Annotated in this window: 52 protein-coding genes, 1 tRNA gene and 1 pseudogene (2 of these 54 cut by a window edge); 19 read left to right on the plus strand and 35 right to left on the minus strand. The window is 66.8% G+C overall.

What is annotated here, in order from left to right:
• The 4 genes in view from CFB47_RS12105 to CFB47_RS12120 are tightly spaced (each overlapping or abutting the next) and all read left to right on the plus strand, a layout consistent with a single transcriptional unit that may run on beyond the window.
• Positions 1-1,240, plus strand: the 3' end of a protein-coding gene (locus CFB47_RS12105; protein WP_089461245.1) for an efflux RND transporter permease subunit. 1,979 nt of this gene lie to the left of the window's left edge; 1,240 of the gene's 3,219 nt are visible here — the last part of the coding sequence; its start codon lies beyond the left edge, outside the window; the stop codon is at positions 1,238-1,240.
• A complete protein-coding gene (locus tag CFB47_RS12110; protein WP_089461246.1) occupies positions 1,230-2,405 on the plus strand; it encodes an efflux RND transporter periplasmic adaptor subunit in 1,176 nt (391 codons plus the stop codon). Before CFB47_RS12105 ends, CFB47_RS12110 begins: the two co-directional genes overlap by 11 nt.
• Positions 2,398-3,813, plus strand: coding sequence for an efflux transporter outer membrane subunit (locus CFB47_RS12115; RefSeq protein ID WP_089461422.1), 1,416 nt, complete (start codon positions 2,398-2,400; stop codon positions 3,811-3,813). Before CFB47_RS12110 ends, CFB47_RS12115 begins: the two co-directional genes overlap by 8 nt.
• Positions 3,810-4,181, plus strand: coding sequence for a DUF4148 domain-containing protein (locus CFB47_RS12120; RefSeq protein WP_256946679.1), 372 nt, complete (start codon positions 3,810-3,812; stop codon positions 4,179-4,181). The genes CFB47_RS12115 and CFB47_RS12120 overlap by 4 nt, the downstream gene beginning before the upstream one ends.
• A 78-nt stretch (positions 4,182-4,259) precedes the next feature.
• Here CFB47_RS12120 and CFB47_RS12125 read toward each other — a convergent pair whose 3' ends face one another.
• Genes CFB47_RS12125 through CFB47_RS12135 form a run of 3 tightly spaced genes read right to left on the minus strand, consistent with a single transcriptional unit; the run spans position 4,260 to position 7,022 of the window.
• The gene (locus tag CFB47_RS12125) at positions 4,260-4,925 is read right to left on the minus strand and encodes a response regulator transcription factor (RefSeq protein WP_089461248.1); all 666 of its coding nucleotides are present in this window, start codon (positions 4,923-4,925) and stop codon (positions 4,260-4,262) included.
• Positions 4,926-4,944: 19 nt separating this feature from the next.
• Positions 4,945-6,336 (minus strand): HAMP domain-containing sensor histidine kinase, encoded by a 1,392-nt coding sequence (locus CFB47_RS12130; RefSeq protein ID WP_089456626.1) that lies wholly within the window; start codon positions 6,334-6,336, stop codon positions 4,945-4,947.
• Between the two features lie 11 nt (positions 6,337-6,347).
• Entirely contained in the window at positions 6,348-7,022 is a 675-nt protein-coding gene (locus CFB47_RS12135; protein ID WP_039342574.1) for a response regulator transcription factor, read from the minus strand.
• Between the two features lie 216 nt (positions 7,023-7,238).
• Here CFB47_RS12135 and CFB47_RS12140 point away from each other — a divergent pair, with 216 nt between their 5' ends.
• On the plus strand, positions 7,239-7,538 hold the full coding sequence (locus CFB47_RS12140) for a DUF4148 domain-containing protein (protein WP_089440475.1): 300 nt from the start codon (positions 7,239-7,241) through the stop codon (positions 7,536-7,538).
• Between the two features lie 107 nt (positions 7,539-7,645).
• Here CFB47_RS12140 and cyoD read toward each other — a convergent pair whose 3' ends face one another.
• The 11 genes from cyoD to cysS form a co-directional block, all read right to left on the minus strand.
• Positions 7,646-7,978: a cytochrome o ubiquinol oxidase subunit IV gene (gene cyoD / locus CFB47_RS12145; protein WP_009692722.1), complete on the minus strand. Its 333-nt coding sequence runs from the start codon at positions 7,976-7,978 to the stop codon at positions 7,646-7,648.
• Positions 7,979-8,587 (minus strand): cytochrome o ubiquinol oxidase subunit III, encoded by a 609-nt coding sequence (gene cyoC, locus CFB47_RS12150; RefSeq protein ID WP_089461249.1) that lies wholly within the window; start codon positions 8,585-8,587, stop codon positions 7,979-7,981. It lies immediately after the preceding gene.
• Positions 8,587-10,593: a cytochrome o ubiquinol oxidase subunit I gene (gene cyoB, locus CFB47_RS12155; RefSeq protein WP_089440478.1), complete on the minus strand. Its 2,007-nt coding sequence runs from the start codon at positions 10,591-10,593 to the stop codon at positions 8,587-8,589. Before cyoB ends, cyoC begins: the two co-directional genes overlap by 1 nt.
• Positions 10,594-10,596: 3 nt before the next feature.
• Positions 10,597-11,484, minus strand: coding sequence for a ubiquinol oxidase subunit II (cyoA, locus tag CFB47_RS12160; protein ID WP_089461250.1), 888 nt, complete (start codon positions 11,482-11,484; stop codon positions 10,597-10,599).
• Between the two features lie 276 nt (positions 11,485-11,760).
• Entirely contained in the window at positions 11,761-13,290 is a 1,530-nt protein-coding gene (locus tag CFB47_RS12165; protein ID WP_069248321.1) for a NuoM family protein, read from the minus strand.
• Positions 13,291-14,412: 1,122 nt separating this feature from the next.
• Positions 14,413-14,506: transfer RNA gene (locus tag CFB47_RS12175), tRNA-Ser, on the minus strand.
• Positions 14,507-14,616: 110 nt separating this feature from the next.
• Positions 14,617-15,870 carry an aspartate kinase gene (locus CFB47_RS12180; RefSeq protein WP_039364692.1) on the minus strand — a complete coding sequence of 418 codons (1,254 nt, stop codon included), beginning with the start codon at positions 15,868-15,870 and terminating at the stop codon, positions 14,617-14,619.
• 341 nt (positions 15,871-16,211) lie between these two features.
• Positions 16,212-17,633 (minus strand): tRNA lysidine(34) synthetase TilS, encoded by a 1,422-nt coding sequence (gene tilS, locus CFB47_RS12190; RefSeq protein ID WP_089461252.1) that lies wholly within the window; start codon positions 17,631-17,633, stop codon positions 16,212-16,214.
• 46 nt (positions 17,634-17,679) lie between these two features.
• Entirely contained in the window at positions 17,680-18,651 is a 972-nt protein-coding gene (locus CFB47_RS12195; protein ID WP_039364696.1) for an acetyl-CoA carboxylase carboxyltransferase subunit alpha, read from the minus strand.
• Positions 18,652-18,754: 103 nt separating this feature from the next.
• Positions 18,755-19,582: a DNA-3-methyladenine glycosylase gene (locus CFB47_RS12200; protein ID WP_089425730.1), complete on the minus strand. Its 828-nt coding sequence runs from the start codon at positions 19,580-19,582 to the stop codon at positions 18,755-18,757.
• Between the two features lie 43 nt (positions 19,583-19,625).
• A complete protein-coding gene (gene cysS, locus CFB47_RS12205) occupies positions 19,626-21,023 on the minus strand; it encodes a cysteine--tRNA ligase (protein ID WP_089461253.1) in 1,398 nt (465 codons plus the stop codon).
• A gap of 234 nt (positions 21,024-21,257) precedes the next feature.
• On the opposite strand from cysS, the gene CFB47_RS12210 reads away from it, so the two are divergent.
• From CFB47_RS12210 to CFB47_RS12225, 4 genes are all read left to right on the plus strand, one after another.
• Positions 21,258-21,980 (plus strand): tetratricopeptide repeat protein, encoded by a 723-nt coding sequence (locus tag CFB47_RS12210; protein WP_179243638.1) that lies wholly within the window; start codon positions 21,258-21,260, stop codon positions 21,978-21,980.
• A gap of 39 nt (positions 21,981-22,019) precedes the next feature.
• Entirely contained in the window at positions 22,020-22,601 is a 582-nt protein-coding gene (locus CFB47_RS12215) for a peptidylprolyl isomerase (protein WP_011352517.1), read from the plus strand.
• Between the two features lie 88 nt (positions 22,602-22,689).
• Positions 22,690-23,181 (plus strand): peptidylprolyl isomerase, encoded by a 492-nt coding sequence (locus CFB47_RS12220; protein ID WP_006478428.1) that lies wholly within the window; start codon positions 22,690-22,692, stop codon positions 23,179-23,181.
• 23 nt (positions 23,182-23,204) lie between these two features.
• Positions 23,205-24,005: a UDP-2,3-diacylglucosamine diphosphatase gene (locus CFB47_RS12225; protein WP_089440484.1), complete on the plus strand. Its 801-nt coding sequence runs from the start codon at positions 23,205-23,207 to the stop codon at positions 24,003-24,005.
• A 48-nt stretch (positions 24,006-24,053) separates the two neighbouring features.
• On the opposite strand, the gene cysE is transcribed toward CFB47_RS12225, so the two are convergent.
• Both cysE and CFB47_RS12235 read right to left on the minus strand, forming a co-directional pair.
• Positions 24,054-24,857, minus strand: coding sequence for a serine O-acetyltransferase (cysE, locus tag CFB47_RS12230; protein WP_089425733.1), 804 nt, complete (start codon positions 24,855-24,857; stop codon positions 24,054-24,056).
• 268 nt (positions 24,858-25,125) lie between these two features.
• Positions 25,126-25,950, minus strand: coding sequence for an RNA methyltransferase (locus tag CFB47_RS12235; RefSeq protein ID WP_089440485.1), 825 nt, complete (start codon positions 25,948-25,950; stop codon positions 25,126-25,128).
• A gap of 280 nt (positions 25,951-26,230) precedes the next feature.
• On the opposite strand from CFB47_RS12235, the gene CFB47_RS12240 reads away from it, so the two are divergent.
• The 4 genes from CFB47_RS12240 (at position 26,231) to CFB47_RS12255 (ending at position 33,068) form a co-directional block, all read left to right on the plus strand.
• Entirely contained in the window at positions 26,231-27,034 is an 804-nt protein-coding gene (locus tag CFB47_RS12240; protein ID WP_039364710.1) for an inositol monophosphatase family protein, read from the plus strand.
• Between the two features lie 314 nt (positions 27,035-27,348).
• A complete protein-coding gene (locus tag CFB47_RS12245; RefSeq protein ID WP_089461254.1) occupies positions 27,349-28,971 on the plus strand; it encodes an NAD(P)/FAD-dependent oxidoreductase in 1,623 nt (540 codons plus the stop codon).
• Between the two features lie 211 nt (positions 28,972-29,182).
• The gene (gene mutS, locus CFB47_RS12250; protein WP_089440487.1) at positions 29,183-31,840 is read left to right on the plus strand and encodes a DNA mismatch repair protein MutS; all 2,658 of its coding nucleotides are present in this window, start codon (positions 29,183-29,185) and stop codon (positions 31,838-31,840) included.
• Complete coding sequence (locus tag CFB47_RS12255; protein ID WP_179258939.1) at positions 31,821-33,068, plus strand: hypothetical protein; 1,248 nt, start codon at positions 31,821-31,823, stop codon at positions 33,066-33,068. The genes mutS and CFB47_RS12255 overlap by 20 nt, the downstream gene beginning before the upstream one ends.
• Here CFB47_RS12255 and CFB47_RS12260 read toward each other — a convergent pair.
• Positions 33,048-33,590 (minus strand): peptidylprolyl isomerase, encoded by a 543-nt coding sequence (locus tag CFB47_RS12260; protein ID WP_089456461.1) that lies wholly within the window; start codon positions 33,588-33,590, stop codon positions 33,048-33,050. The two genes, CFB47_RS12255 and CFB47_RS12260, sit on opposite strands and share 21 nt — an antisense overlap.
• Before the next feature lie 32 nt (positions 33,591-33,622).
• On the opposite strand from CFB47_RS12260, the gene CFB47_RS12265 reads away from it, so the two are divergent.
• The 3 genes and pseudogenes from CFB47_RS12265 to CFB47_RS12275 all read left to right on the plus strand — a co-directional run bounded on the left by CFB47_RS12265 (position 33,623) and on the right by CFB47_RS12275 (position 35,339).
• On the plus strand, positions 33,623-34,843 hold the full coding sequence (locus tag CFB47_RS12265) for a cupin domain-containing protein (RefSeq protein WP_089440489.1): 1,221 nt from the start codon (positions 33,623-33,625) through the stop codon (positions 34,841-34,843).
• Between the two features lie 56 nt (positions 34,844-34,899).
• Positions 34,900-35,146 (plus strand): annotated as a pseudogene (locus CFB47_RS42050) (hypothetical protein).
• Complete coding sequence (locus tag CFB47_RS12275; RefSeq protein ID WP_021162672.1) at positions 35,076-35,339, plus strand: hypothetical protein; 264 nt, start codon at positions 35,076-35,078, stop codon at positions 35,337-35,339. The pseudogene CFB47_RS42050 and the gene CFB47_RS12275 overlap by 71 nt, the downstream one beginning before the upstream one ends.
• A 112-nt stretch (positions 35,340-35,451) precedes the next feature.
• On the opposite strand, the gene CFB47_RS12280 is transcribed toward CFB47_RS12275, so the two are convergent.
• The 10 genes from CFB47_RS12280 to CFB47_RS12325 form a co-directional block, all read right to left on the minus strand.
• Complete coding sequence (locus tag CFB47_RS12280) at positions 35,452-36,228, minus strand: MBL fold metallo-hydrolase (protein ID WP_089461255.1); 777 nt, start codon at positions 36,226-36,228, stop codon at positions 35,452-35,454.
• Positions 36,229-36,232: 4 nt separating this feature from the next.
• The gene (bamC, locus tag CFB47_RS12285; RefSeq protein ID WP_089461256.1) at positions 36,233-37,378 is read right to left on the minus strand and encodes an outer membrane protein assembly factor BamC; all 1,146 of its coding nucleotides are present in this window, start codon (positions 37,376-37,378) and stop codon (positions 36,233-36,235) included.
• 111 nt (positions 37,379-37,489) lie between these two features.
• Complete coding sequence (gene dapA, locus CFB47_RS12290; RefSeq protein WP_011352532.1) at positions 37,490-38,395, minus strand: 4-hydroxy-tetrahydrodipicolinate synthase; 906 nt, start codon at positions 38,393-38,395, stop codon at positions 37,490-37,492.
• Between the two features lie 48 nt (positions 38,396-38,443).
• On the minus strand, positions 38,444-39,046 hold the full coding sequence (locus tag CFB47_RS12295) for a bifunctional 2-polyprenyl-6-hydroxyphenol methylase/3-demethylubiquinol 3-O-methyltransferase UbiG (RefSeq protein ID WP_089461257.1): 603 nt from the start codon (positions 39,044-39,046) through the stop codon (positions 38,444-38,446).
• A gap of 8 nt (positions 39,047-39,054) precedes the next feature.
• Positions 39,055-40,257 carry a tryptophan--tRNA ligase gene (locus CFB47_RS12300; RefSeq protein ID WP_011352534.1) on the minus strand — a complete coding sequence of 401 codons (1,203 nt, stop codon included), beginning with the start codon at positions 40,255-40,257 and terminating at the stop codon, positions 39,055-39,057.
• Between the two features lie 8 nt (positions 40,258-40,265).
• Complete coding sequence (locus CFB47_RS12305) at positions 40,266-40,928, minus strand: site-2 protease family protein (RefSeq protein ID WP_089440493.1); 663 nt, start codon at positions 40,926-40,928, stop codon at positions 40,266-40,268.
• Between the two features lie 49 nt (positions 40,929-40,977).
• The gene (locus tag CFB47_RS12310; RefSeq protein WP_039364722.1) at positions 40,978-41,610 is read right to left on the minus strand and encodes an L-threonylcarbamoyladenylate synthase; all 633 of its coding nucleotides are present in this window, start codon (positions 41,608-41,610) and stop codon (positions 40,978-40,980) included.
• A 73-nt stretch (positions 41,611-41,683) separates the two neighbouring features.
• Positions 41,684-42,514 (minus strand): 3',5'-nucleoside bisphosphate phosphatase, encoded by an 831-nt coding sequence (locus tag CFB47_RS12315; protein WP_071334957.1) that lies wholly within the window; start codon positions 42,512-42,514, stop codon positions 41,684-41,686.
• A gap of 81 nt (positions 42,515-42,595) precedes the next feature.
• Positions 42,596-43,486, minus strand: coding sequence for an alpha/beta fold hydrolase (locus CFB47_RS12320; protein WP_089461258.1), 891 nt, complete (start codon positions 43,484-43,486; stop codon positions 42,596-42,598).
• Positions 43,487-43,664: 178 nt separating this feature from the next.
• On the minus strand, positions 43,665-44,522 hold the full coding sequence (locus CFB47_RS12325; protein ID WP_089461259.1) for a ferritin-like domain-containing protein: 858 nt from the start codon (positions 44,520-44,522) through the stop codon (positions 43,665-43,667).
• Positions 44,523-44,671: 149 nt separating this feature from the next.
• Here CFB47_RS12325 and CFB47_RS12330 point away from each other — a divergent pair, with 149 nt between their 5' ends.
• From CFB47_RS12330 to CFB47_RS12340, 3 genes are all read left to right on the plus strand, one after another.
• Positions 44,672-45,196 (plus strand): gamma carbonic anhydrase family protein, encoded by a 525-nt coding sequence (locus CFB47_RS12330; RefSeq protein ID WP_089456467.1) that lies wholly within the window; start codon positions 44,672-44,674, stop codon positions 45,194-45,196.
• A gap of 25 nt (positions 45,197-45,221) precedes the next feature.
• Positions 45,222-46,172, plus strand: a complete 951-nt coding sequence (hslO, locus tag CFB47_RS12335; protein ID WP_089440497.1) for an Hsp33 family molecular chaperone HslO — start codon at positions 45,222-45,224, stop codon at positions 46,170-46,172.
• 133 nt (positions 46,173-46,305) lie between these two features.
• A complete protein-coding gene (locus tag CFB47_RS12340) occupies positions 46,306-46,665 on the plus strand; it encodes a hypothetical protein (RefSeq protein WP_089456468.1) in 360 nt (119 codons plus the stop codon).
• A 90-nt stretch (positions 46,666-46,755) separates the two neighbouring features.
• Here CFB47_RS12340 and ftsB read toward each other — a convergent pair whose 3' ends face one another.
• The 8 genes from ftsB to lolD all read right to left on the minus strand — a co-directional run.
• A complete protein-coding gene (gene ftsB / locus CFB47_RS12345; protein WP_089440499.1) occupies positions 46,756-47,181 on the minus strand; it encodes a cell division protein FtsB in 426 nt (141 codons plus the stop codon).
• An 81-nt stretch (positions 47,182-47,262) separates the two neighbouring features.
• Positions 47,263-48,546 (minus strand): phosphopyruvate hydratase, encoded by a 1,284-nt coding sequence (gene eno, locus CFB47_RS12350; protein WP_011352544.1) that lies wholly within the window; start codon positions 48,544-48,546, stop codon positions 47,263-47,265.
• A gap of 106 nt (positions 48,547-48,652) precedes the next feature.
• Positions 48,653-49,507: a 3-deoxy-8-phosphooctulonate synthase gene (gene kdsA, locus CFB47_RS12355; RefSeq protein WP_046546045.1), complete on the minus strand. Its 855-nt coding sequence runs from the start codon at positions 49,505-49,507 to the stop codon at positions 48,653-48,655.
• 2 nt (positions 49,508-49,509) lie between these two features.
• Positions 49,510-51,162, minus strand: a complete 1,653-nt coding sequence (locus tag CFB47_RS12360) for a CTP synthase (RefSeq protein WP_046546046.1) — start codon at positions 51,160-51,162, stop codon at positions 49,510-49,512.
• 181 nt (positions 51,163-51,343) lie between these two features.
• Positions 51,344-52,189 carry an alpha/beta fold hydrolase gene (locus CFB47_RS12365; RefSeq protein WP_089456469.1) on the minus strand — a complete coding sequence of 282 codons (846 nt, stop codon included), beginning with the start codon at positions 52,187-52,189 and terminating at the stop codon, positions 51,344-51,346.
• 239 nt (positions 52,190-52,428) lie between these two features.
• On the minus strand, positions 52,429-54,912 hold the full coding sequence (locus CFB47_RS12370; RefSeq protein ID WP_089461260.1) for a DNA internalization-related competence protein ComEC/Rec2: 2,484 nt from the start codon (positions 54,910-54,912) through the stop codon (positions 52,429-52,431).
• Positions 54,913-54,969: 57 nt separating this feature from the next.
• On the minus strand, positions 54,970-55,758 hold the full coding sequence (locus CFB47_RS12375; protein ID WP_089461261.1) for a TatD family hydrolase: 789 nt from the start codon (positions 55,756-55,758) through the stop codon (positions 54,970-54,972).
• Between the two features lie 67 nt (positions 55,759-55,825).
• Positions 55,826-56,416: the 3' portion of a lipoprotein-releasing ABC transporter ATP-binding protein LolD gene (gene lolD / locus CFB47_RS12380; RefSeq protein WP_373453137.1), read on the minus strand. It continues 168 nt past the right edge of the window; 591 of the gene's 759 nt are visible here — the last part of the coding sequence; the start codon falls outside the window, past its right edge; it ends in the stop codon at positions 55,826-55,828.

Below are 56,416 nucleotides of genomic sequence, written 5' to 3' on the forward strand. Positions count from 1 at the left end.
CTACGTCAAGCAGTTGCGTACGCGGCTGCCGCGCGCGTTTCCCGGCGTGACGTTCTCGTTCCTGCCCGCCGACATCGTTAGCCAGATCCTCAACTTCGGCGCGCCCGCACCGATCGACGTGCAGGTGACGGGCCCCGATCGCGCCGCCAACCGCGCCTATGCGACCGAGTTGTTGCGGCGCGTCCGCAGCGTGCCGGGAGTGGCCGACGCGCGCATGCAGCAGGCGTCAACCTATCCGCAATTCACCGTATCGGTCGACCGCACGCGCGCCGCGCAACTCGGCATCACCGAGCAGGACGTCACCAATGCCGTGGTCGCCAGCCTGTCCGGCACGAGCCAGGTGTCGCCGACCTACTGGCTCGATCCGCACAACGGCGTGTCGTATCCGATCGTCGCGCAGACGCCCCAGTACCGGATGGCGTCGCTGGCGGACCTGCGCGCGCTGCCCGTCACGGGCCGCTCGGGTGCGCCGCAACTGCTCGGCGGGCTCGCGACGATCGTGCGCGGACAGACCGACGCGGTCGTGTCGCACTACGACATCGCCCCGCTGTACGACATCTTCGCGACGACGCAGGACCGCGATCTCGGCGCGGTCAGCGCCGACATCGATCGCGTGCTGCACGCGAGCGCGGCTGGGTTACCCAAGGGGTCGCGCGTGACCCTGCGCGGCCAGGTGCAGACGATGAACGGCGCATTCGGCGGGCTGCTCGCGGGCCTCGCCGGCGCGATCCTGCTGATCTACCTGCTGATCGTCGTCAACTTCCATTCGTGGCGCGACGCGTTCGTGATCGTGAGCGGCCTGCCCGCGGCGCTCGCCGGCATCGTCTGGATGCTGTTCGTCACGCGCACGCCGCTGTCGGTGCCGGCCCTGACGGGCGCGATCCTGTGCATGGGGGTCGCGACCGCGAACAGCATCCTCGTCGTGACTTTCGCGCGCGAACGGCTCGCGCACACCGCCGATGCGGCCGTCGCCGCGCTCGAAGCCGGCTTCACGCGCTTTCGGCCCGTGATGATGACCGCGCTCGCGATGATCATCGGCATGGCGCCGATGGCCCTCGGTCTCGGCGACGGCGGCGAGCAGAACGCGCCGCTCGGCCGCGCGGTCATCGGCGGCCTGCTGTGCGCGACCGTCGCGACGCTCGTGTTCGTGCCCGTCGTGTTCAGCCTCGTCCACCGGCGCGATCGCGCGCCTCGTTCCGAATCCCTGCCCCTCACTCCGGGAGAACAGCATGTCCACTGAATTCGACGTCCGCCCCCCTGGCACGCCGCGCTACCTGAAACCGCTCGCGATCGCGGGCGCCATCGCCGCGCTCGCCGTCGCGGCGGCCGGCGTCGTCGCCCGCCTGCACGATGCGCACGCGGTCGCCGCCTGGACCGTGCAACAGGCGATCCCGACCGTCGCGACGGTTGCGCCCCAGCCGGCCGCGGCCGATGCGCTGGTGCTGCCCGGCCGGCTCGATGCGTACGTCGACGCACCGATCTATGCGCGCGTGCCCGGCTACCTGCACGCGTGGTACGCCGACATCGGCGCGCATGTGAAAGCCGGCCAGTTGCTCGCGTCGATCGACACGCCCGATCTCGACCAGCAATTGCAGCAGGCACGCGCGGACCTGCAGAGCGCGAGCGCGAACGAACGGCTTGCGGCCGTCACGGCAACCCGCTGGGCCGAGATGCTCGCGCAGGATTCCGTCTCGCAGCAGGAGGCCGACGAGAAACGCAGCGACCTCGACGCGAAACGCGCGGCCGTCGCGGCGAGCACCGCCAACGTGCGACGGCTCGAAGCGCTCGAATCGTTCAAGCGGCTCACCGCGCCGTTCGACGGCATCGTGACGGCCCGCAAGACCGATGTCGGCGCGCTCATCGACGCGGGCAGCGGCAACGGCGCCGAGCTCTTCACCGTCTCGGACGCGCGGCGGCTGCGACTGTACGTCCACGTTCCGCAAGACGACGCGGCCGCGATCCGCGCAGGCATGCATGTCGCGCTGACCGTGCCCGAGCGGCCCGGCATGACGTTCGACGCCACGCTCGCGGATTCCGCCCAATCGATCGATCCGGCTTCCGGCACGCTGCTCGCGCAGTTCTCGATCGCCAACCCGGCAGGCACGCTGTTTCCGGGCGAGTACGCGCAGGTGCGGATCGCGATGCCCGGCGCCGCGCATGCGCTCTCGATTCCGGCAAGCACGCTGATCTTTCGCCACGACGGGTTGCAAGTCGCCGTACTCGATGCAACCGGGCATGCGCGGCTGCGCAACGTATCGATCTCGACCGATCTCGGCACGCGTGTCGAGATCGCATCGGGGCTCGCGGCCGCCGACCGCGTGATCGACAATCCACCCGATTCGCTCGCCGACGGCGACCCCGTGCGTATCGCCGGCACCACGGCGACGGAGCATGCGCATGGCTGACCGTCTGCTCGCTGTGTGGCTGGGCAGCGTCGCGCTGCTCGCCGGCTGCTCGTTGGCGCCGGCCTATCGCGTGCCGGCCGTTCCGATGCCGGCTGCGTTTCGCGAAACGGGCGCGTGGGTCGATGCCGTACCAGCCGATCGTCTGCCGCGTGACGGCTGGTGGCGCGTGTACGGCGACGCGACACTCGACCGGCTCGAACCGCTCGTCGCACGCGCGAACCCCGACCTCGCCGCTGCCGTCGCAAGGCACGACGAAGCCGCCGCGCTGTTCGACGAGGCGCATGCGGCATTGCTGCCGACCGTGGGGCTCGATGCCGAGACCGACCGCGACCGTCAGTCCGCGCGGCGGCCGCTGCGCGGCAGCGGTCAGCCGGACACCTATGAGTCGAACACGCTGGAAGCGGGATTCGGCTACGACGTCGACCTGTGGGGCAAGGTCCGCAACGCGGTCGCGGCCGGCCGCGACGACGCGCAGGCGGCCGACGACGACCTCGCGTCGGTCCGGCTCAGCCTGCAGGCCGCCGTCGCCAGCACCTACTTCGACCTCGCGGGGCTCGACCGGGAAGCGGACACGCTCGCGCAAACGATCGACACGTACCGCCGTGCGTGGCAACTGACGGTCAGTCGCCATCGCGGCGGCCTCGCATCGGGGCTCGACGTTTCGCGTGCGCAAACGCAACTCGCGCTCGCCCAGGCGCGTGCTTCCGACATCGCCGCGCGTCGCGCGCTCGACGAGCATGCGATCGCGGCACTCGTCGGGGAATCCGCGTCGACGTTCTCGCTGCCGCCCGTTGCGGCACTGCCGGGCGTGCCGTCGATTCCGACGGGACTCGCGTCGACGCTGCTCGAACGCAGGCCCGACGTCGCCGCCGCCGAACGCCGCGTCGCGGCCGCGAACGCGCGAATCGGCGTCGCACGCGCCGCGTACTTTCCCGACCTGTCGCTCGGCCTCGACGCCGGGTTCCAGAGCGATACGTTTTCGCCGTGGCTCGCCGCGCCCAACGAGATCTGGTCGATCGGGCCGCGTCTCGCGATGACGCTGTTCGACGGGGGCCGGCGTGCCGCCGGCGTACGCCGTGCGCGCGCGCAGCTCGCCGAACAGGGCGCGCGCTACCGCGCGGTCGTGCTGCAGGCATTCCGCGACGTCGAGGACGATCTCGCGCAGTTGCACCGCCTCGGCGACGAATCGGACCAGGACGACGCGGCGCTCGTCGCGGCGCGGCACTCGCTTGCGCTGGCGATGTCGCGCTATCGCGACGGCGCGGTCAGCTATCTCGACGTGGTCACCGCGCAGACGACCGAACTCGATACGCAGATCGCGGCGCTCGACGTCGACGCCCGACGCCTGCAGGCATCCGTCGGGCTCGTGCGCGCGCTCGGCGGCGGCTGGCACGCCGCACGTTCATGAACGTTTCTTCATCGGCGCGCCCGGTGCCCGCACGGGCGCATCCGATAACGTCGATCCTGCCGGCATCGCCATCGCAGCACCGGCCACTGTCACTTGAAAAGGATCACGCCATGAAGACATTGATGTTCGCCACCCTGCTCTCCGCCCTGTGCGTCGCGCTGCCCGGCCGGGCCAGCGCAACGCAGCCCGACACCGCGACTGCGCCGCAGACGTACGCCGCGACCGCTTCCGCATCGTTGTCGTCGCAACCGGCATGGAACGCGCGGTCAGCAACACCGCTGACACGTGCACAGGTTTATCGTGAACTCGTCCGTGCCGAACGCGACGGCCAGCTCGCGCAACTCAACCGCGAACTCTATTCGCACTGAACGTGCGCAACCGAACCTGCCGCGCGACGCGCGGCATCGCGCTGTGCCATCTGCCAGGCACAGCGCGATGCCGCTCCGTCACCCGCCCGCGTCGAACCTGAAGCCGAATCGCGCGACCGTTTCGATGCGCGCGGAAAACGCGTGTGCGGCCAGCTTGCGCCGCAACCGCACGACCAGCGCATTGACCGTCTCGGGTTCGACGTCGGCATCACCCCACGCATAACGCAGCACGGCGTCGCGCCCGACCGGTCGCCCCGCTTCGCGCAGCAGGCATTCGACGAGGCGAAATTCCCGCATGCTCAACGCCAACCTCCGGCCCCGCTCCTCGAGTGCACGCGCGGCCACGTCGAGCCGGACCGACTCGCGCATTGCGATGACACCGTTGCGGCGCCACAGCGCACGCAACCGCTCGTGCAGCTCCACGAACGAACAGGGATGGGCAAGACACACATCGCAGCCGGCCAGCAACATCCGCACGCGCTGCGCAGGTGTCGTCCCGCCCACGATCGCGGCAATCGTTGCGCCGCCCGCCGATGCGGCGAGTCGCGGCAATGCCTCGAGCATCGCGGGGTCGGCAGCGGTATCGGGCGCAATGATCACGATGGCATCGAACCGGTCCTGGGTCGCCACGAAGCAGCCATCGCGCCATCCGTCGACGCGCTCGACGCCGTGCGTGCTCTCGCGAAAGGCCTTGTCGAGCCGCGCCGCCTCCGGGTTCGGCGAAGAAATCAGCAGGATGCGCATCGCTCGTTCCCCGACGCCATCATGCGAGCGAGCGCGGCCAGCATTCGACCGTGATCGCCGCACCGGCCAGCGGTGCATCGCCGATCCGCAGCGCAAAGCCGTGCACGCGCATCACCGCCGAGACGATGCTCAGCCCCAACCCCGAGCCGCTCACATGGCGCGTGCGCTCGCCGCGATAGAAACGCTCGAGCACCGCGTCGCGTTCGCCGGGCGGGATGCCGGGCCCGGTGTCCTCGATCCGCACGAGCGGCCCGCTCGGCGTTGACTGGAGCGCGACGCGCACGCGGCCGCCCGGCGGCGTGAACTTGATCGCGTTGTCCGCGAGATTACTGAATGCCTCGAACAGCAACGCGCGATCGCCGTGAATGCGGTCGACCGATGCTGAAGCGAGTTCGAACGACACGTCGACGGCTTCGGCCAGCGGCTCATAGAGCTCGCAAACGTCGCGCAGCAAGGCCGCGACGTCGACCGCGGCAAAGCCGCCACGCCGGCTCAGCGTGCCGATCTCGGAGATGCGCAGCATCGCGCGAAAGCGCTCGAGCAAGCGGTCGGTCTCGTCGCGCGCCGACGCGAGCAATGCCGACGACGCAGGGTCGTCCGCGCAAAACGGCTGCTCCGCGAGCCGGGCCAGCATCGTGTGCACGCGTGCGAGCGGCGTACGCAGATCGTGCGCGATGCCGTCGCAGGTATGGCGCACCTCGCCCATCAGCCGTTCGACTTCGTCGAGCATGTGGTTCACGAGATGCGCGAGCAGGTCGAGTTCGTCGTAGCGTCCGACCGGCAGCCGCTTGCCGAGATCGCCCTCGGCGATCTGCCGCGTGACGCGCCGGATCGCGGCGACGCGGCGCATCTGCCGCATGCCGAGCATGCTGCCGCCCGCGATGCCCGCGATCAGGATCATCACGCCGCCGATCACGAGCCCGCGGATCGCGACATCGCGGATCTGGATGAAATGCGACAGGTCGCGTGCGACGACCAGCGTCATCCCGTTGTCGCGGCGTACCGCCATCGCGCGCGTGATCGGCGCGGGCTGGCCGTCGAGCGGCGCAAGCGTGCGGTTCAGCGTGCGTCCGTGGCGATCCGTGCGCAGCGCGGGCGGCGTCGCGATGTCCCCGGCCACGCGGCGCCCGTTCGCGTCGAACAGCCCGTAGAAACTGGTATGCATATGCTCGTGCTCGAGCCGCCGGTGGATCGCGAGCGGCAGCTCGGCATCGGGAATCGAATCGAAATAGATCAGTTGCCACGCGAGCACCTCGTCGGTGTCGCGCGCCATCGTGTGCGTCGCGGCCACGCTGATCACGCCCGCGAGCACGAGCAGCGAAACCGAGAAGATCGCCGCATACGCGCACAGCCACCGAAACGTCGTCGTGTGCCAGCGGCGCGTGAAGTTCGCCGCGCGAGCCGCATCCATCCGGGCCTCCGTCATGCGAGCATGTAGCCCGAGCCGCGCACCGTCTGGATCATCGGGGTCACGCCGGGCGGATCGATCTTCTTGCGCAACCGGCCCATGTGGACGTCGATCAGGTTGGTGCCGGGATCGAAGTGATAGCCCCATACCGTCTCGAACAGCATCGTGCGCGTGATCGTCTGCCCCGCATTGCGCATCATGAATTCGAGCACGCGGAACTCGGTGGGCAGCAGCGGAATCTCGTCGGCCCCGCGACGTGCGCAGCGCGAAATGAGGTCGAGTTCGAGCGCCCCGACCTTCAACAGCGTCTGCTGCGGCACGCCCGACGCCTGCCGGCGACGCAGCAGCACCTCGATGCGGGCGCTCAGCTCGCCGGAATCGAACGGCTTCGTCAGGTAATCGTCGCCGCCCGCGCGCAGCCCGCGGATGCGCTCGTCGACATCGCCGAGCGCGCTCAGCATCAGCACCGGCGTATCGATGCCGACCGTGCGCATCGCGGTCAGGATCGCGAGGCCATCCGCGCCCGGCAGCATCCGGTCGAGCGTGATCGCGTCGTACGATGCGCTCATCGCGCGCAGCATGCCTTCGCGGCCGTTGTCGATCCAGTCGACCTCGAACCCGCGCGCGGTCAATTCGCCGACGATTTCGTTCGCGGTCACCGCATCATCCTCGACCGTCAGTACTCGCATGGTTGCCCTCGCAATGAACGTCATGACGGGCGCACGCGATGCGCCCGCGACTATCGTAGCCGCCTCGATCGCCGTCCGGCGCTACATGAAAAATGCTTCATCCGGCGCCGTGGCGCACGGGTGAAACATGTTTCATCCGGGCGTCGCCCGCCCCGTCGTGCACGCCGCCTACGCTGACGTCATGCGGCATCGGGCCGCGCAACCAGGAGCTTCCGGATGAAACTGTCGACTACCGTCGCCTGCATGCTGCTCGCATGCGCCAGCACCGCCGCGTTCGCGGCACCGCACCTGACGCCGCAGGAATGCAACGCGTATCCGTTCGTCCACACCGGCCACGACGTCACGCATGCGGACCTCGTGCGCGAGCTGACCGAACTCGAACAGGTCGGCTACGAGCCAGCGCATGCGAGCCCGTATTACCCCGACGATCTCGACGGTGCAAAAGATCGGCTCGCCGCCGAGTATCGTGCGGACTGTTCGCATGCGCTGACCGCCGATGCGGGCGCCCGGCACTGATCCTGCCACCCGGCACAACACGGCCGGGAAAAGCAAAAAGCGGCACGCGAGTGCCGCCTTTTCTGCATGAACGCGCATGGATTGCTACCGCTGCGCTTGGCTGCCGCTCAGCGCGACATCATGTTCATGCTGACGTTGTGCATCACCCACAGCGTGCCGACGATCAGGATCGCCGCGGTCAGCACCGTGTAGCTGAACGCCATCACGTTCCAGCGCTGCCCCGACGAGCCGTTCATGTGCAGGAAGTACACGAGGTGCACGACGATCTGCACGAACGCGAGCACGGCCAGCGCGACCAGCGACGCGTGCGGCGACAGCACGCCGCCCATCACGAGGCCGAACGACGCGGCCGTGAGCAGCACCGACAGGATGAAACCGGCGACGTAGCCGCCGACACTGCCGTGCCCTTCTTCGAGTTGAGACGAATGCGAATGGGCCATTTAGATCACGCTCGCGAGATAGACAAAGGAAAACACGCAGATCCACACGATGTCGAGGAAGTGCCAGAACAGGCTCAGGCACGTCAGGCGTCGCAGGTCGCGGTCGGTCATGTCGCCGCCGCGCAACACGATCTGCCCGGCGAGCACGACCATCCACAGCAGGCCGGCCGTCACGTGCAGCCCGTGCGTGCCGACCAGCGTGAAGAACGCCGACAGGAACGCGCTGCGCTGCGGGCCTGCGCCCTCCGCGATCAGGTGCGAGAACTCGCGCAGCTCCATCACGAGAAACGCCGCGCCGAGCACGAACGTCACCGCGAGCCACGCGAGCAGCGCGCCGCGCCGCTGCTTGTACGCAGCGAGCATCGCGAAACCGTACGTGATGCTCGACAGCAGCAGCGCGCCCGTTTCCACCGCGACGCCCGGGATATCGAACAGGTCTTTCGCGGTCGGCCCGCCCGCATACTGCTGGCCGAGCACCGCGAACGTCGCGAACAGCGCCGCGAAGATCACGCAGTCGGTCATCAGGTACAGCCAGAACCCGAACACCGAATGCGACGGCGGATGGTCGTCGTGCTCGAGCAGGGTTGCGCTCAAGGTTTTCTGCAACATCAGTTGGCCTCCAGTTCCACGTCGTCGACGCGCGCAGCCACGCGCTTCGTCGGCTGCTTGTCTTCGATCTTCCGCACCGTCGACGCGGGGATGTAATAGCCGTCGTTGTCGCGCGAGCTGTAGATCACGAGCGTCGCGACGATCCCGACCAGCCCGCCGATCGCCATCCACCAGATGTGCCACACCAGCGCGAAGCCGAGCACCAGGCTGAAGATCGCGACCACGAGGCCCGCGCAGGTATTCGACGGCATGTGGATGTCGCGAATCGCCGCCGGGTTCGGCCGGCCTTCGCCGTGTGCCTTCATGTCCGCATACGCGTCGAGCGTGCGCACTTGCGGGATCACCGCGAAGTTGTAGTCGGCCGGCGGCGACGAAGTCGCCCACTCCAGCGTGCGGCCGCCCCACGGATCGCCCGTCGTGTCGCGGTACTCGGGCAGGTTGCGGTTGCGGATGCTGACCACCAGTTGCAGCAGCTGGCATGCAATGCCGATCGCGATCAACACCGCGCCGAATGCGGCGACCAGCAGCCACGGATGCCAGGCCGGGTTGTCGTAATGGTTGATCCGGCGCGTCATGCCCATGAAGCCGAGCACGTAGAGCGGCACGAATGCGACGTAGAAACCGATCTGCCAGAACCAGAACGCCGCCTTGCCGAGCTTCTCGTTCAGCTTGAAGCCGAACGCCTTCGGGAACCAGTAGTTGAAGCCCGCGAGATAGCCGAACAGCACGCCGCCGATGATCACGTTGTGGAAGTGCGCGATCAGGAACAGGCTGTTGTGCAGCACGAAGTCCGCGCCGGGGATCGCCATCATCACGCCGGTCATGCCGCCGAGCGTGAACGTGACCATGAAGCCGATCGTCCACAGCACGGGCGTCGTGAATTCGATCCGGCCGCGATACATCGTGAACAGCCAGTTGAACACCTTCACGCCGGTCGGGATCGCGATGATCATCGTCATGATGCCGAAGAACGCGTTCACGTTCGCACCCGAGCCCATCGTGAAGAAGTGGTGCAGCCATACGAGGAACGACAGCACCATGATCGCGCAGGTCGCGTACACCATCGTCTTGTAACCGAACAGCGGCTTCTTCGCGAACGTCGAGATGACTTCCGAGAAAATGCCGAACGCCGGCAGGATCAGGATGTACACCTCGGGGTGACCCCATGCCCAGATCAGGTTCAGGTACAGCATCGCGTTGCCGCCGGCTTCGTTCGTGAAGAAGTGCATGCCGAGGTAACGGTCGAGGCCGAGCAGCGCGAGCGTCGCGGTCAGGATCGGGAACGACGCCATGATCAGCACGTTCGTGCAGAGCGCGGTCCACGTGAACACCGGCATCTTCATCAGCGTCATGCCCGGCGCGCGCATCTTGATGATCGTCACGAAGAAGTTCACGCCGGTCAGCAGCGTGCCGACACCCGAGATCTGCAGCGCCCACAGGTAGTAGTCGACCCCTACCCCCGGACTGAACTGCAGCTCCGACAGCGGCGGATACGCGAGCCAGCCCGTCTGGGCGAACTCGCCGATCACGAGCGAGATGTTGATCAGGATCGCGCTGACGGCCGTCATCCAGAACGACAGCGAGTTGATGAACGGGAATGCGACGTCGCGCGCGCCGATCTGCAGCGGCACGATCAGGTTCATCAGGCCGACCATGAACACCATCGCCATGAAGAAGATCATGATCACGCCGTGTGCCGTGAAGACCTGGTCATAGTGGTGCGGCGGCAGGTAGCCGGGCCCGTTGTACGAGAGCGCGAGCTGCATGCGCATCATGATCGCGTCCGCGAAGCCGCGCAGCAGCATGATCAGCGCGACGATGATGTACATCACGCCGAGTTTCTTGTGGTCGACCGTGGTCAGCCATTGCGTCCACAGCCATTTCCACCGGCCGGTGATCGTCAGCGCGGCGAGGATGCCCAGCACGACCAGCCCCATGAAGGCGCCGGCCCCCATGATGATGGGCTGATCGAACGGGATCGCCGAGAGTGTGAGTTTGCCGAACATGCGTTACCCCTTCGTGCCGCAGGCGGCGTCCTTCAGGTCGAGGACGTGGCCATCGTTGTATTTCGCGATGATGTTGTGGAAGAGCCGCGGATCGACCGACGAGAAGTAGCGCACCGGCGCCTTCTCGCTCGGCTGCGCGACGGTGCCGTACACGGTCGCGTCGAGCCGGTCCGGCGACGCCTTCACCTTCCGCACCCATGCATCGAACTGTTCGCGCGGCTCGGCGAGCGTGCGGAACTTCATGTCGGAGAAGCCGCGGCCGCTGAAGTTGGCGGACGTGCCCGCATAGTTGCCGGGCTCGTCGGCGATCAGGTGCAGGCGCGTCTGCATGCCGGCCATCGCGTAGACCTGGCCGCCGAGCTGCGGGATGAAGAACGAGTTCATCACCGAATCCGACGTGATGCGGAAGTTCACCGGCGTGCCGACCGGAATCGCGAGCTGGTTCACCGACGCGATGCCGAGTTCCGGATAGATGAACAGCCACTTCCAGTCGAGCGCGACGACCTCGACGTCGATCGGCTTCACCGACGACTCGAGCGGCTTGTACGGATCGAGCTCGTGCGTGGTGTTCCACGTGAGCACGCCGAGGAACAGGATGATCAGCGTCGGCACCGTCCAGATCACGACCTCGATCGCGGTCGAGTGCGACCAGTCCGGCGCGTAGGTGGCGTTGCGGTTCGACGCGCGGTAACGCCACGCGAACCACAGCGTGAGCAGGATCACCGGCACGACGACGATCAGCATCGCCCAGGTGGACGTCGCGATCAGCGCCTTTTCGGCAGCGCCCACGCTTCCTTTCGGATTTAGTACATCTAAATTACAGCCTGACAGGCTCAAAGCCGCGCCGATCGACATCAGCGCCACTCCGCCTTTTGAAGCTTTTCTTTTCATCACACAGCCCGAGGGTCATTGAATCCGTTTGCGTATGCCCGATGCGCATTCGATCCACGAAAGTGGCCGAATCATACGTCGCGCGAGTGCGATGAAAAACCAGCTAATGCGGAAAATCATCATTGCAGAAACTGCCGTGAGACAGATTGTCGCGGGGCAATTTCACGCAGCCGGAAGCCGGCCCGGCGCGGCGTGCGCCGGACTGCGACGGAATCGATGCGCGCGCAACGACCGCACCGCCGTGCGGTGCACCCCACTCCGTGCGACGTGCCGCGATCAGCCGCGCGTCGATGCCATGTACGACGGCTGCGGCTGCGCAGGGCCGTCCCCGGTCGGCAGCTTCGAATGGCTCGCGTCTTCGATCAGCCGTCCGACGGTCGGATCGATCGCGTCGGTGAACGGCTTCGGATCGATGCCGACCGCCAGCACCACGAGTGCGAGCGACGCGAACATCACGATCTCGCGACGGTTCAGGTCGGCGAGCTTCGCGATCCGTTGGCTCGCCACCTTGCCGAACACGACGCGCTTGAGCATCCACAGCGTGTACGACGCGCTGAGGATCAGCGTCAGCGCCGCGATCGCGCCGATCCAGAAGTTGAAGCGGATCGCGCCCATGATGACCATGAACTCGCCGACGAACCCCGACGTGCCCGGCAGGCCGACGTTGGCCATCGCGAACAGCACCGTGAAGGTCGCGAAGCGCGGCATCACGCCCGCGACGCCGCCGTAAGCGGCAATCTCGCGCTGCTTCGTGCGATCGACGAGCACGTTCACGCACAACAGCATCGCGCCCGCGACGAAGCCGTACGACACGAGCTGGACGATCGCGCCTTCGACGCCGATCCGGTTGAACAGGAACAGCCCGAGCGTGACGATCCCCATGTGCGCGACCGTCGAATACGCGAGCAGCTTGCCGAGATCGGTCTGCGCGAGCGCGATCAGGCTCGCGTAGACGATCGCGAACAGCGACAGCGCGATCACGGCCGGCGCGAAGAAGTGGCTCGCATCCGGCGTGACCGGCAGCGCGAAGCGCAGGAACCCGTAGCCGCCGAGCTTGAGCATCGCAAGCATCAGCGCGGCGCCGGTCGGGCCGTCGGTGTAGACGTCGCTCAGCCACGTGTGGACCGGCCACATCGGCACCTTGACCGCGAAGGCGGCGAAGAAGCCGAGGAACACCAGCAACTGCGGCGCGAAGCCGAGCTGCAGCGTGCGCCATACGGCCATGTCGAACGTATGCGACTGCGCGTACAGGTACAGCATCGCCATCAGCAGCAGCAGCGAGCCGGCGAACGAGATGAAGAAGAACTTCACGGCCGCGTACACGCGGCGCTCGCGCCCCCACGTGCCGATCAGCAGGTAAAGCGGGATCAGCGTCGCCTCGAAGAAGATGAAGAACAGCAGCCCGTCCTGTGCGACGAACACGCCGACCATCAAACCCGACAGGATCAGGAACGACGCGTAGTACTGCGCGACGCGTACCGTGACCGACTCCCACGATGCCACCACCACCACGAGCGTCGTGAACGCGGTCAGCACGACGAGCCACAGCGACGCGCCGTCGATGCCGACCCGCCATCCGGAATTGAATGCCGCCAGCCAGTTGCGGCTTTCGACGAACTGCATCGCGGCCGAGTGCGCATCGAAACCGGCAACCAGCGGCACGACCGCCGCAAGCCCCACCAGCGCGCCGACGAGCGCGATCAGCCGGGTACGGCGTGGATGATGGTCGGAACCGGCGCGCAGCAGGCACGCGCCGAACAGGATCGGAGCCCAGATGGCCAGGCTCAGGAAGGGGAAATCATGCATGTCAACAAGGCCTTGATGAAGTCGCGCACTGCATCGGGGACAGGCGAGACGAAAGGAACGAAATCAAATCGACAGGTAGATTTCGTGAATCGCCAGCGTTGGCAAAATGTAAAGCGGCATCACCGGAAAACTTGACGCCGCTCAAATGCGATCGGGTTAACCAGCATAAGGCGATTGATTATTTTCTGCAGCGCAGCAGAGCATTGATTTTCATCGCAGCTCTATGCTCATGATTTTTATGTGTAATTTTTTGTATTGCCCGATCGGGTCGATCGCGAAAATCGACGCAGTGCCGCATTTTTGACGCAGGCGGCCTATTTTAAAGGGTCCGAGCGGGATAATTGACGGTCGCCAAGGTAGCGCGTGTGCGGCTCTCAATGCTTACACGATATCTTTCATTTTTATTTCACTCAGCCTTGCTCGACGCAAGTCGAGGGAATGGTTGCCCTCACCTCGCCTTCATGTTCCCGAGCGCGATCGCAGATGACTCAGGCGGCCCGCATGTGCATCTTCATCGCGTGATGACGGTCGTGTTGCGGAGGAAATTGGAAGAAGCGGCTTCCACGCGTGGCATCGGCTAGCGTCGATCATGCCGCTCGCGGCGGCCTGCGCCGACTTCGATGCGGGCGCTGTGACGCGCGCATCGTGGTTATGTGCGACATCCTGCGGCGCGGCGTGCGTGTCGAACGCAAGGAACGGATCGAGCACGAGCGGCAACGTCGCCCTGCTCCATCGCGACACGCTGCCCGATGATCGTCGGGTACCTGCGCATGATCTGCTGACGCTTGCGATACACGTGCATGCTGTCGACTAGCATATGCCGCTAGCTCTGTTGGACGTGCGTAACGGCGCGTGGTTGCCGACAAGTCCGTCGACGGGCGATGAGCGAGGATGGTCAGAACGGGATGCGGGCTTGCTGAAAGCGACACTTTGAATCGCGTCAAACGACAAGCGACATGTCGCGATGCTCAACCCAAGCCAAACACGCATCGGACACTGCCGGCCCCGCCCGAATCCACCGGCGAATGAATCCCAGCCACATTCCGCACCGGGCGCTCGGCGGCGCCCGAAAAAGAAAAAGCCCCGCAAGTCCGAGAACTTGCGGGGCTTTGTCACCGCTTTTGGCGGAGACGGAGGGATTCGAACCCTCGATCCAGGTTTTGGCCCAGATGCTCCCTTAGCAGGGGAGTGCCTTCGACCTCTCGGCCACGTCTCCCAAACTTTCGCTCGCACCAGGGAGGCAGTGCGACGAGAACGAAATAATATAGGGTTTCGAACCGCGCGTCAATTTCCGTGATGCATTTTCTTCAATGCATCACGAAAAATTCACGATGCCTGGTCGAGTTCGAATGCCTTGTGCAGCGCGCGGACGGCCAGCTCCATGTATTTCTCGTCGATCAGCACCGAAATCTTGATTTCGGACGTCGAGATCATCTGGATGTTGATGCCCTCTTCCGACAGCGTGCGGAACATCTTGCTCGCGACGCCCACGTGCGAACGCATGCCGACGCCGACGACCGACACCTTCGACACCTTCGGGTCGCCCTGCACGTGCTCGGCGCTCACGTGGCCCTTCACCTGGTTGGTGAGGATGTCCATCGCCTTCTGGTAGTCGCCGCGGCCGACCGTGAACGTGAAGTCGGTCTTGCCCTGGACGCTCTGGTTCTGGATGATCATGTCGACGTCGACGTTCGCATCCGCGACCGGGCCGAGGATCTGATATGCGATGCCCGGCTTGTCGGGCACGCCCATCACAGCAATGCGTGCTTCGTCGCGCTGGAACGCGATGCCGGAAATGACTGCCTTTTCCATGGTCTCGTCTTCTTCAAAAGTAATCAGGGTGCCCGAGCGCATTTCTTCGTCGAGCGCAATCAGCGGATCGGTCAGGCTCGACAGCACACGCGTCTTCACCTGGTATTTGCCGGCGAATTCGACCGAGCGGATCTGCAGGACCTTCGAGCCGAGGCTGGCCATTTCCAGCATTTCCTCGAACGTCACGCGATCGAGGCGGCGCGCTTCTTCGACGACGCGCGGATCGGTCGTGTAGACGCCGTCGACGTCCGTATAAATCAGGCACTCTTCGGCACCCAGCGCAGCCGCCACCGCCACCGCCGACGTGTCCGAGCCGCCACGGCCCAGCGTCGTGATGTGGCCGTCCGGATCGACGCCCTGGAAGCCCGTGATGATCACGACCTTGCCCGCATTCAGATCGGCCTTCACGCGTTCGTCGTCGATCGAGTGAATGCGCGCCTTCGTGAACGCGCTGTCGGTCTTGATCGGCACTTGCCAGCCCGCGTAGCTCACGGCCTCGACGCCGATTTCCTGCAGCGCGATCGACAGCAGGCCGACGCTGACCTGCTCGCCGGTCGACGCGATCATGTCGAGCTCGCGCGGGCTCGGCTGGCTCGAAATCTCTTTCGCAAGACCGAGCAGACGGTTGGTTTCGCCGGACATCGCCGAAGGCACGACCACCATCTGGTGCCCGGCCTGATGCCATTTTGCGACGCGTTTCGCGACGTTCTTGATGCGCTCGACCGAGCCCATCGAAGTGCCGCCGTATTTGTGTACGATGAGTGCCATTGTCGTTCTGAACTGGAGGAGAAACCGCACGGGCGCGCTGGGCAGGCCGCGTAGCCGTTCGGTCACGCGGCTTGTGGCTGTGGACGGACGACGAGGGGGACGGCTGGGACGCAACACGCAAGCGTGACGGATTTTGCCCGGAAGGCCGATCAGGCCGCGCAAACCGGGTACGTCACGCGGAAAACCTGCACAAATCGCTCAAAAATCGAGCCGAGCAAACGACCGAGCGTACCCGATAGAGGCCCGCTTGACAAGCCGCGCGCGGCGTCCGGGGCCGTTCCGGCGCTGTTTACCAAATGGTGAAAATGCGCGTGCCATCGCGCCGTCAGGGGCCGCCGCCGCTATGCGATCAGCATGTCGGGACGCCACTCGATCCGGCGCCACGCGCCATCACCGGGCGCCCCGCCGCCGGACAAGCCGGCATCGCGATTCACGCCGAGGCGCGGCACGTAGATCAGCAAGTCGCCAGCGAACAGCAGCGGCACGTCGCGCTGCCAGGCCGGCACGCCACGCTCCTGGAACAGGTTCTTCAGCGTACGGCCCGGGCCGCCCGGCGACGTGCGCATCCGCTCGCCGCCCGCGCGGGCACGCGCCGCCAGCCGCGCGCCGCGCAGCAGCGCCTCCGGCACCGCGTCGGCGCTTCCCGCCTCGGCGGGCGCGAACACGAACGTGCCGCGCCATCCCGGCAGGTGCCAGACTTCCTGCCCGTCCCACGCGAGCATTGCTTCCGGGTGCGGGCTCCCGGCGCCGTCATCGGCCGGTTCGCTGCTGTCGCCCGCTTCCCAGTAGACGACATCGCGATACAGGCGCAGGCATTGCCCCGCGTGATCGACACGCAGCGCATGGGCGACATGCGTGGCACGCAACTGCCGCATCATGTTGGCGAGCCGGGCAGCCGACGCACTCGGCAGGCCGAGCCGACGCATCCAGAAGCGCAGCAGGTTCGCGCCGCGCGTATCGTCGAACGCGACCAACGCGTCGCGCGACAGTGCCTGCCCGTCATCGCGCGCGGCAACAGCGAAGTCGAGCTCGGCCAGATCGTCGAGCAGTCGCTGCGCGGCCGCCGCATGCTGGGCCGCGCGGCCGAGCGCGTCGCGAAAGCCCGGGAAATGCACGGCCAGCGCCGGCAGCACGTCGATGCGCAACGCATTGCGCGCGTATCGCGTGTCGTTGTTCGATTCGTCGTCGATCCACACCAGGTCGCGCTGCGTCGCATAGCGCTCGAGTTGCGCACGCAACAGTCGCAGCAGCGGGCGCACGCGCTCGACGCTCACGCCGTCAGGGCGGTAACGCGGCGCCATGGCGGCCAGCCCCGCGATCCCCGCGCCGCGCAACAACTGCAGCAACACCGTCTCGGCCTGGTCGTCCGCATGCTGCGCGAGCCACAGCGCGGCCGCGCCGTGGCGCTCGCATAGCTCGTCGAGCGCCGCATAGCGCCGCTCGCGCGCCGTTGCCTCGACACCGAGGCCGCTGTCGCGCGGCACGTCGACGCGCATCGATTCGAACGCGACACCGAGCCCTGCGGCGCTGGCCTCGGCATGCGCCACCCACGCGTCGGCATTCGCACTGAGCCCGTGATGCACGTGCAGCGCGACACAGCGCGACGCGCCCGCGACGCGCACGGCCGCGTCGAGCAGCACCGTCGAGTCGAGGCCGCCGCTGTACGCGATCGCGATGCGTGCATCCGCCGGCATGCCGGAAAGCGCAACGCCGACCGCGTCGAGAACGACGCGGTCGGCGGAGAATTCGGTGGGCGGAATCACGAGAGGAACGCGCGCGCAGCGGCGCGCGATGGGAGGACGCAGCCGGTCATGCGCCCGGCGTGGTTTCCTTGAACTTGCCGTAGGCCATCAGGCGCTCGAAGCGACGCTCGCGCAGCGCATCGATGCTCATCCCCTGGAACTGGCGCAGCGAATCGGCCAGTGCACGGCGCAGCAGCGCGGCCATGCCCTTCGGATCGCGATGCGCGCCGCCGAGCGGCTCGTTGATGATCTTGTCGATCAGGCCGAGCGCCTTCAGGCGGTGCGCGGTCAGGCCCAGCGCTTCCGCTGCTTCCGGCGCCTTCGCGGCGCTCTTCCACAGGATCGACGCGCAGCCTTCCGGCGAGATCACCGAGTAGGTCGAGAATTGCAGCATCATCACCGTGTCGGCCACCGCGATCGCGAGCGCGCCGCCCGAACCGCCCTCGCCGATCACCGTCGTGATGATCGGCGTCTTCAGTTCGGCCATCACGTACAGGTTGCGGCCGATCGCCTCCGACTGGCCGCGCTCTTCCGCGCCGATGCCCGGGTATGCGCCCGGCGTGTCGACGAACGTGAAGATCGGCAGACCGAACTTCTCGGCGAGACGCATCAGGCGTTCGGCCTTGCGATAGCCTTCCGGACGCGGCATCCCGAAGTTGCGCGCGGCGCGCTCCTTCGTGTCACGGCCCTTCTGGTGGCCGATCACCATGCACGGATGGCCGCCGAAGCGCGCGAGGCCGCCGACGATCGACACGTCGTCCGCGAATGCGCGGTCGCCGTGCAGCTCGTGAAAATCGGTAAACAGTTCCGCAACGTAATCGAGCGTGTACGGACGCTGCGGATGCCGCGCGATCTGCGAGACCTGCCACGGCGACAGGTTCGCGTAGAGGTCTTTCGTCAGTTGCTGGCTTTTCTTCGACAACCGCTCGATTTCTTCCGAAATGTCGACAGCCGAGTCGTCCTGCACGAATCGCAGCTCTTCGATCTTGGCCTCGAGTTCGGCGATCGGCTGTTCGAAATCCAGAAACGTGGTCTTCATGTGTTCGAATCCTTGGGTCTTGCGGCAGCGCGTATTCTACCCGCGCGGGCGACGCTCAAAACCGGCTCTCAACTATTGATGTTTAAAATCCGATAGCCGCCGCTCAGGCGTCGGCGTCGGGCGCATCGAGGCTGCGCCACATATACCAGGTCGCGACGGTGCGCCACGGTTCCCAGTTGGCGGCAACCTCGCGCGCCTCGCTGCGCGTGACGGGTTCCCCGCTGAAGTAATTGACGCTGATCGCGCGGATCAGGCCCGGGTCGTCGAGCGGCAGGACGTCCGGCCGCGACAGGTTGAAGATCAGGAACATCTCGGCCGTCCACCGGCTGATGCCGCGGATCTGCGTGAGTTCCGCGATCACGTCCTCGTCGTCCATCGACGTCCATTTGTCGACGTGCAGCGCGCCCGACACGAAATGCTGCGCGAGATCGAGGATGTATTCCGTCTTGCGCTTCGACAGCCCGCATGCGATCAGCTTGTCCGCGCCGAGCCGGATCACCGGCTGCGGCGCGAGCTTCGGACAGGCATCGCCGATGCGCGCCCACAGCGACTGCGCGGACGGCACCGAAATCTGCTGGCCGACGACCGAGCGCGCGAGCGTGACGAACGGGTCGCCGCGCTTCACGAGATGCGCGGGACCGAACTTCGGAATCAGTTTCTTCAGGATCCGGTCGCGCTTGACGAGGTCGGCGCATGCCTTGTCCCAGTATGCAGGACGCACGACCACCTCCTCGCCGTCCGCTTCGGACGCACGGGCCTTGCGGGCCGCGTCGGCGGCCGGCGGCACCGCCGCCGGCTGCGCATGACCGTTGAGCGCGCCGTTCGGCACGGCGCGCGTCGCGTCCGTCTTCGCCGGCGGCACGCGCTTGGCTGCCGGACGCGCGGCGACCGGGGTCGCGCGCCTGACCGGCGCTTTTCTGGCCGTTGCCATCTTGCCTCCTACCTGACGGATCGGTCAGTGGAACGCACCGCGCTCATACGCGACGCCATTCGGTCGATCCGCCCGGTTTGTCTTCAAGTGCGATACCGGTCTCGAGCAGTTCCGCCCGGATCCGGTCCGCTTCGGCATAGTCCTTCGCTTGCTTCGCCGCGACGCGCGCGGCGATCTTCGCTTCGATCTCGTCGGCGGCGAGCCCGCCCGCCTGCGCGGCGCCGGACGCCTGCTGCAGGAACGCGCGCGGTTCGCGGCCCAGCAGGCCGAGCAGGCCCGCCAGCTGTTTCAGCTGCCGCGCGAGCGATGCGTCGCCCGTGCGATTCACCTCGCCCGCCAGCTCGAACAGCGTCGCCACCGCGACCGGCGTGTTGAAGTCGTCGTTCATCGCGGCGGCGAAACGCTGCGCGTGCGGCTCGTTCCAGTCGAGCGCGAGCGTGTCGGCTTCAACATCTTTCAGCGCGGTATAGAGACGCGTGAGCGACGCGCGCGCATCGTCGAGATGCACGTCGCTGTAATTGAGCGGCGAACGGTAGTGCGTGCGCACGATGAAAAAGCGCATGACTTCCGCATCGTAGCGTTCGAGCACTTCGCGGATCGTGAAGAAGTTGCCGAGCGATTTCGACATCTTCTCGTTGTCGACCTGCACGAAGCCGTTGTGCATCCAGTAATTGACGAACGTCTGGCCGGTCGCGCCTTCGCTCTGCGCGATCTCGTTCTCGTGGTGCGGGAATTGCAGATCCTGCCCGCCACCGTGGATGTCGAAATGCTCGCCGAGCAGCGTGCAGCCCATCGCCGAGCACTCGATGTGCCAGCCCGGGCGCCCCATCCCGTACTTCGACGCCCACGACGTGCCTTCCGGATCCTCCGGCTTCGCGCGTTTCCACAGCACGAAATCGAGCGGATCCTCCTTCGCGTCGTTCGCGGCGACGCGCTCGCCCGCGCGCAGGTCGTCGAGCGACTTGCCCGACAGCTTCCCGTAGTTCGCGAACTTGCGCACCGAGTAATTGACGTCGCCGTCGGTCGCCTGGTACGCGTAGCCGTTCGTCTCGAGCGTCTCGATCATGCCGAGCATCTGCGGGATGAACGCGGTCGCGCGCGGCTCGATGTCGGGCCGCTGGATGCCGAGCGCGCTTTCATCGTCGTGCATCGCGCCGATGAACCGGTCGGTCAGCGACTTGATCGTCTCGCCGTTCTCGACCGCGCGGCGGATGATCTTGTCGTCGATGTCGGTAATGTTGCGCACATACGTGACCCGGTAACCGATCGCACGCAACCAGCGCTGGACGAGGTCGAACACGACCAGCATGCGCGCGTGGCCCACGTGACAATAGTCGTATACGGTGATTCCGCATACGTACATCCGCACTTCGCCAGCCTGGCGCGGCACGAAGACTTGCTTGTCACGCGCGAGCGTGTTGTAGATGCGCAGTGATTCCATAGAGATGAACCGTGAGCCGAAGGAAACCGCCCTGGCGAAGCTCGCCCAGCATGCGAAACGGACGGACCATCTGCTGCGGCACCAGGCCGAGCGTCCTCGATATCACATGGGGCGGTCAGGCTGCAAGCACAGCGGTGACGGCCACGAGAGGCAAAGAAAGACTGTCTGACGCTCGCCGGAACGCGCAGACGTTTTGTTAGAATGGCTCGGAGTATAACATTCCGATTTACGCCTATGAAACCTCATCGCGGCCGCGCGCAGAGCGCTGCGACCCTCGTTGCGACCACCGTCATGGGCGTCGCGCTGACGCTTTTCGCGGCTCCCGCGGCGCATGCGCAGAAGGCCCCGGCCACCGCCGACGGCACGCCCGAAATCGACGCGTCGATCGCCGGCAAGCAGTGGAAGCAGGCGCTCGCGCAGCTCGACGCGCGCATCGCGTCGAACCCGCGCGACGTGCAGGCGCAGTTCAAGCGCGGCACCGTGCTGGCCCGCCTGAACCGCGATGACGATGCGATCCAGCAGTTCGTCGCGATCACGCAGGCGTACCCCGAACTGCCCGAGCCGTACAACAACCTTGCGGCGCTTTACGCGAAGCATGGACGCTACGACGAAGCGCGCACCGCGCTCGTCACGGCGACGCAATCGAACCCCAGCTACTCGCTCGCGTACGAGAACCTCGGCGATCTCTACCTGCGCCTCGCGGCCGAGTCGTACAAGCGGGCGCAGTCGCTCGGCCGCACGAGCGGCGCGACCGCGCAGCGCCTCGCCGATCTCCAGAAGATCGTGTCGCCGCCGAAGGCCGCGCCGAATGCCCGCGCAGCCGCACCGGCCACGCGCGACTACTCCGACCGCGCAGCCGCGAACGTGAGCACCACCACGCTGCCGATGTCGCCGACGTTCCAGTTCAGCGGTCCGTCGGGCGCACTGGCGGCGCCGTACGTCGCGCCGTCGCAATAAGCGGCGCGGCCTTCTTTCCCTCCCAACCTGAGGATCGCAATGAAACGTCTGTTGCTGGCGCTTGGCGGCGCCGCCCTTCTCGCGACCGCGACCGCACCTGCGTTCGCGCAATCGGCTACCGCGCACCCCGTCGTGCAGCTGAAGACCTCGCAGGGCGACATCCGCGTCGAGCTCTACCCGGAGAAGGCGCCGAAGTCCGTCGCCAACTTCCTCGATTACGTGAAGGCCGGCCAGTACAACGGCACGATCTTCCATCGCGTGATCAAGGGCTTCATGATCCAGGGCGGCGGCTACAAGACCAACTTCGAGGAGAAGCCGACCCGCGCGCCGATCCCGCTGGAGAGCCGCAATGGTCTGAAGAACCTGACGGGCACGATCGCGATGGCTCGCACGAGCGATCCGAACTCGGCCACCGCGCAGTTCTTCATCAACACGGTCGACAACAGCGGCCTCGACTACCCGAACCCGGACGGCAACGGCTATGCGGTGTTCGGCAAGGTCGTGTCGGGTCTCGACGTCGTGAAGAAGATCGAAGGCGTCGCGACGACCTCGCGCGGCCCGATGCAGGACGTGCCCGCGCAACCGATCGTGATCGAATCGGCCAGCATCGTCTCGAAGTAAGAACCTGCCGGCACGTCCGGCGCCACACGCGGCCGCGTCGCACGACCGGCCGCGTGCCATTTAAACCGCCTCACCGAAGGAATTCATCATGGTTGAACTGCATACGAACCACGGCGTGATCAAGCTCGAGCTCGACGCCGCGAAGGCACCGAAGACGGTCGAGAACTTCCTGAACTACGTGAAGAAGGGCCACTACGACGGCACCGTGTTCCATCGCGTGATCAACGGCTTCATGATCCAGGGCGGCGGCTTCGAGCCGGGCCTGAAGCAGAAGCCGACCGATGCGCCGATCGACAACGAGGCGAACAACGGCCTGAAGAACGACAACTACACGGTCGCGATGGCGCGCACCAACGATCCGCACTCGGCGACCGCCCAGTTCTTCATCAACGTGAACGACAACGACTTCCTGAACCACTCGTCGCCGACGCCGCAAGGCTGGGGCTACGCGGTGTTCGGCAAGGTCGTCGAAGGCCAGGACGTGGTCGACAAGATCAAGGGCGTCAAGACGGGCAACGCCGGTTTCCACCAGGACGTGCCGACTGACGACGTCGTGATCGAAAAGGCCGTCGTGGTCTGACGCGCAGTTACGGAGGCACTTCGATGTTGCAGGAGAGTCCGCCGCGAAGCGTCTCCGCGGGCGTGCCGGGCGAGCGCGAATACGCGCAAGCCGCACGCCCGTTCCTGTTTCTCTCCGATCTGCACCTGAGCGAAGCGATTCCGAAGACGGTCGCCGCGTTCGAGCATTTCGTGAAATACACCGCTGACAGCGCCGACTCGGTGTTCATCCTCGGCGACCTGTTCGAATACTGGATCGGCGACGACATCCTCGACGACGATCCGTTCGCGGCCCGCATGGCCGCGCTGATGCACACGTTCTCGGAGCGCGGCATTGCGCTCTACGTGATGCACGGCAACCGCGATTTCCTGCTCGGCCGGCGCTTCATGAAGGCAGCCGGCGCGATGCTGCTGCCCGATCCTTCGCTGATCATGGCGTTCGGCCAGCGCATCGTGCTCGCGCATGGCGACGCGCAGTGCACGGCCGACCGCGGCTACCAGGTATTCCGCCGCTTCGCGCGCAACCGCGCCGCGCAATGGCTGTTTCTCGCCTGGCCGTTCCGTTGGCGCCGCGCGCTCGCGCAGCGCATGCGCTCGAACAGCGAATCGGGCCGGATGCGCCCTGTTTCGGCGATCTACGATGTCACGCGCGAAGGCGTGGCCGCGCTGTTCCGGAAAAGCCGCGCGAGCGTGATCATTCACGGCCATACGCACCGCCCCGCCCGGCACATGGAACCGGGTGGCATCCGCTGGGTGTTGCCCGACTGGGATCTCGACCACGGCAAGCCGCGCGGCGGCTACCTGCGCGTCGACGCGGAAGGCATCCACGCGATGCCGCTCGACTGACACCGCCGCTGCCGTCGCACGCACCGGCAGCAGCGGGCATCCATTGAATTACGCCTGACGCTCGACCGACTTCCCTTCCAGCACGGCCGACAGCCGGCGCAGATCGAGGCGCGCCGCGTCGGCGCCCTGCAATGTTTCCAGATGCGTGCCGAGCCGCTCGAGCGCCGCGACGATCTCGTCGACGCGGCGGCTTTCCTTCGCCGCGTGATCGATCAGCCCGTGGATCGCGAGCGACATCGGATCGTCGGCATTGGGCGTGATCCCGTATGCGCAGAACGCCGCACGCTCGGGCTGCGGCTTCGGCTGCGCCGGCATCACGACGCGCGCCGGATTGCCGACCGCGGTGCCGCCTGCCGGCACCGGCTTCACGACGACAGCGTTCGAACCGATCTTCGCGCCCGCTCCGACCGTGAAGCCGCCGAGCACCTTCGCGCCCGCGCCGACGATCACGCCGGCCTCGAGCGTCGGGTGGCGCTTGGCGCCGCGCGTGAGCGACGTGCCGCCCAGCGTCACGCCCTGATAGATCGTGCAGTCGTCGCCGACGATCGCCGTCTCGCCGATCACGACACCCATCCCGTGATCGATGAACACGCGCCGGCCGATCGTCGCGCCGGGGTGAATCTCGATCCCCGTCAGGAACCGGCCGGCCTGCGACGCGAAACGCGCGAGCCAGTAGCGCTTCGCGCGCCAGCATGCGTGCGCGAAACGATGCAGCACGAGCGCATGCAGCCCCGGATAACAGGTCAGCACTTCCCATGCACTGCGAGCGGCGGGATCCCGCTCGCGAATCGTTGCAACGTCTTCGCGCAGTCTCGTGAACATGATGTGGTCTGGGAAAAGGCCGGCGCGCATCGCCGGCAATGACCGGCCGTTATCGCGCCCGGTAATTTACTTATGACGTTCGGCGATTGTAGGGCGAGTCACGAACGGCGGCACGCGCTCGCCAGTTCACCCCGCCGCCGGCGCGGGTATTCGGGCGGAACGCTTGCTGTTACTGGGTTTGCGGGGTGGTCGGCCAAATGAAGTGATCGGCCCCGGCGCTTTCGGCGGCCGGACCGGCACCTGCCGCCGGGGTGGTTCCCCGCGCGCCGGGACATCCGCCGCCCCGTGCGCCGACCGCTTACGCGTCGCCGTCGGGTTTGCCCGATTTCAGCAGGATGTGCTTCGCGACACCGCGCAGGATGTTGACCTCCTCGCGCTCAAGGCCCGTGCGCGCGAACAGGCGCCGCAGCCGCGGCATCAGCTTCTTCGGGTTGCGCGGATCGAGGAAATCGAGCGCGATCAGCGCGTTCTCGAGGTGGACGTACATCCGCTCGATCTCGTCGCTCTGCGCGAGCGTGCCGGCTTCGGCCGACGGTTGCGCCGACGGCTCGCTCGCCTGCTCGAGAAACGCGACACGCAACTCGTACGCAAGCACCTGCACGGCCTGTGCGAGATTCAGCGAACTGTAGGCCGGGTTCGCCGGAATATGCGCCAGCGCGCTGCACTGCTCGACATGCTCGTTCGCGAGGCCCGTGCGCTCGTTGCCGAACACGAGCGCGATGTCGCCCGTGCCGACCTGCGCGCACGCCTGCGTGGCGGCGGCACGCGGCGCCAGGCGCGGCGGCCCGTATTCGCGCGTGCGTGCAGTCAGCGCGATCGACCAGTGAACGCCGGACAGCGCGTCGCCGAGCGTCGGCACGACATGCGCGGACGCGAGGACGTCGTCCGCACCGCTGGCCATCGCGATCGCCTCGGGATCGCTCTGCACGTGCGGCACGCGGGGCGCGACCAGCACGAGACGCGAGAAGCCCATCGTCTTCAGCGCGCGGGCGGCCGCCCCGACATTGCCGGGATGGCTCGGCTCGACGAGCACGAAACGGGTGGACGTGAAGCCGCCGGACGGCGACTGGGACGAGGCCGCGCCCGGCTCGGACGGCGCGGCGGTGATCTGCGGGGTTTCCACTACGATACGACTCGGTTCATCAGAATGGCAGTATGGTATCGCCATCGCTGCGGCAAACCCACTCGTCCGGACGGATAGTGGGGGTTTCCCCGTACACCGGTCGCCTGAAACCGCCAAAAATCGGGTAAAATCATGCCTTTACGCGCCGCACTCCGTGCGACGCGGGTCGTACCGCGCTCTTTGTCAATTCGCGTCTCATCTCGCCTGCCACGCTTGCGCCGTGCCGGGCGGTTGTTCCACTTCGTGGCGGCCCGTGCCGCCAGCTACAGGATCCAGGCTCATGCATCCCATGCTCAACATTGCTGTCAAGGCTGCGCGCCGCGCCGGACAGATCATCAATCGCGCGTCCCTCGATCTCGACCTGATCGAGATCCGCAAGAAGCAGCAGAACGACTTCGTCACCGAAGTGGACAAGGCCGCCGAAGACGCGATCATCGAGACGCTGAAGACCGCCTACCCCGACCACGCGATCCTCGCGGAAGAATCGGGCGAATCGGAGAACGAATCCGAATTCAAGTGGATCATCGATCCGCTCGACGGCACGACCAACTTCATCCACGGCTTCCCGTACTACTGCGTATCGATCGCGCTCGAGCATAAGGGCGTCGTCACGCAGGCTGTCGTCTACGACCCGAACAAGAACGACCTGTTCACGGCCACCCGTGGCCGCGGCGCGTACCTGAACGACCGCCGCATCCGCGTCGGCCGCCGCGACCGCCTGTCGGACGCACTCGTCGGCACGGGCTTCCCGTTCCGCGAAAAGGACGGCCTCGATGCCTACGCGCGCCTCTTCACCGAAATGACGCAGGCCTGCACGGGCCTGCGCCGTCCGGGCGCGGCCGCACTCGATCTCGCGAACGTCGCGGCCGGCCGCCTCGACGCGTTCTTCGAACAGGGCATCAACGTGTGGGACATGGCAGCGGGCAGCCTGCTGATTACCGAGGCCGGCGGCCTCGTCGGCAACTACACGGGCGACGCCGACTTCCTGCATCGCCATGAAATCGTCGCCGCGAACCCGAAGATCTACGCGCAGATGATCCCGATCCTGAAGGGTTACACCCACGTGCATCCGGCGGCGGAGTAAGCCCCGGCCGCGCCTGCATGGCGCGGCTTGCGCGCATACCGCGCGCGGGCATCGTCATGACGGCGCGCCGTTCGCCTCCCGGTTACCGGGAGGCGGGACAATCTTCCCGCACAAGGGTCGCTTCGGGCGCCTATCCTGAAGTTGCCCGAGTTGTACGGGCCGGTCAGCGGACTTTCCGCTTGCACGGCCCTTCCCGCAATGACAATGATGGGTTTGCGTCCGGCATGCCCGCACGGCGGACAACCCCGCCGGCCAGCCGGCCCCCGACCGTATCAACACCGCCACGACGCCGTGGCAATCGCATCCGAGTCCCCATGTTACGGCTAAGCGAAATTAAACTCCCCCTCGACCACCCCGAGAGCGCGCTCGAGGCCGCGATTCGCGCGCGCCTCGCGGAGCTTGGCGTGGCCGCGGACGGGCTCCTCCGTTACACCGTGTTCCGCCGTGCGCACGATGCGCGCAAGCGCGCCGACATCAAGCTCACGTATATCGTCGATGTCGAAGTCGCGGATGAGGTAGCCGCGATCAAGCGCCTCGCCGGCAAGCCGCATTGCGGCGTGACGCCCGACATGGCGTACCACTTCGTCACGAAGGCGCCCGAGCACGGCAATTTCCTGCGTCCGGTCGTGATCGGCATGGGGCCGTGCGGCCTGTTCGCGGGGCTGATCCTCGCGCAGATGGGTTTCCGCCCCATCATCCTCGAACGCGGCAAGGCCGTGCGCGAGCGCACCAAGGACACCTTCGGCCTGTGGCGCAAGAGCGTGCTCAACCCCGAATCCAACGTGCAGTTCGGCGAAGGCGGCGCCGGGACGTTTTCCGACGGCAAGCTGTACAGCCAGATCAAGGATCCGAACCACTATGGCCGCAAGGTGCTGGACGAATTCGTCAAGGCCGGTGCGCCGGACGACATCCTGTATCTGAGCCGGCCGCACATCGGCACGTTCCGCCTCGTCAGCATGGTAGAAAAGATGCGCGCGTCCATCCACGAACTCGGTGGTGAAGTGCGCTTCGAAACGCGGGTCGACGATATCGAGATCGATCAGGGCAAGGTGCGCTCGCTGAAGCTCTCGAACGGCGAAACGCTGCGGTGCGACCATGTGGTGCTGGCCGTGGGCCACAGCGCGCGCGACACCTTCCAGATGCTGCACGATCGCGGCGTCTTTATCGAAGCCAAGCCGTTCTCGCTGGGTTTTCGCATCGAGCATCCGCAGGGGCTGATCGATCGCAGCCGCTTCGGCAAGTTCGCGGGCCACAAGCAGCTCGGCGCGGCCGACTACAAGGTGGTGCATCACTGCAGCAATGGCCGCGCCGTCTACAGCTTCTGCATGTGCCCGGGCGGCACGGTGGTCGCGGCGACCTCCGAGCCGGGCCGCGTGGTCACCAACGGCATGAGCCAGTATTCGCGCGCCGAGCGCAACGCGAATGCGGGCATCGTCGTCGGCATCACGCCGGACGACTATCCCGGCGGCCCGCTGGCGGGCATTGCGTTCCAGCGCAAATGGGAAGAGCGCGCGTTCGAACTCGGCGGCGGCGATTACCGTGCGCCGGGCCAGCTGGTCGGCGATTTCATCGCCGGCCGGCCGTCGACGTCGCTCGGCTCCGTGGAGCCGTCGTACAAGCCGGGCGTGAACCCGACCGATCTCAGCACCGCGCTGCCGGACTACGTGATCGAAGCGATCCGCGAAGCGCTCCCCGAGATCGACAAGAAGATCGCCGGCTTCGCGATGCACGATGCGGTCCTCACCGGTGTCGAGACGCGCACTTCGTCGCCGATCCGGATTCGACGCAAGGACGATTACCAGAGCATGAACGTCGAGGGGCTGTATCCGGCGGGCGAAGGTGCGGGGTACGCAGGCGGCATCTATTCGGCGGCCATCGACGGGATCGAAGTCGCGCAGGCGGTGGCGCTCAGCATGACGTCGGGGCAAACGGCCTGAGGTACGAAACGAGCCGGCGCGCGAGGGTTCTCGACCTGAGCGGCGCCGACTTTCGCAGGGCCAGCCAGGAGCACGGTCGGACGGCGGCGTGAGAATGATCACCGCCGGTCGCGCAATCTCCGGCAACCTGGCCGAATGGCGAACTTCGCGCGTGCATGCCGAAGCCACTGGTAAACTCGGGCAACCAAAGCAACAACTTCACGCCTGACTTATGACCACGCTGTCGCCCGAAGCCTTCGCCGGCCATACCCCGATGATGCAGCAGTACCTGCGCATCAAGGCCGACCATCCCGACACGCTTGTCTTCTACCGGATGGGCGACTTCTACGAGCTGTTCTTCGAAGACGCGGAGAAAGCCGCACGCCTGCTCGACCTGACCCTCACGCAACGCGGCGCATCGGCCGGCACGCCGATCAAGATGGCCGGCGTGCCGCATCACGCGGTCGAGCAGTATCTTGCGAAGCTCGTGAAGATGGGCGAATCGGTCGCGATCTGCGAGCAGATCGGCGATCCCGCCACGTCGAAGGGCCCCGTCGAGCGCAAGGTCGTGCGCGTCGTCACGCCCGGCACGCTGACCGATGCCGCGCTGCTGTCCGACAAGAACGATGTCTACCTGCTCGCGATGTGCACGGGCCACAACAAGCGCGGCGTCGCGGTGAACATCGGCCTTGCATGGCTGAACCTCGCCAGCGGCGCGCTGCGGCTCGCCGAAATCGAACCCGACCAGCTCGCGGCCGCGCTCGAGCGCATCCGGCCGGCCGAGATCCTGACGCCGGACGGCGCGACCGATGTCGTGCCGGCCGGCGCCGGCGCAAGCAAGCGCGTGCCGGCCTGGCACTTCGACATCGCGTCGGGCACGCAGCGGCTGTGCGACCAGCTCGATGTCGCGAGCCTCGACGGTTTCGGTGCGCATTCCCTCACGAGCGCGTGCGGCGCAGCCGGCGCGCTGCTGCTCTATGCGGCCGCCACGCAGGGCCAGCAACTGCGGCACGTGCGCAGCCTGAAGGTCGAGAACGAAACGGAGTACATCGGTCTCGATCCGGCCACGCGCCGCAACCTCGAACTGACCGAAACGTTGCGCGGCACCGAGTCGCCGACGCTGTATTCGCTGCTCGACACCTGCTGCACGACGATGGGCAGCCGCCTGCTGCGTCACTGGCTGCATCACCCGCCGCGCGCGTCGGTCGCCGCGCAGTCGCGCCAGCAAGCCATCGGCGCCCTGCTCGATGCACCGGCCAACGCCAGCCTCGATGCGCTGCGCAGCGCGCTGCGCCAGATCGCCGACGTCGAACGGATCACCGGGCGTCTCGCGCTGCTGTCCGCCCGCCCGCGCGACCTGTCGAGCCTGCGCGACACGTTCGCCGCGCTGCCGGCACTGCGCGAGCGCATCAGCGCGATCGTCGCGAACGCGGACGCACTCACCCGCGTCGACGCAGCACTCGCACCGCCCGCCGAATGCCTCGACCTGCTGACGAGCGCGATTGCGCCCGAGCCTGCCGCGATGGTACGCGACGGTGGTGTCATCGCGCGCGGCTACGATGCCGAGCTCGACGAGCTGCGCGACATCTCGGAGAACTGCGGACAGTTCCTGATCGATCTCGAAGCGCGCGAGCGCACGCGCACCGGCATCGCGAACCTGCGCGTCGAATACAACAAGGTGCACGGCTTCTACATCGAGGTCACGCGCGGCCAGACCGACAAGGTGCCCGACGATTACCGCCGGCGCCAGACGCTGAAGAACGCCGAGCGCTACATCACGCCCGAACTGAAGACCTTCGAGGACAAGGCGCTGTCCGCGCAGGAACGCGCACTGGCCCGCGAGCGCGCGCTGTACGACGCAGTGCTGCAGGCGCTGCTGCCGTTCATCCCGGAGTGCCAGCGCGTCGCATCGGCGCTCGCCGAACTCGACCTGCTCGCCGCATTCGCCGAACGCGCTCGTGCGCTCGACTGGGTCGCACCGACCTTCACCGACGAAATCGGCATCGAAATCGAACAGGGCCGCCACCCGGTCGTCGAAGCACAGGTCGAACAATTCATCGCGAACGACTGCCGCTTCGGCACCGAGCGCAAGCTGCTGCTGATCACCGGCCCGAACATGGGCGGTAAGTCGACGTTCATGCGGCAAACCGCGTTGATCGCGCTGATGGCGTACGTCGGCAGCTACGTACCGGCCAAGTCGGCATGCTTCGGCCCGATCGACCGGATCTTCACACGGATCGGTGCGGCGGACGATCTCGCGGGCGGCCGCTCGACGTTCATGGTCGAGATGACCGAAGCCGCTGCGATTCTCAACGACGCGACGCCGCAAAGCCTCGTGCTGATGGACGAGATCGGCCGCGGCACGTCGACGTTCGACGGCCTCGCGCTCGCGTGGGCCATCGCGCGCCACCTGCTGGCGCACAACGCGTGCTACACGCTGTTCGCGACGCACTACTTCGAGCTGACGCAACTGCCGGCCGAATTCCCGCAAGCGGCCAACGTCCACCTGTCGGCCGTCGAGCACGGCCACGGCATCGTGTTCCTGCATGCGGTCAACGAAGGCCCGGCCAACCAGAGCTATGGCCTGCAGGTCGCGCAGCTCGCAGGCGTTCCGGCGCCCGTGATCCGCGCCGCGCGCAAGCACCTCGCGTATCTCGAACAGCAGTCGGCGTCGCAGCACACGCCGCAGCTCGACCTGTTCAGCGCGCCGCCGGCGCCCGCCGACGATCTCGAATGCGCGGACGCGCCGGCGCTGCCCGACACACCGCATCCGGCGCTCGAAAAACTGCGCGACATCGATCCCGACGATCTCAAGCCGCGCGAGGCGCTCGACCTGCTGTACGAACTGCGCACGCTGGTCCGGTCGCACGATGTCGACGGACACGCGTAAGCGCATCCCGCGCGGCCTGCCGGCTCGCACGGCCGCCGCGCTCGTCGCGGCCGGACTCGCGCTCGCGCAGGCCACCGCGCTGGCCGCGCCGCCGAAGCGCAGCACCACGCCCTACTCGTTCGCGGTCGTGTCGGGCGTGATGAACGCTCCTGCGGACGAACCTGCCGCCCAGCGGCTGCTCGATGCGATCGCGCGCGAGCGCAACCTCGCGTTCGTCGTCTATGCGGGCGATCTCAAGGGTTCGAAGGAAGCGTGCCGCGATGCCCTGTATTCGCAGCGGGGGGCGATCCTGGATGCGGCGCGCGTGCCGCTCGTGTTCATTCCCGGCCACGACGACTGGGCGACGTGCAACACCGCGGCCGGCGGCGGCTACGATCCGGTCGAGCGGCTCGACTTCCTGCGGCAGACGCTGCTCGCCGATTCCGCACTGCCCGACCCCGGCGCACTGCAGATCACGCGGGAAAGCGAAGTCGCCCGGTTCCGGCCGTATCGGGAAAACGCCCGCTGGATGCGCGACGACATCGTCTACGTCGCGCTCAACGCGCCGGCGCCGAACAACCACTACCTGACGGCCGGCGGCCGCAACGGCGAATTCGAGGACCGCATCATCGCGAACGGTTTCTGGATCGACCACGCGGCCGAATACGCGAAGCGGCGCGAGGCACGCGCGATGGTGGTGATGTTCGAAGGCGATCCGCAGTTCGAACGCTACGAGCGCGCGGAACGCTTCGCGTGGCTGCGTTTCAACCGGCCGCGCGTGCGCGACGGCTTCCGTGAGCTGAAACGAACGCTGGTGAAGGCGGCGGCGACGTTCCGCGGCCCGATACTTGTGATGCACGCGAGCGGTGAGCCGCTTGCGAACGGTTTTCTGATCGACCGCCCGCTGCGGGCAGACGACGGTGAACTGGTGGGTAATGTGACGCGCGTCGCGATCGGACCGCGCCATCCGACGAATCAGTGGGTCAAGGTGAGCGTGTCGCCGGCACGGCAGACGATCTTCAACGTGAGCCTGCAGGAGGTGCCGAAGAACCTGCCCGTGCCGCCCGCGCTGCCGCTCGTGCCGCGTGACGACGTGCCGCTGCCGCAGATGCCGGAAATCCCTGCGTTGCCGGCGCTGCCCGACTCGTCGTCGGTCGCGCCGCCATTGCAGGGTGACGGCGCCGCACCGGGCGGCGCGTCGGGGCCGGCACCCGGCCTGCCTGCCAGCTCAGTGCAGGGTACGCCCTGACGGCGCTTCGCCGTCGTCGTCTTCGTCCTCGTCGACGATCTCGAGCCCTTCCGCACCATGTGCGTGCTCATGCTCGATTTCGTCTTCGGTGGCTTCGCGAACGTCCTTCACGGTGAGCGCAAAACGCAGCGCCATGCCTGCCAGCGGGTGATTGCCGTCGAGCACGACCTTGTCTTCGGCGACGTCGGTGACCGTGTAGATCAGCGAATCGACTTCCTCGTCGCCGTCTTCCGGCGTGCCTTCGAACTGCATGCCCACTTCGAGCGGCTCGGGAAAACGATCGCGCGGCTCGATCTTCACGAGTTCGGGATCGTAGTCGCCGAACGCGTCCTGCGGCTCGAGCTGAACCTGCGCCTCGTAGCCCGGCTCATGGCCGTCGAGCTGTTCCTCGATCTTGGGGAACGTGCCATCATAGCCGCCGTGCAGATAGACCATCGGCTCGTCGCTTTCCTCGATCAGATTGCCCTGTGCGTCCGACAGCTTGTAAGTGACCGACACGACGGTGTTTTTTGCGATTTTCATCCAATTCTCCCAAATACAAGTCTCATTATACGATGCGCAACCGGTCTCAAGCCGAACCGCGGGATGCCGCTGCCGCCCCGCTCGGCGCGCCGCCTTCCGATCTTCCCACACCGCTGCTCGGCGGTCTTACGCCGGCGCAATTCATGCGCGGCTACTGGCAGAAGAAGCCGCTCCTGATCCGCCAGGCGATCCCCGGCGTCGCGTCGCCGGTCTCGCGCGACGCGCTGTTCGAGCTCGCAGCAGACTATGACGCGGAATCGCGACTGATCACCCATTTTCGTAACAAGTGGCAACTTGAGCACGGCCCGTTCGAGCCCGGCTCGCTGCCGGCCGTCACGCGCAAGGCCTGGACCCTGCTCGTGCAGGGTCTCGACCTGCACGTCGATGCGGCGCGCGCACTGCTCGACCGCTTCCGCTTCATCCCCGACGCGCGTCTGGACGACCTGATGATCTCCTATGCGACGGATGGCGGCGGCGTCGGTCCCCACTTCGATTCGTATGACGTATTCCTGCTGCAGGTCGAAGGGCGGCGCCGCTGGCGCGTCGGTGCGCAGAAGGATCTGTCGCTGCAACCGGACGTGCCGCTGAAGATCCTCGAAAATTTCGAGCCGAGCGACGAATGGGTGCTGGAACCCGGCGACATGCTCTACCTGCCGCCGCACATCGCGCACGATGGCGTCGCCGAAGGCGAATGCATGACCTGCTCGATCGGCTTCCGGGCCCCGTCCGCCGGCGAGCTGGGCGCCCAGTTCCTGTACTATCTCGCGGAGCGTGGCGGCCTGCGCGACGGTGGCGGCGACGATCTTTACCGCGATCCGAAGCAGCCGGCTGTCGACACGCCCGCCCAGTTGCCTCCGGCGATGGTCGAGCGCGTGGCCGAGATCGTGGACGCGATCCGCTGGCGCAAGCGGGATGTCGCCGAATTCCTCGGCTGCTACCTGAGCGAGCCCAAGCCGAACGTCGTTTTCGACCCGCCCGCGCGCCCGCTGTCCGAGGCCGCGTTCGTCACGCAAGCGTCACGCCGTGGCGTGTGTCTCGACAGAAGGGCCGCATTGATGTATAACGCGCGCTCGTACTTCATTAATGGTGAAGAAGGACCGCTCGAGCAAGCCGGCGAATGGCTGCCCGAACTGGCCAATCAACGCCAGATGGAGGCGAAACGGTTTGTAACACTATCCCGGGTTCCCTCGATGACAGCCTTGTTGCACGAGTGGTATCGTGCGGGCTGGATACGGGTCGGAAACCGGATTTAGTGTGAGTCGCCCCGTATGCCCGTACGGATCAAATTCTGTATGGGAAAGACAACGTATTGACCCCGCATTTGTCGACGGTCGATAGGAAAGTGCATATAATTTCCGCCCAAGCCGTAGGGAAGATTCACGCTCTAAGAAGTGCATCTCCACCAGCGGCCCAGGTCGGTGTTGGAGCACATTACCGGTATTGTTTCGCGCTGTTGCTTACCTTTAACCATAAAAGGACGTGATCATGAAGAAATCCCTCCTCGTAGCTTCCCTGTTGGCTGCTGTTGCACTGGCTGCTTGCAACAAGAGCGCTGATCAAGCTGCTTCGTCGGCTGCAAGCGACGCGGCTGCTGCTGCTTCGTCGGCTGCTTCGGCAGTTGCTGGTGCTGCGAGCGACGCTTCGGCTGCTGCTTCGTCGGCAACGGCTGCTGCGAGCGACGCTGCTGCTGCAGTGGCGTCGGCTGCTTCGGCAGCGACGGCTGCTCCGGCTTCGGGCGCAAGCCAGTAAGCCTCAGCGTCAGCTGAAAAAAAACCGGCCCGAGGGCCGGTTTTTTTACGTCTGTCGCTTCAGTGTCTATCGCACGGCAGTCGCACGGGCCGCCGCAGCGGCGCCGCCCCGCTCATCCGAGCGCCAGCCAGTCGAAGCCCGCGTCCTGCGTGGCCACGACCACGTCGTCCCCGCTCGTCCCCAGTACACCGCCAAACGCCTGGCGGACCAGTTCCGGCAGGTTGTTCTGCTGGCTCAGGTGCGCCGCGACCAGGTGCTTGAGGCGGCTGCGCTCCAGCGACGCGAGGATGTCCGCTGCGGCGTCATTGCTCAGGTGGCCGTGGTTGCCGCCGATACGTGCCTTCAGCGACTGCGGATAGCGGCTCGAGGCCAGCATCGCGGTATCGTGGTTGGATTCGAGCACCAGCGCGTCACAGCCGCTCAGGACGGCCGTGATGTGCGGCGTGGCCATTCCGACGTCGGTCAGTACGCCGAGCCGGCTGGCGCCGTCCATAAAGACGAACTGGAGCGGCTCACGCGCGTCGTGAGGGACGGTATAGGGCATCACGGCCAGATCGCGGATCGCGGCCGTCTCGTCGCCCCACAGCACGTGGAGATCGACATCGGCCTCATCCGCGCCAACCGCGCGCGCGGTGCCCCAGCTCATGTAGAGCGGCAGCGATCCGCGGCGGGCGAGCGTCAAAGCGCTGCCAACGTGGTCGCTGTGTTCGTGGGTAATGAGGATCGCATCGAGATCGCCGATGCAGAGATTCAGTCGGCCGAGCCGGCGCTCGACCTCCTTGGCGGAAAAGCCGCAGTCGAGCAGCACGCGGGTGGTCGTCGTGCCGCTCGAGGCCTCGACGACCAGCGCGTTGCCTTCGCTGCCGCTTCCGAGGCTGGAGAATCGCACGCGCTTAGTTCAGCTGCGCGTGGAGCAGCGAAATGATCCGCTGTGCGTCCGACGAGTTGTCGACCTGGCCGTTCGCGCCGACCACCGCAACCTGCGTGCTGCCGTTGCCCTGTGCACGCACGTTGACGAGGTACTCCTTGCCCGGCTTCGCGGCCGACGGACCGCCATAGAACAGCTTGCCGAACAGGCCGTCGCGCTTGAGCTCTTCCATCGTGTTCGCATAGCGCACGGTGTACACACCCTTCTCGCGATCACGATTGTCGACCGCGAAGTTGGTGCGGTCGAGCGCCAGGCCCACGCGCAGCCATGCGCGGTCGAACGACTCGGCCAGTTGCAGCGTCGCCCCGCCGCTGCTCGTGTCGCTGACCTGCACCGGCGCCGTCGCAGGGCGGGCATCGGTCAGCAGCTGCTTCGCCTGCGCATCGGTCAGGCCGAACTTCTGCATCAGCTTCGACAGGAATACGGCTTCGAGCACCGGGTTGCGCGGACGCTCTTCCCAGCGCGACGACGTGCCGCCCTGCGGGCCGACCATCATTTCTTCCATCGCGCTGTGCGTGATCGAGATATCGGTGTTGCCGTCCGACGTGCGGTTCACGAGCGTACGGAAGCGGTCGCGCGTGCCGGACGAGTACGCGAAATCGATGACCTTGCCGATCGTACGGCGGAACCAGTCGTCGGGGATGTTCGCGCGGTTTTCAGCCCAGTCGGTGGCCATGATGCCCGTCGACGGCGCATCGGTCTTCAGCGAGAAGCCGTTCTCCTGCCAGAATTCCTTCAGGATCGGCCACAGCTGCTCGGGCGTGCGGCCATCGACGACGAGCCAGCGGCGGTCGCCGTCGCGCTCGATGTGCATGCCAAGCGGATCCTGCGCGCTCGGGATGCCGTCGGTCGCGTTGCCCGCCTGCGTCGTGACCCGCGGCGGCAGCGTGCCGAGGCCGGCGTTGCTCGGCGGCGCGACGAACTGCTGCGTCGTCGGCACCGGCTTCAGGTCGCTCGGCACCGCGAGCGGCGGCGCCGAACCGGTGTTCTTGTAGTTGACCCGGTCAGGGGCCAGGTAATCGTTCAGCGTATCGCAGCCGGCGAGCGCGCCCAGCGCCAGCGCCACCACTGACATCTGGATGGCGCGAGAGGAAAAGGCGAAACGTTTCATGAAATCCTTCGTCTTGCTAGAACGCTCGTCAGGAGCGGCGCCGGACGGAGCCGGCCGGTGCGGGTTGATCAGGGTTCGAGCCGGCGGCCGCAGGACTCGGCCGCCTCGGCATCAGGCGAGGACGCCGGCCTCGACGAGGGCCGAACGCACGGCTTCGTGGCAGCGCTCGTCGAGCGCCGTGAGCGGCAAGCGGATGCCGCCCTGCATCTTGCCCATCGCCTGCAGCGCCCACTTCACCGGAATCGGGTTCGCCTCGATGAACAGGTTCTTGTGCAGCGACAGCAGCTTCATGTGCAGCGCGCGAGCCGTCTGTACGTCACCGGCCAGCGCCGCGCGGCACAGGTCGCTCATCGCGCGCGGTGCGACGTTCGCCGTGACCGAGATGTTGCCGTGGCCGCCGAGCAGCATCAGCGCGATCGCGGTCGGATCGTCGCCGCTGTAGATCGCGAAATGCTTCGGGGCGGCCTTGATCAGGTGCGCGGCGCGATCGATGTTGCCGGTCGCTTCCTTCACGCCGATGATGCCCGGGACTTCCGCGAGGCGCAGCGTCGTCTCGTTCGCCATGTCGGCGACCGTACGGCCCGGCACGTTGTACAGGATCACCGGCAGGTCGACCGCTTCGGCGATCGTCTTGAAGTGCCGGTACATGCCTTCCTGCGTCGGCTTGTTGTAGTACGGCACGACCTGCAGCGTCGCGTCCGCGCCGACAGCCTTCGCGTGCTTCGTCAGCTCGATCGCCTCGGCGGTCGAGTTGCCGCCCGCGCCCGCGATGATCGGGATGCGTTTCGCCGCATGCTCGACCGCCGTGCGGATCATCAGGATGTGCTCTTCGACGTTGAGCGTTGCCGACTCGCCGCTCGTACCGACCACGACCAGCGCATCGGTGCCTTCCGCGATGTGCCAGTCGATCAGTTTGCGAAACGCCGGCAGGTCGAGACTGCCGTCTTCGAGCATCGGGGTGACGATCGCGGGGATGCTGCCGCGGATTTGAATGCCGTCTTGGGTGCCGTTAGCCATGAAACGCGAATGAGATTATGTACCGGTAAACATTGAGATTGTAGCGGATTAGCCGGGCAGTTCGTAACGTGGAATTCCCGCCCCCGCCTTCGGGGTCGCGCCCTCGCGCACTGCGCAGAGACGCTGGACGAATGCCTCGCGCGGCGCGGCGACGAACCCGTCCTCGTACGCGACCACCCGCAGGCGGCCGCGCACGGCGTCCAGCAGCTCGCCCGGGGCGAGCAGGAACGCGGGGTTGGACGGTTTCCCGACCGTTTCGTTTCCTTGCGCGAAGGTTTCGTAGATCAGCACGCCGCCCGGCGCCACCGCATCGAGCAGATGGGGCCAGAGCGGACGGTGCAGATAATTCGCGACCACCACCGCCGCAAACTGCTCGCCGGCCGGCAACGGCCACGGCGCGCCTTCGAGATCGGCGTCACGGGCATCGACGCCCGGAATCGAACGCAACGCGGCCAGTGCGGCCGGGTCGCGGTCGAGTGCGACGACCGGATGGCCGTGCGACGCGAACCAGCGCGCATGGCGGCCGCCGCCCGCGGCGACATCCAGCACAGCGCCGCCTGGCGACACGAGCCGCGACCATTGCGCGACCCAGCGCGACGGCTCGGCCTGGGCGACGTGACCGCCCGCGGCGGCGATGACGGATGCGCTCATGCAGTCGATCAGTTGTACGACAGGCCCATCGCGTCACGCACGTCGCGCATCGTTTCCGTCGCGTACTTGCGCGCCTTGTCGCAACCGTCCGCGACGATCGCGCGCAGCAGCGACGGGTCGTCCATGTACTTCTGCGCGCGCTCGAGCATCGGCTGCTGTTCGCGCAGGATGCCTTCGACGACCGGCTGCTTGCAGTCGAGGCAGCCGATGCCCGCCGAGCGGCAGCCCTTCTGCACCCAGTCGTGCGTCGCTTCGTCGGTATAGACCTGGTGCAGCTGCCACACCGGGCACTTGTCGGGATCGCCCGGATCGGTGCGGCGCACGCGCGCGGGGTCGGTCGGCATCGTGCGGACCTTCTTCGTGATCGTCTCGGCGTCTTCACGCAGGCCGATCGTGTTGCCGTACGACTTGGACATCTTCTGCCCGTCGAGGCCCGGCATCCGCGATGCTTCGGTGAGCAGCGCCTGCGGCTCGACCAGGATGATCTTGCGCGCGCCTTCGAGATAGCCGAACAGGCGCTCGCGGTCGCTCATCGACAGGCTCTGCGATTCCTGCAGCATCGCGCGCGCCTGTTCGAGCGCCTCGTCGTCGCCCTCCTGCTGATACGCGTTGCGCAGCTCGTGATAGAGCTTCGCGCGCTTGCCGCCGAGCTTCTTCGCGGCATCGAGCGCCTTCTCCTCGAATCCCGGCTCGCGGCCGTACAGGTAGTTGAAGCGGCGCGCGATCTCGCGGGTCATCTCGACGTGCGGCACCTGGTCTTCACCGACCGGCACGAGCGAGCCGCGATACAGCAGGATGTCGGCCGCCATCAGCACCGGATAACCGAGGAAGCCGTAGGTCGACAGATCCTTGTCTTTCAGCTTCTCCATCTGCTCCTTGTAGGTCGGCACGCGTTCGAGCCAGCCGAGCGGCGTGCTCATGCCGAGCAGCAGCGCGAGTTCGGCGTGCTCGGGCACCTTGCTCTGGATGAACAGCGTGGCCTGCGCCGGATCGATGCCGGATGCGAGCCAGTCGATCAGCACGTCCCACACGTTCTTCTCGATGACCTCGGGAGTCTCGTAGTGCGTCGTCAGCGCATGCCAGTCGACGACGCAGAAGAAGCACGGGTACTCGGACTGCAGCTTCACCCAGTTTTTCAGCACGCCGTGGTAGTGACCGAGGTGCAGCGACCCGGTGGGTCGCATGCCGGAGAAAATACGTTCAGGGAACATGATTGTCGTTAGAGAAGCGAGGCGAATGGGGACAGGATGGCGCTCAGGACGGCATAGCCGACGTTGACGAGCGGGCGCAGCCAGAAATTCGTCAGCACGCCCGTCGCGACCAGCGCGAGGACGATGATGAAACCGTACGGCTCGATGCGCGACAGCGCGATCGATTGTTTCGTCGGCAGCAGCGCCGCCAGGATGCGGCCGCCGTCGAGCGGCGGCAGCGGAAACAGGTTCAGCACGCCGAGCACGAGGTTCGCGCTGACGCCGGCAAACGCCATCCGCGTGAAGAACGGCTCGTCGATGCCGACGGCGGGCAGCACGAGGGTCAGCACGCCCCAGATCAGCGCCTGCACGAAGTTGCAGGCGGGGCCCGCGAGCGATACCCACAGGCTGCCCCAGCGCGGATCGCGCAGGTTGCCGAACGACACCGGCACCGGCTTCGCATAGCCGAACAGGAACGCGCCGCCCGTCAGGAAATACATCGCGAGCGGGATCGCGATCGTGCCGAGCGGATCGATGTGACGCATCGGGTTGAACGACACGCGCCCCATCATGTAGGCGGTGTTGTCGCCGAGCAGGCGGGCGGCGTAGCCATGCGCGGCCTCGTGCAGCGTGATCGCGAAGATCACGGGCAGCGCGTAGACGGCGATGGTCTGTATCAGGGAAGCATCCATATCGCGTTATTGTAACAAGCGCACTCGCGCAAAAAATGGAACGGCACGCTTACGCGGCCGAGAGTCCGAACGGTTCGAGCGCGCCGCGCCCCGCGCGCACGAGCTCGGGCTCGTCGCCGGTCAGGTCGATCACCGTCGACGGCTCGCGCGGGCACGCGCCACCGTCGATCACGAGGTCGACCTGCTTCTCGAGCCGCTCGCGGATTTCTTCGGGATCGTTGAGCGGCTCGTCGTCCGGCGGCAGGATCAGCGTCGTGCCGAGCAGCGGCTGGCCGAGCGATTCGAGCAACGCGAGCGTGATCGCGTGATCGGGCACGCGCAGCCCGATCGTCTTGCGCGACGGGTGCGACAGCCGGCGCGGCACTTCCTTCGTCGCCTGCAGGATGAAGACGTACGGGCCCGGCGTCACCGACTTGATCTGCCGGTACTGGCGGTTGTCGACCATCGCGAAGTTGGCGAGCTCCGACAGGTCGCGCACGAGCAGCGATAGGTGCTGCTTCTCGTCGAGGCCGCGAATCCGGCGCACGCGCTCGACCGCGTCCTTGTCGTCGAGATGGCACGCGAGCGCATAGCTCGAATCGGTCGGCATCGCGATCACGCCGCCCTTGCTGACGATTTCCACGGCCTGCTTGATCAGGCGCGGCTGCGGATTATCCGGGTGAATCCTGAAGAACTGGGACATGGGGGGTCGTAAAGGGGGAGAAGTCGGATGCGCGCGGCCAACAGCAACGCAGGTGGCAGGCCGCCGCCCGGTGTCAGAGCCAGCGTTCCCAGACCGGTGTCAGGTCGGGCGGCAACGGCGGCAGGCTGCCGAGCTCGACACGGCCCTCGCCTGGCGCATGGAAATCCGAGCCGCGCGACGCTTCGAAGCCGAAGCGGCGTGCGACGTCCGCGTATTCGCGGTACTGGTCGGGCGTGTGGCTGCCCGTGACGACCTCGATCGCGCGGCCGCCCAGATCGATGAACTCGCCGAAGAACGCGTCGAATTCGACGGGCGTGTAGCGGTAGCGGCCCGGATGCGCGACGATGGCTTCACCACCCGCCGCCCGAATCCACGCGACGGCGTCGGGCAGTGTCGCCCAGCGGTGCGGGACGAACCCGGGCTTGTCGTCGCCGAGCAGCCGATCGAACACATCGGATGTCGACGTGGCATGACCGTTTTCAACGAGGAAGCGGGCGAAGTGCGTGCGCGAGATCAGGTCGGGATTCGACACGTACTTCAACGCACCTTCGTACGCACCGGGAATGCCGAGCGTGGCGAGCTGCTCGCCGATCGCCACCGCGCGCGCCGCGCGGCCGTGGCGCGTGCGGTACAGGCCGTCGACCAGCACCTGGTTCGCGGGATCGACATTCAGGCCGACGATGTGCACGGTGCGCGACGCCCACGTGACCGAAATCTCGACGCCGCTCAGGTAGCGCATGCCGAGCGCTTCCGCTTCGCTGCGCGCCGCTGCCTGGCCACCGATCTCGTCGTGGTCGGTCAGCGCCCACAGGGTCACGCCGCCGGCATGAGCGCGGCGCGCGACGTCGGCAGGCGGCAGCAACCCGTCGGAAACATTCGAATGGCAGTGGAGATCGGCGTTCATTGTCGGCATGGCAGGTAAGGCTTCATTCTACTGCAACGCGGCAATACGCCGCCCGCGTGCCCCGCCGCTGCCGCCGCGCGCTTACGCGCAGAACGCCTCGATCAGCGCCGCGATCTGCTCGGGCTGGTCGTGATGCACCATGTGGCCGGCATCCTCCACGAGCTTCTCGCGCCAGTCGGGGAACGCGTTGAAGCGCGCCTTGAACTCCGGCAGCGGGATGTCGCCCGCGATGTGGGCGAGCGTCGGCGAATTGACGGCTTCGACGTGCAGCACCTTCGCGCGCACCTGCGCCCAGGTGGCCATCACTTCGTCGAGCCGGTACAGCTGCGGCCCCGGCATCTTGTGCGCGGGGTCGGCCAGCAGGTGGTACTGGCCGTCGTCGCCACGCTTCGACCAGTGCACGGCGAGGAACGCCGCACGGCGCGGGTCGAGCCGCGGATTGGTCTTGATCAGGCGCGCCGCCACGTCGTCGAGAGACGCGTAAGGGCGCAGCACGGGCGGCGCGCGCAACTCGTCCAGCCAGCCGCGCAACCGGCGCGGCGCCTGCTCGGCCCGCGCGGGCGCCAGCCCGAAACCCTCGAGATCGACCACGCGCCGCACGCGCTCCGGCCGCGCGCCGGCATACAGGCACACGACGTTCGCGCCCATGCTGTGCCCGACCAGGTTGACTTCGCCGGTCGGCGCATAGTGGTCGACGAGTGCATCGAGGTCGCCCAGGTACTCGTGGAACCAGTAGTGCCCGCCGCCCTGGCGCGCGACCGGCCAGTCGGACAGCCCGAAACCGCGCGCATCGGGCGCGATCACCTGCCAGTCGCCCGCGAGCGCGTCGACGACGAATTGGAACGATGCCGAGACGTCCATCCAGCCATGCAGCATGAACAGCGTCGGCGCATCGGGCCGGCCCCAGCGCCGGACATGCAGCTGGACGCCGCGCACCGTGACGAAATCGGAAACAGAACTCGATGCCCTCATTGCAGCCGCCAGAAAAAAGAATGATCGTTCGATTATAGCGGCGACGCCCTCTTTCCGGCGTCCGGCAATCGAGGTGCCGCTCTAGCGGTGCGCGTACGCCAGGGGCCGCGGGGAAGCGCCATGTCCTGGCACCCGGGACTGCAGGCGGCTCGTCGAAGCGCGGCCGAACGCGAGCCCGCTAGCGCGGTGCGCCGCCCTCCGCCACGTCCTGCGCAGCCAGTTCGTCGAGTTCGGCCTGCTCGAATCCGGCATCGCGGCGCGCATCGAAATTGAACGGGCCCCGCAGCCGCGGCGCATGGTATTGCTCGGCGAGCTGCCGGTAGGTGGGCACGGGATCACGGACGGCTTCGTCGCACAGATGCCGGAACCAGCGGTTGCCGATCGCGACATGGCCGATTTCGTCGCGCAGGATCACATCGAGGATCGCAGCCGACGCATCGTCGCCCGCCTGCAGGAGCCGCGCGCGGATCGGCGGCGATGCGTCGAGCCCGCGGGCCTCTAGCGTGCGCGGCACGAGCGCCATGCGCGCCAGCACGTCGCCCTTGGTCCGCTCGCACATCTCCCACAGGCCGTTGTGCGCGGGAAAATCGCCGTACGCATGCCCGAACGCCGCCAGGCGCTCGGACAGCAGCGTGAAGTGATAGGCCTCCTCGGCCGCCACCTTCAGCCAGTCCGCATAGAACGGGGCCGGCAGGCCCGCGAAGCGCCAGACCGCATCGAGCGCCAGGTTGATCGCATTGAACTCGATATGGGCAAGCGCGTGCAGCAGCACGGCGCGCCCTTCGGGCGAACGCATGCTGCGTCGCTCGAGCTGGCGCGGCTCGACGAGCGGCGGGCGCGCCGGCCGGCCCGGCAGATCGGCCGGCTCGGGCAATTCGAGCGACGGCGCGATCGCCGCCTGCCCGGCCCGCAGCGCATCGTGGAGCGCACGCACCTGGGCGGCCTTGGCCGCGGGTTCGGCGTCACGCAGCGCGGCAAGCGCGGTGCGGCGCACGCAGGCAGACGCATTGCCGAAAGAAGAAGACTCCATGCTCATAAACGGGGACACCCTGCGTGCGCATCGCGGGAGCACACGCACGCGACGGTTTACAATAGGCGATTGTTCCGCGGCGCAATGCGCATGCGCCGGGCAAACCAGACGCGCCATTCTACCGGCGCCCATCATCGAAGAGACAAGGAGACTCCGTGACGATCTACAAGCTGGGCGATACGGCCCCGACGATCCACGAAAGCGTATTCGTCGCCGATACGGCGGCCATCATCGGCAAGGTCGTGCTCGAGGAGAACGCGAGCGTCTGGTTCGGCGCGACGATTCGCGGCGACAACGAGACGATCACCGTCGGCGCTGGCAGCAACGTCCAGGAAGGCGCGGTCCTGCACACGGACCCCGGCTTTCCGCTGACGATTGCCGAAAACGTGACGATCGGGCACCAGGCCATGCTGCACGGCTGCGCGATCGGCGAGGGTTCACTGGTCGGTATCCAGGCGGTGGTCTTGAATGGAGCAGTAATCGGCCGCAACTGTCTGGTTGGTGCCGGCGCGGTCGTGACGGAAGGCAAGACGTTCCCGGACAACTCGCTGATTCTCGGCGCACCGGCGAAAGTCGTGCGCGAGCTGTCGGCGGAAGACATTGCGCGGCTGCGCACGAACGCGAAGACGTACGTCGAGCGGCGTGCGCATTTCAAGGAGCAACTCGTGCGGATCGGGTGATTCGCACGGATTTCAAGGAAGAAGAGTGAGCGACCAGTTACAGAAATTCATGTTCAATGCGGCGCCCGTGCGCGGCGAGATCGTTTCGCTGCGCAATACGTGGCAGGAAGTGCTCGCCCGCCGCGACTACCCTGCCCCGGTGCGCACGATCCTCGGCGAGATGATGGCCGCGTGCGCGCTGCTGTCCGCGAACCTGAAATTCAACGGCACCCTGATCATGCAGATCTTCGGCGACGGGCCGGTCCAGATGCTGGTCGTCCAGTGCGGTTCGGATCTGTCGATGCGGGCCACCGCGAAGTTCGCCGGCGACTCCGCCCAGACGATCGGCGACGACACGCGCTTCGCGTCGCTCGTCAACGCGAGCGGCCACGGCCGCTGCGTGATCACGCTCGACCCGGCCGACAAGCTGCCGGGCCAGCAGCCGTACCAGGGTATCGTGCCGCTGAACGGCGTCGACGGCCCGCTTGAATCCGTCTCGCAGGTGCTCGAGCATTACATGCATCACTCGGAGCAGCTCGACACGCGGATGTGGCTCGCGGCCGATCGCGACCGTGCGGTCGGCATGCTGCTGCAGAAGCTGCCGGGCGACGGCGGCATCGTGCCGCGTAACGCCGAAACCGATACCGATACGTGGGAGCGCGTCTGCACGCTCGGCGGCACGCTGTCCGCCCAGGAACTGCTCGAGGTCGAACCGGAAGTCGTGTTCCGCCGGCTGTTCTGGCAGGAAAACGTGCAGCACTTCGAACCGGCCGGCACGCGTTTCCAGTGCTCGTGCTCGCGCGAGAAGGTCGGCGCGATGCTGCGCATGCTCGGCCGTGAGGAAGTCGACAGCGTGATCGTCGAGCGCGGCCATGTCGAGATTCATTGCGAGTTCTGCAACCAGCGCTATGAATTCGATCCGGTCGACGTCGCGCAGCTGTTCGCGGCACCCGGCGTCGAGACGGGTATCGCGCCCGCGACCGAGCAGCGTCACTGATCAGTGGCCCGATGCCCGCCGTCCGGCGCGGGCGCATAATGACGCACGAGCGTCGCACGCAAGGCTCCGGCGCCGAAGTCACGCACTTCGGCGCAAGCCGCTTCCCGTCGTCGGCGCGCTGCAGGAGAAACACATGAGCCCGCTTCATCGTCCGTTCCGCACCATCGTCCTGACGAGCGTTGCCGCCGGCACGCTCGCACTGGCCGGCTGTGCAATGCCGCCGCCGACTTCCACGATCCTGAGCCGCCTGCCCGAACCCGGTGCATCGGGCGGCCAGCCGCCCGCGCTCTCGAGCGCCGAACGCAAGCGCTACGACGAGATCGACCAGCAGGTGCTGCGCGAACAGAACAGCGCGATCGCCGCCGAGGCCGCCGCGCGCGCATGGGCCTATTACTCGCCGCCGCCGGTGACGGTCTACGGCGGGTATTACGGTGGATGGGGCAATCGCTGGGGCTCGGGCATCAGCTACGGCTACCCGGGATGGTGGTGGTGAGCGTGCAGCGCTCAGCCGATTGACTACCGGCAGGAAATAAAAAAGCGCGGCATTTCCCGCGCTTTTTCAATGGGTTCGAGCAATCGTGCATCAGTGATGCGCGGCCTTGCCCTTGTCGCCGCCATGATGCCGCGACGGCTTCGCGATCGACTGCGGATTCGGCACGACACGCACCGGCGCCGCGGATACGGCGCCGCGCGTCGACGTATTCGACGGCGTGTTGTTCAGCGGTGCGGCAGGCGCATTCGGCGACACGAACTGCACGAATACCTCACCGTCCTTCACCATGCCCATCTCGTAGCGCGCGCGCTCCTCGATGGCCGCGGTGCCGCCCTGCAGATCCTGTACTTCGCCTGCGGTGCGCTCGTTGCGCAGCTTCTCGTCCGCGTTCTTCTGGAGCTGGTCGTCGAGCTGCTGACGCAATTCATGCACCCGCAGCCAGCCGCCGTGTCCCCACCATAGGGGGTACTGAATGAGCGCCAGCAAGGCAATCAGGACGACAGTGACAAGCCGCATGTAAGAACCGCAGATATAAGAAGCGCCGCTCCGCGCACATGCACAGAGCGGCGTCGATATGACGAACCCGATAGTAGCGCGTTAGCGCAGGTTATAGAAAGCCGATTTACCCGGGTAGCTTGCGATGTCGCCGAGATCTTCCTCGATGCGCAGCAGCTGGTTGTACTTCGAGATACGGTCGCTGCGCGACAGCGAACCCGTCTTGATCTGACCGGCGTTCAGGCCGACCGCGATGTCCGCGATCGTCGAATCTTCCGTTTCGCCCGAGCGGTGCGAGATCACGGCCGTGTAGCCGGCGCGCTTCGCCATTTCGATTGCCGCGAACGTTTCGGTCAGCGTACCGATCTGGTTGATCTTGATGAGGATCGAGTTCGCGATGCCCTTCTCGATGCCTTCCTTCAGGATGCGCGTGTTCGTGACGAACAGGTCGTCGCCGACCAGCTGCACCTTCTTGCCGAGGCGATCGGTCAGCAGCTTCCAGCCTTCCCAGTCGCTTTCGTGCATGCCGTCCTCGATCGATACGATCGGGAACTTGTCGGCGAGCGTCGCGAGGTAATCGGTGAATTCGGCCGACGACAGTTGCAGGCCTTCGCCCGCGAGCTGGTACTTGCCGTCGTGGTAGAACTCGGATGCCGCGCAGTCGAGCGCGAGCAGCACGTCTTCACCGGCACGGTAGCCGGCCTTCTCGATCGCCTGCAGGATCGTCGACAGGCACTCGTCGTTGCTGCCGAAGTTCGGCGCGAAGCCGCCTTCGTCGCCGACTGCCGTGCTCATGCCGCGGTCGCTCAGGATCTTCTTCAGTGCGTGGAACACTTCCGCGCCGCAACGCAGGGCTTCACGGAACGTCGGCTGGCTCACCGGGACGATCATGAATTCCTGGATGTCGAGGCTGTTGTTCGCGTGCGCGCCGCCGTTGACGATGTTCATCATCGGCACCGGCAGTTGCATCGCACCCGAACCGCCGAAGTAGCGGTACAGCGGCAGGCCGGCCTCTTCGGCGGCTGCCTTCGCGACGGCCATCGACACGGCCAGCATCGCGTTCGCGCCGAGGCGCGACTTGTTGTCGGTGCCGTCCAGCTCGAGCAGCGTCTTGTCGAGGAACGCCTGTTCCGACGCGTCGAGGCCCATGATGGCTTCGGAGATTTCGGTGTTGATATGCTCGACTGCCTTCAGCACGCCCTTGCCGTTGTAGCGGCCGGCTTCGCCGTCGCGCAGTTCGATCGCTTCACGCGAGCCGGTGGACGCGCCCGACGGCACCGCCGCGCGGCCCATCGTGCCCGATTCGAGCAGCACGTCGCATTCGACGGTGGGGTTGCCGCGCGAATCCAGAATCTCGCGGCCGATGATATCTACGATTGCACTCATGGGTTTCCTCTGAGAATGACGATGGATTCTTCAAACTGCGACGGCGCGCGCGCCCGAACCGCTTTTGCTACTGACGCGCGAAGCCGTCGCAAGGTTCATTCGATCTTTAATTGAAATCGTTTTCCAGGAACGGATTGCGCTTCACCGCCTGGTCGAGCGTGACGAGGGTCTCCAGCAGCGCACTCATCCGGTTCAGCGGCACGGCGTTCGGGCCGTCCGACTTGGCTTCTGCCGGATTCGGGTGCGTCTCCATGAACAGGCCCGCGACGCCCGTCGCGACCGCCGCACGCGCGAGCACCGGCACGAATTCGCGCTGGCCGCCCGAGCTCGTGCCCTGCCCGCCCGGCAGCTGCACCGAGTGGGTCGCGTCGAACACGACCGGGGCGCTCGTCTCGCGCATGATCGCGAGCGAACGCATGTCCGACACCAGATTGTTGTAGCCGAACGAGACACCGCGCTCGCATGCCATGAAGCGGTCTTCCGACAGCCCCGCTTCACGGGCCGCTTCGCGCGCCTTGTCGATCACGTTCTTCATGTCGTGCGGCGCGAGGAACTGGCCCTTCTTGATGTTGACGGGCTTGCCCGAGCGCGCGCACGCATGGATGAAATCGGTCTGGCGGCACAGGAACGCCGGCGTCTGCAGCACGTCGACGACCGACGCGACCTGCTCGATCTCTTCGATCGAATGCACGTCGGTCAGCACCGGCAGGCCGAGCTGACGCTTCACCTCGGACAGGATCCGCAGGCCCTCGTCCATTCCGAGGCCACGGAACGACTTGCCCGAGCTGCGGTTCGCCTTGTCGTAGGACGACTTGTAGATGAACGGAATGTTCAGCTTCGCGCAGATCTCCTTCAGGCGGCCGGCCGTGTCGATCGTCATTTGCTCCGATTCGACGACGCAGGTACCCGCGATCAGGAAGAAAGGCTTGTCGAGACCGACCTCGAAATCGCACAGCTTCATGCTTACACTCCGCGCGCTTGCTTGTTGACAAGCGCAGCTTCGACGAACGACTTGAAGAGGGGGTGACCGTCACGCGGCGTGGACGTGAATTCCGGGTGGAACTGGACGCCGACGAACCACGGGTGCATCGAACGCGGCAGTTCCATCATTTCCGGCAGATCCTCGCTCGGGGTACGGGCGCTGATGATAAGGCCGCCGGCTTCGAGCTGGGGCACGAAGCGGTTATTGACTTCATAACGGTGGCGATGGCGCTCGTTCACGTCCTTGCCATAGATCTCTTCCGCCATCGTGCCCGGCTTGATCGGGCAGCGCTGCGAACCAAGGCGCATCGTGCCGCCGAGATCGGATTCCTCGGTACGCGTCTCGACCTTGCCGTCGCGGTCGTACCACTCGGTGATCAGCGCGACCACGCGTTCCGGCGTGTCCGGCTCGAATTCCGTGCTGTTCGCCTGCTTCAGGCCGACGACGTCGCGCGCGAACTCGATCACCGCGAGCTGCATGCCGAGGCAGATGCCGAGATACGGCACCTTGGCTTCACGCGCATAGCGGATCGCCGCGATCTTGCCTTCCGTGCCGCGACGGCCGAAACCGCCCGGCACCAGCACGGCGTCGAGATGCTTCAGGCTGTCGACACCGTTCGTCTCGATCTCTTCCGAGTCGATGTATTCGATGTTGACCTTGGTCGACGTGTGCAGCGATGCGTGGCGCAGCGCCTCGATCAGCGACTTGTACGACTCGGTCAGGTCGACGTACTTGCCGACCATGCCGATCGTCACTTCGTGCTTCGGGTTCTCGAGCTTTTCGACCAGCTCCGACCACATGGTCAGATCCGCGTCCTTCGGCGACAGCTTCAGTTCCTCGCAGATGATGCGGTCGAGGCCCTGGTCGTGCAGCATCTGCGGAATCTTGTAGATGCTGTCGGCGTCCCACACCGAGATCACGGCGTCTTCCGGCACGTTCGAGAACATCGAGATCTTCTTCGATTCGTCGTCCGGAATGCGGCGGTCCGCACGGCACAGCAGCACGTGCGGCAGGATGCCGATCTCGCGCAGCTTCTGTACGCTGTGCTGGGTCGGTTTCGTCTTCAGTTCGCCGGCGGTCGCGACGTACGGCACCAGCGTCAGGTGCACGAAGCACGCGCTGTTGCGGCCGAGGCGCAGGCTCATCTGGCGCGCGGCTTCGAGGAACGGCAGCGATTCGATGTCGCCGACCGTGCCGCCGATCTCGACGATCGCGACATCCGGCTCACCGCAGGTGGCCGACGCGGCCCCGCGCTCGATGAACGCCTGGATTTCGTTCGTGATGTGCGGGATGACCTGCACGGTCTTGCCGAGATAGTCGCCGCGGCGTTCCTTGCGGATCACCGATTCGTAGATCTGGCCGGTCGTGAAGTTGTTGGCCTTGCGCATCTTCGTGCTGATGAAGCGCTCGTAGTGGCCGAGGTCGAGGTCGGTCTCCGCGCCGTCTTCCGTCACGAACACTTCGCCGTGCTGGAACGGGCTCATCGTGCCGGGGTCGACGTTGATGTACGGATCGAGTTTGAGGAGGGTGACTTTCAGACCGCGCGATTCAAGGATCGCGGCGAGGGAAGCGGCGGCAATACCCTTGCCAAGGGAAGAAACTACGCCGCCGGTGACGAAAACATATTTGGTCATCGCTGGATGCTCGCGGGAAAAACGGATTATACCGTAAAGCCCGCCCTTCTCTCAGCAATTGGCGTGATGATCGCGCCCTTTCGCGCCGCCCCGCACCAGCCGTGCGCGCCGGGGCGAAGCCGCCCGCCGGCGGGTGCAACCGCGCGTGCCGGAGGCGGCGCCCCGGCCGCCAGACCCTGCGTCAGGCGCGCTTCGCGAGCGGGGTGATGCCCTGCGACACATCGCCCTCCGCCGCCTTCAGCGAATTCAGCATCCGCTGCAATGCGCGGGCGGTCTCGAGCGGCCGCTCCATCGGAAACAGGTGGCTGCCTTCCAGCCATTCGACGCGGCCACGCGCCGCGCGGCGTGTCGCATCGAGCCCGACCTGACGCACCTCGCGCGAACGCGTGCCGGCGAGAAAACCGAGCGGCACCGGCGCGCCATGCGCGAGCCGCGGGCCGAGCGTGTGCGGCAGCGTCCGGTAGATCAGGTATTCGACCTGCCGGTCGAACGCGAGCGAGCGCTCGCCGTCGGCGCCGACCTGCGGAATCCCGTAGTCGATGTAGTCGGCCAGCATCCGTTCGTCCCAGCGGGCGAACGCCGGCTTTTCGCGGAAGTGCCGCCAGACTTCGTCACGGCTTACCCAGTGCGTACGCCGGTTGCGCGTCGCGGCGGCCGGCGACAGCCGCTCGTCGAGCCCCGCCCACTGGCTCGCGCGCAATGCGCCGGCGCGCCAGCCCGCGATGATCGGCGAATCGATCATCACGACGCCGCGCACCCACTGCGGCTTCTTCAGCGCGGCCATCAGCGACAGGTAGCCGCCGAGCGAATGGCCGACGAGCCAGACGGGACGCTCGTAGCGGCTGCCGATGTCGTCGAGCAGTTGCTCGACGAGATGCGGCCAGTCGCGCGTCACCGGGTAGCGGCGGTCGTGGCCGATCCGTTCGATGTAGCGCAGCTCGTAGTCGTCGGCCAGTTCGGCGAAGATCGTGCGGTACGTCGATGCCGGAAAGCCGTTCGCATGCGAGAAGTGGAGGATGTCCTTCAAACGCCGATGTCTCCTTTGTCGACCGGAGTTGGCGCTTCAGCGCTTACTCCGGTCCCATGCTTCGCGGTCGACCGGAGTTGGCGCTTCAGCGCTTACTCCGGTCCCCTGCTTCGCGGTCGACGAGAGTGAGTGCTTTAGCGCTTGCTCTCGCCCTATGCTTCGCGTTCTGCCAGGCCCGCGCTTCGGCATGGAGCGCGGATCCCGGGCCATCTTTATTGATACGCCGGCTTTCGCCGCGCTCACCGATCCATCCAGTACCGTCGCCAGACGTCGCGATGACGCTCGAAGGCAAACCCGCCGTCGGCCGGCGCGACGTCGAATCGCACGGCGCCGTCGCGATCGGTGCGCGGCAGCGGGATCCCGCGCGCCTCGTAACGGGCGAGCACCGTCCGGTGCGGATGCCCGAAACGATTGCGATAGCCTACAGGAAATACCGCGACGCGCGGCCCGACCGAATCGAGGAAAGGCTCGACCGACGACGTGCGGCTGCCGTGGTGCGGAACGACCAGGATCTGTGCGGCCAGCGCGTCGGGCGCAGCGTCCACGAGCCGGCGTTCGCCGCGCGCATCGACATCACCCGTCAGCAGCGCGGACGTCTCGCCCGCGTCGATGCGCAGCACGCACGACCGTCCGTTCGACGAGCCCGCGCCCGGGCCGCCTTGCGGCCACAGCATCGTGAACGCGACGCCGTCCCAGGTCCAGCGCTGCCCGGCCGCGCACGGCAGCCGGTCGGCGACGCCGGCGGCGGCCGCATCGCGCCACAACCGGCTGTTCGGCACGATGCCGGCCAGCAGCTGGCGCACGTCGGCTGCCGCATAGACCGCCGGTGCACCGCCCGAGTGATCGGCATCCGCGTGACTGAGCACGAGCGAATCGATCACCGCGATGCCGCGTGCACGCAACGCCGGCGCGACGATCCGCGCGCCGGCGTGGGTCGACTCGGCGCCCGGCCCCGCATCGAACAGCAAGGTGCGCCGCGCGGTCTCCACCAGCACCGACGCGCCCTGCCCGACGTCGAGCACGGTCAGTCGGAAGCCGCCCGGCGGCGGCGCATCAGATGCCGGCGCGACGAGCGGCAGCCACGTGAGCGGGGCCGCCCAGCGCAACGGCCAGCCGCGCGGCATCAGCGCCCATGCAACGCCCACGCAGGCCAGCACCAGCACCGGCCAGTCGGGCATGCGCAGCCAGAACACGCCGGCCGGCCAGCCGGCGAGGTATCCGAGCAGCGTCATCATCGGTTCGAGCGCCGCGTGCGCAAGCCGGAACGCGTACGCATCGAGCGGCGCGGGTAGCGCGATTCCCGCCAGCACGACCGGCGTCACGACCGAACTGACCCACGGAATCGCGAACGCATTGCCAAGCGGACCCGACAGGGATATCTGCGCGAACCAGGCGGCCGTGAGCGGTGCGAGACCGATCGTCACCGCGTACTGCACGCGCGTGGCCTCGGCGATCCGGTGCCCGGCGCGGGCACCCCACGCGCGCAACCGGCTCGACAAGCCGGCCGTGCCGTCGCCCTCCTCGTTTTCCACATCAACCTCACGCACGCCACGCCAGCCGGCGACAGCCAGCAGGATCACGGCGACCGCCCCGAACGACAGCCAGAATCCGGCCGACAGCACGGCCCACGGGTCGGCAAGCAGCACGCCGCCGAGCGCCGCGCACAGCACCGCGGAAGTCGGCACGCTGCGCCCGGCCAGGTACGCAATGCCGCCGGCCGCGATCATCCACCACGCGCGCTGCGCCGGCACGTTGAAGCCCGCAAGCGCCGCATAGCCGGCCGCAGCTGCCAGCGCGGCGAGCGCGGCCGCGTACGGCGCCGGAAACACGAGCGTTGCGGCCCGTGTGCGCCAGCGCAGGCGGCGCCAGACCATCGACACGAGCCCGCCCGCGATCGCGCCGACGAGTCCGACATGCAGGCCCGAAATCGCAACGAGGTGGCTCGTACCCGTGCTGCGCAGCACATGCCAGTCGTCGTCGCCGATGCCCGACTGGTCGCCGATCGCGAGCGCGGCGACGATGCCGCGATGGCCCGCGTCGCTGCCGAGCGACTCGTCGATACGCGCGCGCAGCGCGTCGCGCAGCCGATCGATCGACGCACGCCATCCCGCGGCGCGCGCATCGAGCAATTCCGCCCGCCGGGGCGCGCTCACATACCCGATCGCGCGAATGCCTGCGGCCAGCCACGCCGCCTCGCTGTCGCGCACACCGGGATTGGCCTCGGCATGCGGGCGCTTCAGGCGCACGACGAAACGCCAGCGCTGTGCGGCGCGCAGGTCGGGAAGTGGATCGCGTGTCGCCGATGCGCCATATGCGCGCCACGACAGCCGGATCAACGGCGGAAAACGGGCCAGCCCCGCATCGTTCGACTCGACCGCGAACAGCAGCCGCGCGCCTGTCTCGTCGACCACGGGCAGCCCTCGGATCACGCCGATGACGACGATGTCGCGCCCTTCCCACTCGACGGGCAGACTGTCGCGCAGCCGCCATTCGGCCCGCGCGGCCGCATAGCCGAACCCTGCATCGCAGGCCGCGAGCGCACACAGCATCCATCCGAACATGGCGGTCGTGCGCGTACGCTGGCGACGCATGCACCACACGCTCAGCACCGCGCAGCCCGCGAGCACGGCCCCACCGATCGTCCATGCGAGCGCACCCGGCAGCGCCGCCTGCCGCTGCAGTACGGCCACGCCGAGCGCGAACGCGATCCACCACACGCGCATCGCCCCTCCTCGTCGACCCGGCACCGCCATCGAGAATGCGGCACCTCAGGGCAACGATTATGCGGATGAAAGTGCGAGTCGCGGCAGCGCGGCGAGCGCGTTAGCCGAAGTGCATAGGGACACCGCGCCGGCGTCGATCCCGCGCAGTTCGGCGAGCACGTCGCCGATGCGTGGCACCTGGTCGGGCGTGTTGCGGGATTTGTACGCCCATTCGGGCGCGATGTCGGGGGCGTCCGTCTCGACGACGATCGCCTCGAGCGGCAACTGCGCCGCGAGCCGGCGGATCTGCAGTGCGCGCGTAAAGGTCACGTTGCCGCCGAAACCGAGGTGCAGCCCGTGCGCGAGATACGCCTCGGCCTGCTGGAAACTGCCGTTGAACGCATGCGCGATACCGCGCCGCACGCCGAAACGGCGCAGCCCGGCGAGCACGCGATCCTGCGACTTGCGCACGTGGCACAGCACGGGCAGGTCGAATTCGCGCGCGAGCTTGAGTTGCCCCTGGTAGAAGAACTGCTGCCGGTCTTCGTCGAGCCCCGCCACGAAATAGTCGAGCCCGATCTCGCCGATCGCGACGAAGCGCGGATCGTCGAGGCTCGCCTCGATCTCCATGCGCAGCAGGTCGAGATCCTCGTCGCGTGCGCGCGGCGTATACATCGGATGGATGCCGAGCGCGTAGACCGCGCCCGGCGTGCGTTGCGCGAGTTCGCGCACCGTCGTGAAATTGTCGCGCCCGACGCTCGGGATCACGATGCGCGACACGCCGGCCGCGCGCGCCGCGTGCGCGACCGCGTCGCGGTCGGCGTCGAACTCGGCGGCGTCGAGATGGCAGTGCGTGTCGATCCACATGGCGGCAGTCCTGCGCCCTGACGCCGCACCGGGACCACCCCGGCAGCAGGCCAAGCGCGTTCGCTTCTTACACCGGCAGTGCCGGCTCCTCGTGCAGCACGCCGTCGCGCAACCGCATGATGCGGTCGCAGCGCGCGGCGAGATCGGGATCGTGCGTGACGATCACGAAGCTCGTCTCGAGCGTCTCGGACAGCTCGAGCATCAGGTTGAACACCGTATCGGCCGTCGTGCCGTCGAGGTTGCCGGTCGGCTCGTCGGCGAGCACGCACGCGGGCTTCGTGACCAGCGCGCGCGCGATCGCGACGCGCTGCCGCTCGCCGCCCGACAGCTCGCCCGGCCGGTGCTTCGCACGCGGGCCGAGACCGACACGTTCGAGCATCGCCTGTGCCTGCTCGCGCGCGTCCTCGGTCGTCATCCGGCGAATGCGCAGCGGCATCGCGACGTTGTCGAGCGCGGTGAACTCGGGCAGCAGGTGATGGAACTGGTAGACGAAGCCGAGCGCACGGTTGCGCAGTTCGTTGCGCTCGCGCTCGGCGAGTTGCGTGAACGGCTTGCCGAGCAGCGACACCTCGCCCGCGCTCGGCTCGTCGAGCCCGCCCAGCACGTGCAGCAGCGTGCTCTTGCCGGAACCCGACGCGCCGACGACCGCGAGCTTCTC

Origin of the sequence: Burkholderia sp. AU27893, from assembly GCF_002223205.1 — a bacterium.
GTDB lineage: Bacteria > Pseudomonadota > Gammaproteobacteria > Burkholderiales > Burkholderiaceae > Burkholderia.

What these genes read in the sequence shown, in the direction of transcription:
- cyoD (WP_009692722.1), bottom strand. Translation starts at nt 7,978, where the DNA reads ATGGCCCATTCGCATTCGTCTCAACTCGAAGAAGGGCACGGCAGTGTC.
- CFB47_RS12225 (WP_089440484.1), top strand. Translation starts at nt 23,205, where the DNA reads ATGTTGCAGGAGAGTCCGCCGCGAAGCGTCTCCGCGGGCGTGCCGGGC.
- CFB47_RS12300 (WP_011352534.1), bottom strand. Translation starts at nt 40,257, where the DNA reads ATGTTCCCTGAACGTATTTTCTCCGGCATGCGACCCACCGGGTCGCTG.
- CFB47_RS12305 (WP_089440493.1), bottom strand. Translation starts at nt 40,928, where the DNA reads ATGGATGCTTCCCTGATACAGACCATCGCCGTCTACGCGCTGCCCGTG.
- CFB47_RS12240 (WP_039364710.1), top strand. Translation starts at nt 26,231, where the DNA reads ATGCATCCCATGCTCAACATTGCTGTCAAGGCTGCGCGCCGCGCCGGA.
- CFB47_RS12260 (WP_089456461.1), bottom strand. Translation starts at nt 33,590, where the DNA reads ATGAAAATCGCAAAAAACACCGTCGTGTCGGTCACTTACAAGCTGTCG.
- CFB47_RS12255 (WP_179258939.1), top strand. Translation starts at nt 31,821, where the DNA reads ATGTCGACGGACACGCGTAAGCGCATCCCGCGCGGCCTGCCGGCTCGC.
- CFB47_RS12295 (WP_089461257.1), bottom strand. Translation starts at nt 39,046, where the DNA reads ATGAGCGCATCCGTCATCGCCGCCGCGGGCGGTCACGTCGCCCAGGCC.
- CFB47_RS12265 (WP_089440489.1), top strand. Translation starts at nt 33,623, where the DNA reads ATGCGCAACCGGTCTCAAGCCGAACCGCGGGATGCCGCTGCCGCCCCG.
- CFB47_RS12325 (WP_089461259.1), bottom strand. Translation starts at nt 44,522, where the DNA reads ATGAGCATGGAGTCTTCTTCTTTCGGCAATGCGTCTGCCTGCGTGCGC.
- mutS (WP_089440487.1), top strand. Translation starts at nt 29,183, where the DNA reads ATGACCACGCTGTCGCCCGAAGCCTTCGCCGGCCATACCCCGATGATG.
- CFB47_RS12200 (WP_089425730.1), bottom strand. Translation starts at nt 19,582, where the DNA reads ATGGCAACGGCCAGAAAAGCGCCGGTCAGGCGCGCGACCCCGGTCGCC.
- cyoB (WP_089440478.1), bottom strand. Translation starts at nt 10,593, where the DNA reads ATGTTCGGCAAACTCACACTCTCGGCGATCCCGTTCGATCAGCCCATC.
- CFB47_RS12125 (WP_089461248.1), bottom strand. Translation starts at nt 4,925, where the DNA reads ATGCGCATCCTGCTGATTTCTTCGCCGAACCCGGAGGCGGCGCGGCTC.
- cyoC (WP_089461249.1), bottom strand. Translation starts at nt 8,587, where the DNA reads ATGTTGCAGAAAACCTTGAGCGCAACCCTGCTCGAGCACGACGACCAT.
- CFB47_RS12195 (WP_039364696.1), bottom strand. Translation starts at nt 18,651, where the DNA reads ATGAAGACCACGTTTCTGGATTTCGAACAGCCGATCGCCGAACTCGAG.
- cyoA (WP_089461250.1), bottom strand. Translation starts at nt 11,484, where the DNA reads ATGAAAAGAAAAGCTTCAAAAGGCGGAGTGGCGCTGATGTCGATCGGC.
- CFB47_RS12245 (WP_089461254.1), top strand. Translation starts at nt 27,349, where the DNA reads ATGTTACGGCTAAGCGAAATTAAACTCCCCCTCGACCACCCCGAGAGC.
- CFB47_RS12115 (WP_089461422.1), top strand. Translation starts at nt 2,398, where the DNA reads ATGGCTGACCGTCTGCTCGCTGTGTGGCTGGGCAGCGTCGCGCTGCTC.
- CFB47_RS12340 (WP_089456468.1), top strand. Translation starts at nt 46,306, where the DNA reads ATGAGCCCGCTTCATCGTCCGTTCCGCACCATCGTCCTGACGAGCGTT.
- cysS (WP_089461253.1), bottom strand. Translation starts at nt 21,023, where the DNA reads ATGGAATCACTGCGCATCTACAACACGCTCGCGCGTGACAAGCAAGTC.
- ftsB (WP_089440499.1), bottom strand. Translation starts at nt 47,181, where the DNA reads ATGCGGCTTGTCACTGTCGTCCTGATTGCCTTGCTGGCGCTCATTCAG.
- CFB47_RS12130 (WP_089456626.1), bottom strand. Translation starts at nt 6,336, where the DNA reads ATGGATGCGGCTCGCGCGGCGAACTTCACGCGCCGCTGGCACACGACG.
- CFB47_RS12140 (WP_089440475.1), top strand. Translation starts at nt 7,239, where the DNA reads ATGAAACTGTCGACTACCGTCGCCTGCATGCTGCTCGCATGCGCCAGC.
- dapA (WP_011352532.1), bottom strand. Translation starts at nt 38,395, where the DNA reads ATGGCTAACGGCACCCAAGACGGCATTCAAATCCGCGGCAGCATCCCC.
- CFB47_RS12370 (WP_089461260.1), bottom strand. Translation starts at nt 54,912, where the DNA reads ATGCGCGTGTGGTGGATCGCGTTCGCGCTCGGCGTGGCCGTACTGCAG.
- CFB47_RS12120 (WP_256946679.1), top strand. Translation starts at nt 3,810, where the DNA reads ATGAACGTTTCTTCATCGGCGCGCCCGGTGCCCGCACGGGCGCATCCG.
- CFB47_RS12310 (WP_039364722.1), bottom strand. Translation starts at nt 41,610, where the DNA reads ATGTCCCAGTTCTTCAGGATTCACCCGGATAATCCGCAGCCGCGCCTG.
- cysE (WP_089425733.1), bottom strand. Translation starts at nt 24,857, where the DNA reads ATGCGCGCCGGCCTTTTCCCAGACCACATCATGTTCACGAGACTGCGC.
- CFB47_RS12220 (WP_006478428.1), top strand. Translation starts at nt 22,690, where the DNA reads ATGGTTGAACTGCATACGAACCACGGCGTGATCAAGCTCGAGCTCGAC.
- bamC (WP_089461256.1), bottom strand. Translation starts at nt 37,378, where the DNA reads ATGAAACGTTTCGCCTTTTCCTCTCGCGCCATCCAGATGTCAGTGGTG.
- CFB47_RS12165 (WP_069248321.1), bottom strand. Translation starts at nt 13,290, where the DNA reads ATGCATGATTTCCCCTTCCTGAGCCTGGCCATCTGGGCTCCGATCCTG.
- CFB47_RS12180 (WP_039364692.1), bottom strand. Translation starts at nt 15,870, where the DNA reads ATGGCACTCATCGTACACAAATACGGCGGCACTTCGATGGGCTCGGTC.
- kdsA (WP_046546045.1), bottom strand. Translation starts at nt 49,507, where the DNA reads ATGAAGCTGTGCGATTTCGAGGTCGGTCTCGACAAGCCTTTCTTCCTG.
- CFB47_RS12360 (WP_046546046.1), bottom strand. Translation starts at nt 51,162, where the DNA reads ATGACCAAATATGTTTTCGTCACCGGCGGCGTAGTTTCTTCCCTTGGC.
- CFB47_RS12135 (WP_039342574.1), bottom strand. Translation starts at nt 7,022, where the DNA reads ATGCGAGTACTGACGGTCGAGGATGATGCGGTGACCGCGAACGAAATC.
- CFB47_RS12275 (WP_021162672.1), top strand. Translation starts at nt 35,076, where the DNA reads ATGAAGAAATCCCTCCTCGTAGCTTCCCTGTTGGCTGCTGTTGCACTG.
- CFB47_RS12320 (WP_089461258.1), bottom strand. Translation starts at nt 43,486, where the DNA reads ATGAGGGCATCGAGTTCTGTTTCCGATTTCGTCACGGTGCGCGGCGTC.
- CFB47_RS12215 (WP_011352517.1), top strand. Translation starts at nt 22,020, where the DNA reads ATGAAACGTCTGTTGCTGGCGCTTGGCGGCGCCGCCCTTCTCGCGACC.
- CFB47_RS12375 (WP_089461261.1), bottom strand. Translation starts at nt 55,758, where the DNA reads ATGTGGATCGACACGCACTGCCATCTCGACGCCGCCGAGTTCGACGCC.
- CFB47_RS12210 (WP_179243638.1), top strand. Translation starts at nt 21,258, where the DNA reads ATGAAACCTCATCGCGGCCGCGCGCAGAGCGCTGCGACCCTCGTTGCG.
- CFB47_RS12315 (WP_071334957.1), bottom strand. Translation starts at nt 42,514, where the DNA reads ATGAACGCCGATCTCCACTGCCATTCGAATGTTTCCGACGGGTTGCTG.
- CFB47_RS12110 (WP_089461246.1), top strand. Translation starts at nt 1,230, where the DNA reads ATGTCCACTGAATTCGACGTCCGCCCCCCTGGCACGCCGCGCTACCTG.
- eno (WP_011352544.1), bottom strand. Translation starts at nt 48,546, where the DNA reads ATGAGTGCAATCGTAGATATCATCGGCCGCGAGATTCTGGATTCGCGC.